At 64.7% G+C, this 56,466-nt stretch carries 48 protein-coding genes and 1 pseudogene (2 of these 49 only partly in view); 19 read left to right on the top strand and 30 right to left on the bottom strand.

Annotation, left to right across the window (positions count from 1 at the left end; translation table 11 throughout):
• Window positions 1-1,355, top strand: partial view of a threonine ammonia-lyase, biosynthetic gene (gene ilvA / locus BLR77_RS17475; protein WP_139203020.1) — the 3' portion only. 160 nt of this gene lie to the left of the window's left edge; the window shows 1,355 of its 1,515 coding nt (coding positions 161-1,515); its start codon lies beyond the left edge, outside the window; it ends in the stop codon at window positions 1,353-1,355.
• Window positions 1,356-1,453: 98 nt separating this feature from the next.
• Window positions 1,454-1,894: a DUF2269 family protein gene (locus tag BLR77_RS17470; RefSeq protein ID WP_074680131.1), complete on the top strand. Its 441-nt coding sequence runs from the start codon at window positions 1,454-1,456 to the stop codon at window positions 1,892-1,894.
• A gap of 247 nt (window positions 1,895-2,141) precedes the next feature.
• On the opposite strand, the gene BLR77_RS17465 is transcribed toward BLR77_RS17470, so the two are convergent.
• Window positions 2,142-2,795: a histidinol-phosphatase gene (locus BLR77_RS17465; protein WP_074680128.1), complete on the bottom strand. Its 654-nt coding sequence runs from the start codon at window positions 2,793-2,795 to the stop codon at window positions 2,142-2,144.
• A gap of 145 nt (window positions 2,796-2,940) precedes the next feature.
• On the opposite strand from BLR77_RS17465, the gene BLR77_RS17460 reads away from it, so the two are divergent.
• On the top strand, window positions 2,941-3,420 hold the full coding sequence (locus BLR77_RS17460) for an RNA pyrophosphohydrolase (protein WP_074680125.1): 480 nt from the start codon (window positions 2,941-2,943) through the stop codon (window positions 3,418-3,420).
• Between the two features lie 18 nt (window positions 3,421-3,438).
• Window positions 3,439-5,718 (top strand): phosphoenolpyruvate--protein phosphotransferase, encoded by a 2,280-nt coding sequence (gene ptsP, locus BLR77_RS17455; protein WP_074680122.1) that lies wholly within the window; start codon window positions 3,439-3,441, stop codon window positions 5,716-5,718.
• A gap of 60 nt (window positions 5,719-5,778) precedes the next feature.
• On the opposite strand, the gene BLR77_RS17450 is transcribed toward ptsP, so the two are convergent.
• Entirely contained in the window at window positions 5,779-6,522 is a 744-nt protein-coding gene (locus tag BLR77_RS17450; protein WP_074680119.1) for an NRDE family protein, read from the bottom strand.
• A 128-nt stretch (window positions 6,523-6,650) separates the two neighbouring features.
• Between BLR77_RS17450 and BLR77_RS17445 the strand changes: the two genes are divergently transcribed.
• From BLR77_RS17445 to BLR77_RS17430, 4 genes and pseudogenes are all read left to right on the top strand, one after another.
• Window positions 6,651-7,433 carry a sulfite exporter TauE/SafE family protein gene (locus BLR77_RS17445; RefSeq protein WP_074680272.1) on the top strand — a complete coding sequence of 261 codons (783 nt, stop codon included), beginning with the start codon at window positions 6,651-6,653 and terminating at the stop codon, window positions 7,431-7,433.
• Window positions 7,434-7,443: 10 nt separating this feature from the next.
• A complete protein-coding gene (gene lgt / locus BLR77_RS17440) occupies window positions 7,444-8,247 on the top strand; it encodes a prolipoprotein diacylglyceryl transferase (protein ID WP_074680116.1) in 804 nt (267 codons plus the stop codon).
• Entirely contained in the window at window positions 8,244-9,038 is a 795-nt protein-coding gene (locus tag BLR77_RS17435) for a thymidylate synthase (protein WP_074680114.1), read from the top strand. Before lgt ends, BLR77_RS17435 begins: the two co-directional genes overlap by 4 nt.
• A gap of 177 nt (window positions 9,039-9,215) precedes the next feature.
• Window positions 9,216-9,743: pseudogene (locus BLR77_RS17430) on the top strand (REP-associated tyrosine transposase).
• Between the two features lie 82 nt (window positions 9,744-9,825).
• Here BLR77_RS17430 and BLR77_RS17425 read toward each other — a convergent pair.
• The 3 genes from BLR77_RS17425 to BLR77_RS17415 form a co-directional block, all read right to left on the bottom strand.
• Window positions 9,826-11,208, bottom strand: coding sequence for a GTPase/DUF3482 domain-containing protein (locus tag BLR77_RS17425; RefSeq protein WP_074680111.1), 1,383 nt, complete (start codon window positions 11,206-11,208; stop codon window positions 9,826-9,828).
• Window positions 11,209-11,349: 141 nt separating this feature from the next.
• On the bottom strand, window positions 11,350-12,741 hold the full coding sequence (locus BLR77_RS17420) for a DUF2868 domain-containing protein (RefSeq protein WP_074680108.1): 1,392 nt from the start codon (window positions 12,739-12,741) through the stop codon (window positions 11,350-11,352).
• Between the two features lie 60 nt (window positions 12,742-12,801).
• A complete protein-coding gene (locus BLR77_RS17415; protein WP_074680105.1) occupies window positions 12,802-13,953 on the bottom strand; it encodes a glycerophosphodiester phosphodiesterase in 1,152 nt (383 codons plus the stop codon).
• Between the two features lie 143 nt (window positions 13,954-14,096).
• On the opposite strand from BLR77_RS17415, the gene BLR77_RS17410 reads away from it, so the two are divergent.
• Window positions 14,097-14,627, top strand: a complete 531-nt coding sequence (locus BLR77_RS17410; RefSeq protein WP_074680102.1) for a dihydrofolate reductase — start codon at window positions 14,097-14,099, stop codon at window positions 14,625-14,627.
• Between the two features lie 111 nt (window positions 14,628-14,738).
• Window positions 14,739-15,386 (top strand): YitT family protein, encoded by a 648-nt coding sequence (locus BLR77_RS17405; RefSeq protein WP_074680099.1) that lies wholly within the window; start codon window positions 14,739-14,741, stop codon window positions 15,384-15,386.
• A 67-nt stretch (window positions 15,387-15,453) separates the two neighbouring features.
• Here BLR77_RS17405 and gloA read toward each other — a convergent pair whose 3' ends face one another.
• The 3 genes from gloA to ilvD form a co-directional block, all read right to left on the bottom strand.
• Window positions 15,454-15,981: a lactoylglutathione lyase gene (gene gloA / locus BLR77_RS17400; protein ID WP_074680096.1), complete on the bottom strand. Its 528-nt coding sequence runs from the start codon at window positions 15,979-15,981 to the stop codon at window positions 15,454-15,456.
• Between the two features lie 299 nt (window positions 15,982-16,280).
• Window positions 16,281-16,739, bottom strand: coding sequence for a metallophosphoesterase family protein (locus tag BLR77_RS17395; RefSeq protein ID WP_074680094.1), 459 nt, complete (start codon window positions 16,737-16,739; stop codon window positions 16,281-16,283).
• 121 nt (window positions 16,740-16,860) lie between these two features.
• Complete coding sequence (gene ilvD, locus BLR77_RS17390; RefSeq protein WP_074680091.1) at window positions 16,861-18,699, bottom strand: dihydroxy-acid dehydratase; 1,839 nt, start codon at window positions 18,697-18,699, stop codon at window positions 16,861-16,863.
• A gap of 441 nt (window positions 18,700-19,140) precedes the next feature.
• Here ilvD and BLR77_RS17385 point away from each other — a divergent pair, with 441 nt between their 5' ends.
• Entirely contained in the window at window positions 19,141-19,983 is an 843-nt protein-coding gene (locus BLR77_RS17385) for a poly(ethylene terephthalate) hydrolase family protein (protein WP_074680088.1), read from the top strand.
• Window positions 19,984-20,086: 103 nt separating this feature from the next.
• Here the strand turns inward: BLR77_RS17385 and BLR77_RS17380 are convergent, their stop codons facing one another.
• The 8 genes from BLR77_RS17380 to BLR77_RS17345 all read right to left on the bottom strand — a co-directional run bounded on the left by BLR77_RS17380 (window position 20,087) and on the right by BLR77_RS17345 (window position 32,966).
• Window positions 20,087-23,968, bottom strand: coding sequence for a two-partner secretion domain-containing protein (locus tag BLR77_RS17380; RefSeq protein WP_074680085.1), 3,882 nt, complete (start codon window positions 23,966-23,968; stop codon window positions 20,087-20,089).
• 76 nt (window positions 23,969-24,044) lie between these two features.
• Complete coding sequence (locus tag BLR77_RS17375; protein WP_074680082.1) at window positions 24,045-25,709, bottom strand: ShlB/FhaC/HecB family hemolysin secretion/activation protein; 1,665 nt, start codon at window positions 25,707-25,709, stop codon at window positions 24,045-24,047.
• Window positions 25,710-25,834: 125 nt separating this feature from the next.
• Window positions 25,835-26,731: an AraC family transcriptional regulator gene (locus BLR77_RS17370; RefSeq protein ID WP_238380588.1), complete on the bottom strand. Its 897-nt coding sequence runs from the start codon at window positions 26,729-26,731 to the stop codon at window positions 25,835-25,837.
• Between the two features lie 196 nt (window positions 26,732-26,927).
• Complete coding sequence (locus BLR77_RS17365) at window positions 26,928-27,782, bottom strand: ABC transporter permease (protein WP_074680075.1); 855 nt, start codon at window positions 27,780-27,782, stop codon at window positions 26,928-26,930.
• 133 nt (window positions 27,783-27,915) lie between these two features.
• Window positions 27,916-29,151, bottom strand: coding sequence for an ABC transporter permease (locus tag BLR77_RS17360; protein ID WP_074680073.1), 1,236 nt, complete (start codon window positions 29,149-29,151; stop codon window positions 27,916-27,918).
• Between the two features lie 120 nt (window positions 29,152-29,271).
• Window positions 29,272-30,345 carry an ABC transporter substrate-binding protein gene (locus BLR77_RS17355; RefSeq protein ID WP_074680070.1) on the bottom strand — a complete coding sequence of 358 codons (1,074 nt, stop codon included), beginning with the start codon at window positions 30,343-30,345 and terminating at the stop codon, window positions 29,272-29,274.
• Between the two features lie 34 nt (window positions 30,346-30,379).
• Complete coding sequence (locus BLR77_RS17350; protein WP_074680067.1) at window positions 30,380-31,498, bottom strand: ABC transporter ATP-binding protein; 1,119 nt, start codon at window positions 31,496-31,498, stop codon at window positions 30,380-30,382.
• Between the two features lie 268 nt (window positions 31,499-31,766).
• Entirely contained in the window at window positions 31,767-32,966 is a 1,200-nt protein-coding gene (locus BLR77_RS17345) for a class I SAM-dependent rRNA methyltransferase (protein ID WP_074680064.1), read from the bottom strand.
• 138 nt (window positions 32,967-33,104) lie between these two features.
• On the opposite strand from BLR77_RS17345, the gene BLR77_RS17340 reads away from it, so the two are divergent.
• The 5 genes from BLR77_RS17340 to BLR77_RS17320 all read left to right on the top strand — a co-directional run bounded on the left by BLR77_RS17340 (window position 33,105) and on the right by BLR77_RS17320 (window position 37,933).
• Entirely contained in the window at window positions 33,105-33,971 is an 867-nt protein-coding gene (locus BLR77_RS17340) for an HDOD domain-containing protein (protein WP_074680062.1), read from the top strand.
• Between the two features lie 111 nt (window positions 33,972-34,082).
• A complete protein-coding gene (gene mutM / locus BLR77_RS17335) occupies window positions 34,083-34,895 on the top strand; it encodes a bifunctional DNA-formamidopyrimidine glycosylase/DNA-(apurinic or apyrimidinic site) lyase (protein ID WP_074680059.1) in 813 nt (270 codons plus the stop codon).
• Window positions 34,896-35,010: 115 nt separating this feature from the next.
• Window positions 35,011-35,589, top strand: coding sequence for a lysophospholipid acyltransferase family protein (locus tag BLR77_RS17330; RefSeq protein ID WP_074680056.1), 579 nt, complete (start codon window positions 35,011-35,013; stop codon window positions 35,587-35,589).
• Window positions 35,590-35,665: 76 nt separating this feature from the next.
• Window positions 35,666-36,004: a multidrug transporter gene (locus BLR77_RS17325; RefSeq protein ID WP_074680053.1), complete on the top strand. Its 339-nt coding sequence runs from the start codon at window positions 35,666-35,668 to the stop codon at window positions 36,002-36,004.
• Between the two features lie 93 nt (window positions 36,005-36,097).
• Window positions 36,098-37,933, top strand: a complete 1,836-nt coding sequence (locus BLR77_RS17320; RefSeq protein WP_074680050.1) for a Na/Pi cotransporter family protein — start codon at window positions 36,098-36,100, stop codon at window positions 37,931-37,933.
• A gap of 90 nt (window positions 37,934-38,023) precedes the next feature.
• On the opposite strand, the gene ggt is transcribed toward BLR77_RS17320, so the two are convergent.
• From ggt to BLR77_RS17290, 6 genes are all read right to left on the bottom strand, one after another.
• A complete protein-coding gene (gene ggt / locus BLR77_RS17315) occupies window positions 38,024-39,682 on the bottom strand; it encodes a gamma-glutamyltransferase (protein WP_074680047.1) in 1,659 nt (552 codons plus the stop codon).
• A gap of 109 nt (window positions 39,683-39,791) precedes the next feature.
• Complete coding sequence (locus BLR77_RS17310; RefSeq protein WP_003464019.1) at window positions 39,792-40,043, bottom strand: YfhL family 4Fe-4S dicluster ferredoxin; 252 nt, start codon at window positions 40,041-40,043, stop codon at window positions 39,792-39,794.
• Between the two features lie 157 nt (window positions 40,044-40,200).
• Complete coding sequence (gene coaD / locus BLR77_RS17305; protein ID WP_074680045.1) at window positions 40,201-40,683, bottom strand: pantetheine-phosphate adenylyltransferase; 483 nt, start codon at window positions 40,681-40,683, stop codon at window positions 40,201-40,203.
• Window positions 40,684-40,787: 104 nt separating this feature from the next.
• A complete protein-coding gene (locus BLR77_RS17300; protein WP_074680042.1) occupies window positions 40,788-42,386 on the bottom strand; it encodes a GMC family oxidoreductase in 1,599 nt (532 codons plus the stop codon).
• A gap of 268 nt (window positions 42,387-42,654) precedes the next feature.
• Window positions 42,655-43,200 (bottom strand): twin-arginine translocation pathway signal protein, encoded by a 546-nt coding sequence (locus BLR77_RS17295; RefSeq protein WP_074680039.1) that lies wholly within the window; start codon window positions 43,198-43,200, stop codon window positions 42,655-42,657.
• Between the two features lie 42 nt (window positions 43,201-43,242).
• On the bottom strand, window positions 43,243-44,673 hold the full coding sequence (locus BLR77_RS17290; protein WP_074680037.1) for a coniferyl aldehyde dehydrogenase: 1,431 nt from the start codon (window positions 44,671-44,673) through the stop codon (window positions 43,243-43,245).
• Window positions 44,674-44,885: 212 nt separating this feature from the next.
• Here BLR77_RS17290 and BLR77_RS17285 point away from each other — a divergent pair, with 212 nt between their 5' ends.
• Window positions 44,886-45,542 carry a TetR/AcrR family transcriptional regulator gene (locus BLR77_RS17285; protein WP_074680034.1) on the top strand — a complete coding sequence of 219 codons (657 nt, stop codon included), beginning with the start codon at window positions 44,886-44,888 and terminating at the stop codon, window positions 45,540-45,542.
• Window position 45,543: 1 nt separating this feature from the next.
• On the opposite strand, the gene BLR77_RS17280 is transcribed toward BLR77_RS17285, so the two are convergent.
• The 4 genes from BLR77_RS17280 to BLR77_RS17265 are packed head-to-tail and all read right to left on the bottom strand — an operon-like array spanning window position 45,544 to window position 50,222.
• A complete protein-coding gene (locus BLR77_RS17280) occupies window positions 45,544-46,038 on the bottom strand; it encodes a response regulator (RefSeq protein ID WP_074680031.1) in 495 nt (164 codons plus the stop codon).
• Window positions 46,025-48,397, bottom strand: coding sequence for an ATP-binding protein (locus BLR77_RS17275; protein ID WP_074680029.1), 2,373 nt, complete (start codon window positions 48,395-48,397; stop codon window positions 46,025-46,027). The genes BLR77_RS17280 and BLR77_RS17275 overlap by 14 nt, the downstream gene beginning before the upstream one ends.
• Complete coding sequence (locus BLR77_RS17270; RefSeq protein WP_074680026.1) at window positions 48,394-49,056, bottom strand: response regulator; 663 nt, start codon at window positions 49,054-49,056, stop codon at window positions 48,394-48,396. The genes BLR77_RS17275 and BLR77_RS17270 overlap by 4 nt, the downstream gene beginning before the upstream one ends.
• Window positions 49,053-50,222 carry a sensor histidine kinase gene (locus BLR77_RS17265; protein WP_074680024.1) on the bottom strand — a complete coding sequence of 390 codons (1,170 nt, stop codon included), beginning with the start codon at window positions 50,220-50,222 and terminating at the stop codon, window positions 49,053-49,055. The genes BLR77_RS17270 and BLR77_RS17265 overlap by 4 nt, the downstream gene beginning before the upstream one ends.
• Window positions 50,223-50,385: 163 nt before the next feature.
• Between BLR77_RS17265 and BLR77_RS17260 the strand changes: the two genes are divergently transcribed.
• Window positions 50,386-50,892 (top strand): SgcJ/EcaC family oxidoreductase, encoded by a 507-nt coding sequence (locus tag BLR77_RS17260; RefSeq protein ID WP_074680021.1) that lies wholly within the window; start codon window positions 50,386-50,388, stop codon window positions 50,890-50,892.
• 6 nt (window positions 50,893-50,898) lie between these two features.
• Here BLR77_RS17260 and BLR77_RS17255 read toward each other — a convergent pair whose 3' ends face one another.
• From BLR77_RS17255 to BLR77_RS17240, 4 genes are all read right to left on the bottom strand, one after another.
• Window positions 50,899-51,879 (bottom strand): hydrolase, encoded by a 981-nt coding sequence (locus tag BLR77_RS17255; protein ID WP_074680018.1) that lies wholly within the window; start codon window positions 51,877-51,879, stop codon window positions 50,899-50,901.
• 67 nt (window positions 51,880-51,946) lie between these two features.
• Window positions 51,947-52,564 carry a 16S rRNA (guanine(966)-N(2))-methyltransferase RsmD gene (gene rsmD, locus BLR77_RS17250; RefSeq protein WP_074680015.1) on the bottom strand — a complete coding sequence of 206 codons (618 nt, stop codon included), beginning with the start codon at window positions 52,562-52,564 and terminating at the stop codon, window positions 51,947-51,949.
• A complete protein-coding gene (locus BLR77_RS17245; RefSeq protein ID WP_074680012.1) occupies window positions 52,564-54,024 on the bottom strand; it encodes a M16 family metallopeptidase in 1,461 nt (486 codons plus the stop codon). Before BLR77_RS17245 ends, rsmD begins: the two co-directional genes overlap by 1 nt.
• Window positions 54,021-55,388, bottom strand: a complete 1,368-nt coding sequence (locus BLR77_RS17240; protein ID WP_074680009.1) for a M16 family metallopeptidase — start codon at window positions 55,386-55,388, stop codon at window positions 54,021-54,023. The genes BLR77_RS17245 and BLR77_RS17240 overlap by 4 nt, the downstream gene beginning before the upstream one ends.
• Window positions 55,389-55,530: 142 nt before the next feature.
• On the opposite strand from BLR77_RS17240, the gene ftsY reads away from it, so the two are divergent.
• On the top strand, window positions 55,531-56,466 hold the 5' portion of the coding sequence (gene ftsY, locus BLR77_RS17235; protein ID WP_074680006.1) for a signal recognition particle-docking protein FtsY. It continues 399 nt past the right edge of the window; 936 of the gene's 1,335 nt are visible here — the first part of the coding sequence; it begins with the start codon at window positions 55,531-55,533; its stop codon lies beyond the right edge, outside the window.

Raw genomic sequence — 56,466 nt, 5'->3', positions numbered from 1 at the left:
GCGCCTACAACAAGCTGGCGCAACTGTCCGCCGAAGAGCTGGCGCGCGGTGTGGTCACCGCCTCGGCCGGCAACCACGCGCAGGGCTTGGCCCTGGCTGCCAAGCATATGGGCGTAAAGGCGACCATCGTCATGCCGCGCACCACGCCGGAGCTGAAGGTGCAGGGCGTGCGCTCGCGGGGCGGCAAGGTGGTGCTGCACGGCGACGCTTTCCCCGAGGCGTTGGCGCATTCGCTGAAGCTGGTGGAGGAGAAGGGCTATACCTACATTCACCCGTACGACGATCCACTGGTGATCGCCGGCCAGGGCACCGTGGCCATGGAGGTGCTGCGCCAGCACCAGGGCCATATCGATGCCATCTTCGTACCGGTCGGTGGCGGTGGCCTGATCGCCGGCATCGCGGCCTACGTGAAATACCTGCGCCCGGAAATCAAGGTGATCGGGGTCGAGCCGGACGATTCCAACTGCCTGCAGGCCGCCATGGCCGCCGGTTCTCGCGTGGTACTGCCGACGGTCGGGCTGTTCGCCGACGGCGTGGCGGTGGCGCAGATCGGCCAGCACACTTTCGATATCTGCAAGGATCACGTCGATGAAGTGATCACCGTCAGTACCGATGAGATCTGCGCGGCGATCAAGGACATCTACGACGATACCCGTTCGATCACCGAGCCGGCCGGTGCGCTGGCTGTGGCCGGGATCAAGAAGTACGTCGAGCGTCAGGGCGCTAACGGTGAAGTGCTGGTGGGCATCGATTCCGGCGCCAACGTCAATTTCGACCGCCTGCGTCACGTTGCCGAGCGCGCCGAGCTGGGCGAGAAGCGCGAGGCGATCATCGCCGTGACCATTCCCGAGCAGCCCGGCAGCTTCAAGGCCTTCTGCGAGGCGGTGGGCAAGCGCCAGATCACCGAATTCAACTACCGCTATCACACCGATCGCGAAGCGCACATCTTCGTCGGCGTGCAGACCCATCCGGAGAACGACCCGCGCCAGGCGCTGGTCGAGGGGCTGCGGGCGCAGGGCTTCCCGGTGCTGGACCTGACCGACAACGAGCTGGCCAAGCTGCACATCCGCCACATGGTCGGCGGTCATGCCGCCGGTGTCGGTGACGAGATGGTGCTGCGTTTCGAGTTTCCCGAGCGTCCGGGCGCGCTGTTCAACTTCCTGCAGAAGCTGGGTGGGCGCTGGAACATCTCGATGTTCCACTACCGCAATCACGGGGCCGCCGATGGCCGCGTACTGGCGGCGCTGCAGGTGCCGGCAGACGAGCGTCATCTGGTGCCGGCGGCGTTGGACGCCATCGGTTACCCCTACTGGGATGAGAGCGAAAATCCCGCTTATCGCCTGTTTCTGGGCTGAAAGCTGCCTTCGAACCGTAGGGCGGGTGCAACCCGCCAACAGCGCGCTGGCGGGTTACACCCGCCCTACGTAATCGCCTGATAACCAAGGAAGCCTCGATGGAACATTATCTGCTGGTTCGTATTCTCCACAGCGCCCCTGGCGTGTTGCTGCTGCTCGGCCTGATCGCCCACGGCGTCATGCTGTTCAAGGCGCAGCGCGGTGGTGATGCCGCCGTGCTGGCGCGCAAGCTGCGCGTGACCCTGTTGTTCAGCTTCCCGACGTTCGCCGTGCTGTCGCTGAGCCTGCCAGTTACCGGCTACTGGCTGGTGGACACCGCCGGCTGGCCGCTGGGGCAGACCTGGCTGCTGCTGGGCAGCATTCTCTATGCGGTGATGATGCTGCTCGGCTTGCTCTTGGCTGGTCGCTTGGCGGTATGGCGTGCGCTGTGTGATACACCAGCGCCGACATCGCTCAAGCGCCTGTGCCTGATCTATGCCGGGCTGATTCTGCTGCTATTGATCGCCATCATGGCGCTCATGGGCGCCAAGCCGGCCTGACTCTGATTTCCCGGATTGCATCCGGGCTACGGGCTAAGATTCCGCGCGGCCTTGTTGCTTGCTGTAGGAGCGGCTTCAGCCGCGATTGCCTGGTTATCAAGCTTCGCGGCTGAAGCGAATGCCGCCCAGCCGCTCCTGCAGAATCGCAGGGCGTACCGGCAGCGATTTGTCTGTAGGGTGCGCCGTGCGCACCGGCTGTTAATGACGGGGTTTGCGGTGCGCACGGCGCCCCCTACTTCATCGCGATTCAGCGCAACGAAATCACCGGCCAGCCGCGCTCGAGCGCGGTGGCGCGCAGTACGTCGTCCGGGTCGACCGCCACCGGGTTGGCCACGGCTTCCAGCAGCGGCAGGTCATTGCGCGAGTCGCTGTAGAAGTAGGCACCATCCAGGTTGTGCCCGGTCTGTGCCAGCCACTCGTTCAGCCGGGTCACCTTGCCGCCCTGGTAGCACGGCGTGCCGGTGATCTGCCCGGTGTAGCGACCCTCCTGCATGCCGCACTCGGTGGCGATCAGCGTTTCCACGCCCAGGCGCTCGGCGATGGGCGCGGTGACGAAACGGTTGGTGGCGGTGATGATCACCAGTTTGTCGCCAGCGGCGCGGTGCTCGGCCAGCAGTGCTTCGCCCTTGGCCAGGATGATCGGCTCGATCACCTCTGCCATGAACTCGCGGTGCCACTGCGCCAGCTGCGCCATTTCGCTGCGACCAAGAATGGCCTGGCTGAAGTTCTGGTAGGCCACCACGTCCAGTTTGCCGGCGCAGTAATCGGCATAGAAAGCGTCGTTGCGCGCCAGGTACTCGGCCGCGTCGACCAGGCCTCGCTGGCAGACGAATTCGCCCCAGCTGTGGTCGCTGTCGCCGGCCAGCAGGGTGTTGTCGAGATCGAAAAGGGCCAAGCGCACGGTACTGTACCTGTTCTGCAAAAGGGGGGAGGGGCGCCAGAATAGCCGCTTTGGTGGGGCTTTCAAACTGTGCCTAAACCCGCGTTGCTGCTGTTGTGGGCTTTGTGGAACAATGCCGGAACTTGCGTGTACGAGGTTGCTTGCCGTGATCGATTCTGATGGTTTCCGCCCGAATGTCGGCATCATCCTGACCAATGATGTCGGCCAGGTGCTCTGGGCCCGGCGTATCAACCAGGATGCGTGGCAGTTTCCCCAGGGCGGCATCAATGATCGTGAATCGCCGGAAGAGGCGCTTTACCGTGAACTGAATGAAGAGGTCGGGCTCGAAGAGCGGGATGTGAAGATCCTCGCCTGCACCCGCGGCTGGTTGCGTTATCGTCTGCCGCAGCGCCTGGTGCGCACGCATAGCCAGCCGCTGTGCATCGGGCAGAAACAGAAGTGGTTTCTGCTACGTCTGACCGGGGCTGAAGACCGGGTGCGCATGGACCTGACCGGCAAGCCCGAATTCGATGGCTGGCGCTGGGTCAGCTACTGGTACCCGCTGGGCCAGGTGGTCACATTCAAGCGCGAGGTTTACCGCCGCGCGCTCAAGGAACTTGCCCCGCGTCTTATAGTGCGCGACTGATACGGACCCCTATCGAGCATGCTCAATACGCTGCGCAAGATCGTCCAGGAAGTAAACGCCGCCAAGGATCTCAAGGCGGCGCTGTCGATCATCGTGCAGCGGGTCAAGGAAGCGATGGGCAGCCAGGTCTGCTCGGTCTACCTGCTCGATGCGGAAACCAACCGTTTCGTGTTGATGGCCACCGACGGCCTCAACAAGCGCTCCATCGGCAAGGTCAGCATGGCCCCCAGCGAAGGCCTGGTGGGTCTGGTCGGTAGCCGCGAAGAGCCGCTGAACCTCGAAGACGCTGCCAGCCACCCCCGTTACCGCTATTTCGCCGAGACCGGCGAGGAGCGTTACGCCTCTTTCCTCGGGGCGCCGATCATCCACCACCGTCGGGTGATGGGCGTTCTGGTCGTGCAGCAGAAGGAGCGCCGCCAGTTTGACGAGGGCGAGGAAGCCTTCCTGGTCACCATGAGCGCGCAGCTCGCCGGCGTTATCGCCCATGCCGAGGCGACCGGCTCGATTCGCGGTCTGGGGCGCCAGGGCAAGGGCGTGCAGGAGGCCAAGTTCGTCGGCGTGCCGGGTGCGCCGGGGGCAGCGGTCGGCACCGCTGTGGTGGTGCTGCCCCCGGCTGATCTGAATGTGGTTCCAGACCGCAGCGTCGATGACATTGCTGCAGAGCTGGAGTTGTTCGACAAGGCGCTCGGCTGGGTGCGCGAGGACATGCAGGAGCTGTCCGAGAAGCTCGCCACTCAGCTGCGCAAGGAAGAGCGCGCGCTGTTCGACGTCTACCTGATGATGCTCGAGGACGCCGCACTGGGTAACGAGGTGCGCAAGGTCATCCGTACCGGCCAGTGGGCGCAAGGTGCTCTGCGCCAGGTGGTGCTCGATCACGTCAATCGTTTCGAGCTGATGGATGACGCCTACCTGCGCGAGCGCGCCTCCGATGTGCGCGACCTCGGTCGACGTCTGCTCGCCTACCTGCAGGAAGAACGCAAGACCACGCTGGTCTACCCGGATAACAGCATCCTGGTCAGCGAGGAGCTGTCGCCGGCGATGCTCGGCGAAGTGCCGGAAGGCAAGCTGGTCGGTCTGATCTCGGTGACCGGCTCGGGCAACTCTCACGTGGCGATTTTCGCCCGTGCCATGGGCATTCCCACGGTCATGGGTGTGGTCGATCTGCCGTATTCGAAGATCGACGGCATCAAGCTGATCGTCGATGGCTACCATGGTGAAGTCTTCACCAACCCCAGCGACCTGCTGAGCAAGCAGTATGCGGAGGTGGTCGAGGAGGAGCGCCAGCTCACCGAAGGGCTCGATGCCCTGCGTGCACTGCCCTGCGAGACGCTTGACGGCCACCGCATGCCGCTGTGGGTCAACACTGGCCTGCTCGCCGATGTGGCCCGCGCTCAGCAGCGCGGCGCCGAAGGCGTCGGCCTGTACCGCACCGAAGTGCCGTTCATGATCAATGAGCGCTTCCCCAGCGAGAAGGAGCAGCTCGCCACCTATCGCGAGCAGTTGCAGGCCTTCCACCCGCTGCCGGTGACCATGCGCACCCTGGATATCGGCGGCGACAAGTCGCTGTCCTACTTCCCGATCAAGGAAGAGAATCCCTTCCTGGGTTGGCGCGGTATCCGCGTGACCCTCGACCACCCGGAAATTTTCCTGGTGCAGACCCGCGCCATGCTCAAGGCCAGTGAAGGGTTGAATAATCTGCGCATCCTGTTGCCGATGATTTCCGGCACGCAGGAGCTGGAAGAGGCGCTGCACCTGATTCACCGTGCCTGGGGCGAGGTGCGTGACGAAGGCACGGACGTGCCGTTGCCGCCGATCGGCGTGATGATCGAGATTCCGGCGGCGGTTTATCAGACCCGCGAACTGGCGCGTCAGGTGGATTTCCTCTCGGTCGGCTCCAACGACCTGACCCAATACCTGCTGGCAGTCGACCGCAACAACCCGCGCGTGGCGGATCTCTACGACTTCCTCCACCCGGCTGTGCTGCAGGCGCTGCAAAAAGTGGTCAACGACGCGCACCTCGAAGGCAAGCCGGTGAGCATCTGCGGTGAGATGGCCGGTGACCCGGCGGCGGCGGTGCTGCTGCTGGCAATGGGCTTCGACTCGCTGTCGATGAACGCCACCAACCTGCCCAAGGTGAAATGGCTGCTGCGCCAGGTCACCCAGAGCAAGGCCAAGGAACTGCTGGGCCAGGTGATGACCATGGACAACCCGCACCTGATCTACAGCACCCTGCACCTGGCGCTGCGCAACCTGGGTCTCGGTCGGGTGATCAACCCGGCGTCCAATATCCAGGCCTGATTCGCTCCCACTTCCGGGGATCTATCCCCATCATTGGCGTTACCTCGGATTGCATCCGGGCTACCCGCGTAACGCGACCTCGCCGAGCACGACGCCTTGCGGGCCGAAGCTGCGCTCGGTGATATTCCAACTGCCATCTCTGCCAAGCTTCAGCACCGTGCTGGCGCGGGTGCCATAGGTAGCAGTGGTAATGAAAATACTCGACAGTACGCGTTCCGTCGCCAGCCCTACGCCGGTGTCCGGCAACAGATGATCGGCCGGCTGGCTACTGTCGCTCAGCAGTTCCAGTAGCGCTTCATCCTCGCTCTCGACCCTATCGCTCAGGGCATTTCTGGCACGCAGCAGCTTCGGCCAGGGCGTGTCGAGGCTGGCGTTGGACATGCCATAAATGCCGCTCTGCAGCTGCCGAGGTCGTCCTTCCTGGGAGTTGAAATGCCAGAGCTGATGGCGGTCGCCCAACAGCAGGTTGAAGCCGGCATGCTCTGTGGCTTCGCGCATGATCCTGTCGAGATAGACCGGCGCCGAGTCCTGGCCCAGCAGGTAGTTGGCCGTCAGCGCACCGCGTGAGCGCGGGCCGGCTTTTTGCTGCGGGTCACGGATGTTGGTGAGTGCGGCGAAGCGGCCTTGCGCGGTGACGCCGAGCCAGGTGCCTCCAGCTTGCAGGTCGCGGCCGGCGAATACGCCAGGCGCATCCGGCCATTCACTCAGTGCTGCGCTGGGGCGCGCATAGAACTCGTCGCGATTGGCCGCCAGGCGCAGCACCGTCGGGCTTTCCGGCTGCCAGGCGAAGACGATCAGGCACATGCGCATTCCTCCAATGACGGAGTCTGGCAGGCTAGCGAGCTGAGCCGCAGGCGGCAACCGTTCCGTCGATCCGTGTGCCGTTGAGGAGGCATTTCCGCTACCATGCCGCTTTGTTTTTGGGGGTGCCGATGGAACTGCTGCTCTACCTGGTGCTGGGCTCGGCTGCCGGTGTGCTGGCTGGTCTGTTCGGCGTGGGTGGCGGCCTGATCATCGTGCCGGTACTGGTGTTGAGCTTCACTTCCCAGGGTATGGCAACGGAGATCCTCACCCATCTGGCAGTGGGCACTTCCCTGGCTACCATCGTCTTCACCTCGATCAATTCGTTGCTCGAGCACCATCGCAAGGGTGCGGTGCGTTGGCCGCTGTTTCGTTGGCTGACTCTCGGTATCCTGCTCGGTGCCGCGCTGGGGGCGATGACGGCGGCGCTGATTCAGGGGCCGTTGCTGCAGAAGATCATCGGCACTTTCGCCATCGTCGTTGCCGCGCAGATGGCGCTGGACCTGAAACCCAAGGCCAGCCGTGGTGTCCCAGGCAAGCCGACGCTGACGGTGGCTGGTGGTGTGATCGGCTGGGCTTCGGCGATCTTCGGGATTGGCGGTGGTTCGCTGACCGTACCCTTTCTGGTCTGGCGCAGCGTGCCGATCCAGCAGGCGGTGGCAACCTCGGCGGCCTGTGGTTTGCCGATCGCCATCGCCGGTGCGCTGAGTTTCATGTTTACCGGCTGGGGGAATCCGAATCTGCCGCAATGGAGCGTCGGCTTCGTGTATCTCCCGGCATTGCTGGGCATCGCGCTGACCAGCATGTTCTTTGCCCGTTTTGGTGCGCGCCTGGCCCATCGGTTGTCGCCACTGTTGCTCAAGCGTCTGTTCGCCCTGCTGCTGTTCAGCGTGGGCCTGAGTTTTTTCATTTAAGGAGTCCTGGATGCTGCCTTATCCGCAGATCGACCCGGTGGCCATCGCCCTCGGTCCCCTGAAAATCCATTGGTACGGCCTGATGTACCTGATCGGTATCGGTGGCGCCTGGTGGCTGGCTTCGCGCCGACTGGCGCGTTTCGATGCGACCTGGAACAAGGAAAAGCTGTCCGACCTGGTGTTCTGGGTGGCCATGGGGGTGATTCTCGGTGGGCGCCTGGGCTACGTATTTTTCTATGACTTTGCCGCCTACATCGCTGAACCGGCGAAGATCCTGCGGGTATGGGAGGGCGGCATGTCGTTCCATGGCGGTTTGATCGGGGTGATGCTGGCGACCTGGTGGTTCGGCAAGCGCAACGGCAAGAGCTTCTTTGAGCTGATGGACTTTATCGCGCCTCTTGTTCCGATTGGGCTGGGGGCGGGCCGCATCGGCAACTTCATCAATGCCGAGCTGTGGGGCAAGGCCACCGATGTGCCTTGGGCGATGGTCTTCCCCACCGACCCTGAGCAACTGGCGCGCCATCCGTCGCAGCTGTATCAGTTCGCCCTGGAGGGCGTGGCGCTGTTCACCATCCTCTGGTTCTATTCGCGCAAACCGCGTCCGACCATGGCGGTTTCCGGCATGTTCGCCGTGTGCTACGGCATCTTCCGCTTCATTGTCGAATTCGTCCGCGTGCCGGACGCCCAGCTCGGCTACCTGGCCTGGGGCTGGCTGACCATGGGGCAGGTCCTCTGCATACCGATGATTCTCGCCGGCCTGGGCCTGATCGCCCATGCCTACAAACGCCAGGCTGCCCAGGGAGTCGCACAATGAAACAGTACCTCGACCTGATGCGCCACGTGCGCGAGCACGGCACCTTCAAGGAAGACCGTACCGGTACCGGCACCTACAGCGTGTTTGGCTACCAGATGCGCTTCGACCTGGCCGACGGTTTCCCTATCGTCACCACCAAGAAGTGTCACCTGCGCTCGATCATCCACGAGCTGCTGTGGTTCCTGCAGGGCGACACCAACATCAAGTACCTCAAGGACAATGGCGTCAGCATCTGGGACGAGTGGGCCGACGAGAACGGCAACCTTGGCCCGGTCTACGGCTACCAGTGGCGCAGCTGGCCGGCGCCCAACGGCGAATCCATCGACCAGATCGCCAAGCTGATCGACATGATCAAGAAGAACCCGGACTCGCGCCGCCTGATCGTCTCGGCCTGGAACCCGGCGCTGGTCGAGCAGATGGCGCTACCGCCCTGCCACGCGCTGTTCCAGTTCTACGTGGCCGACGGCAAGCTCAGCTGCCAGCTCTATCAGCGCTCGGCGGACATCTTCCTTGGCGTGCCTTTCAATATCGCCAGCTACGCGCTGCTGACCCTGATGGTGGCGCAGGTGTGCGACCTGCAGCCGGGCGAGTTCATCTGGACCGGCGGCGACTGTCATCTGTACGCCAACCATCTCGAGCAGACCGACCTGCAGCTGAGCCGCCAGCCGCTGCCGCTGCCGACCATGAAGCTCAACCCCGAGGTGAAGTATCTGCTGGCCTTCAAATTCGAGGACTTCGAACTGGTCGGCTACGAAGCGCACCCGCATATCAAGGCGCCGGTGGCGGTGTGAGACCGGGCGAGTGCGAGCGGTCGTAAGCTGGGCTCTGGTGGGCTGAAGCGGAGCCCCGCCCGGCCCACCCTACAGGCGTGTATCGCCCCCACACGTAGGGTGGGCTTCAGCCCACCAAAAACACCGATCCACTTGCCACCGCCCCTTCACCGACACCCAACAGGCAAAGGATTGCCCATGCCCCACTACCGCCGCGAACGGATTGCCGGTGCAACCTACTTCTTCACGGTCACCCTCGCTGATCGTCGGTCCAGATTGCTGGTGGACGAAATTGCCCTGTTGCGCTAGGTCTACGTCGAGGCCAGCAAGCGTATGCCTTTCAAGACCATCGCCATCTGCGTCTTGTCCGACCATCTTCATGCCATATGGGAACTGCCTGAGGATGACCACGACTATTCCCAGCGCTGGGCATTGATCAAAAGCCAGTTCTCGCGCGCGTTACCCGCCATGGCTACCGTCAGCGCCAGCAAATCCAGAAGGCGTGAGAAAGGAATCTGGCAGCGGCGCTTTTGGGAGCACCGCATACGTGATGAGGATGATCTCGCACGGCATGTCGATTACATCCATTTCAACCCGGTAAAGCACGGTCTGGTGACCCAGGTCGGTGACTGGCCTTATTCGAGCTTCCATCGATATGTCGCGAGTGGGCTCCTGCCGGCAGATTGGGGTGGTCGGGACGATGACGATGGGGAGTTTGGGGAGTAGCCGTTACTTGTGTGTTGGCGGTGGAGAGGTGGGCTGAAGCCCACCCTACAGGCGTATATCGAAGCCCCATGTAGGGTGGGCTTCAGCCCACCGCTTGCATGGCGATTTCACTGCACAAACGCTCTACCTGCTCGGCGCGGTCGGCCTCTTCCAGGCGTGCGCCGGGGTTGAGCGACGACCATTCGGGATGCGCCCGCGCCACGTTCAGCGGGGCGGGCAGCTTGCCCTGGCGCCACAGGGTTTCCTGCGGAGCGTGGAGGGTGATGGCGTCCATCGCGGCGTGGCCGCGCACGTCCAGTGCGGCCAGCAGTTGCTGCTGACGCAGAGCGAGCAGGCGCAGCACGGCGTCATCGACGGTCAGCTCACGCTGGCCCTTCAGTTTTCCTTTCAGCCTTTCCCCGTAATTGCGCAGGGTTTGCGCGCTGCCGCCGATCACTGCGCCTAGCGCTGCTGCGGCGCCAAGGGTGATACCGCCGACCAGCAGGTCGACGCCGACGCCTGTGGCGGCACCAGCGGCCATGCCGCCGCCGACCTTGATGCCGAGTTGTTTCAGCGTTTCGGGGTTGAACAGGTCGTCGCCCCAGCGACCATCCAGCAGCGGCAGGTCGGTCGCTTTGGCGTCGCTGCTGCGGAAGGCATAAAGGCGCAGCAGGGCTTCGACGCAGCGCTGTTCGCGCTGGCGAATCGCATCGCGCAGTTCGCTCACGGCGGCCTGCTCCAGCAGCTGCTGGGCGGCGACGCTGCGGCGGCAGGCGGCGCAGTCGATCAGCAGTTCGGCGATCAGGCGGTTGCCGGCCTGACGACGGGCCTGGCGCTGTGCTTCATGATCCTCGATCAGGCGCTGCAACTGCGGGCGCGAACGCTCCAGCAGCAGGGCCAGGCTTTCATACAGGCGCCGTTCGCCATCTTCGGGTGGCGCCACGCTGTCGAAGGCCACCAGCGCATGCAGGCCGAGGCGGGCCAGGGCCTCGCGCCACTCGTTTTCGCGATGGCTGGCGCTGGCGACGAAGTTGAGCACCGGCAGCAGCGGGCGGCCACACATGGTCAGCACCGCCAGTTCGTCGCGGTACTTGGCCAGCACTGGCTCGCGCACGTCGATCACGTACAGCCCGGCGTCGGAGGCCATGAGCTGGCGCAGGACCTTGGCTTCCTGCTCATAGCGCTGGCGCGCCTCGCTGCCTTCGAGGAAGCGGGCCAGGCGCGCCGGGCCGTCCAGTCGCTCGCCGGGGCGGTCGAGGCGCTCCAGGTAGTCGAGCAGGGCGATGGCGTCTTCCAGGCCGGGGGTGTCGTACAGCTCCAGCAGCGCCTGGCCAGCCACCGACAGGCGTGCACCCTCGACATGGCGCGTGGTGCTGGCGCGCGGCGACACTTCACCGAACTCCACGTCACGGGTCAGGGTGCGCAGCAGCGAGGTCTTGCCGACGTTGGTGTGGCCGACCAGGGCCAGTTTCAGCGGCTGGTTCATGGCGTGGGCTCGGTCGGGCAGCTCGGAGGCAACAGAGCGGGCATCGGGGTAGGAGCGAGCTTTGCTCGCGAAGCTTTTGCCGTTTGCCATGGTTCGCGAGCAGAGCTCGCTCCTACATGAAGGCCGTGTGCCTGCGGCTTTCTAGTCATGCCCGCTCTCCAGCCAGCTCAGCGGCGCCGTGTCGCCATGGATCAGCCCCAGGGTGCCGATTGCCTGGTGCCAGTCCGCCAGGCGCGCGCTGTCCAGGCTTTCGCCGGGGGCGGGTGGCAATAGCCAGATGCGTGTGGCGGAGGCCGAGCGCGCCAGTTCGCCGAGCAGTGCCAGGGTGCCGCGATCCGGTGAGCGGCGCGGGTCGCAGGCGATGGCCAGGCGTTCAGGCGGAAAGCGGGTCAGCTGTTCGAGCAATTGGCGGCGTTGCTCGCGGCTGTCGATCACTCCGACATCGGCCACGCCCTTTGGCAGTGGCGCCGGCGGCCAGGGGCGGCGGTCATCCAGCTCCAGGCCGAGCAAGAGGGCGCCGCTGCCCGTTTGGGTACTGGCGCCGCCTTGCGGCTGATGCAGCGCGGCGGGCGCCAGATCGCAGACGCCGAGGCGCTCACTGTCCGGTTGCAGGCGCTGGCGCAGCAGGCCGTAGCCGGGCAGTTCGAGGTCCAGGCGCAATGCGCCTTTGCCGGATTGCCAACGCCACAGGCATAGCAGTGTCAGCAGCAGGCGTGGCAGCAGGCCGTAGATCAGCACCACGCCGACCAGCCAGCCGGCCCAGCTCTGCCGGGCGGCTTCGCTGGCGATGGCGGCATCGCCGCTGGCGCGGATGACGTCGATATCCGGCAGGCTGAAACCGAGCAGGGCGGGCAGTGCGCCGACGGCCTGGGTCAGGGCGATGAAGGTGTCGCCAGAGAGGATGGTGGTCTCCCAGACGAAACCGTAGCGGCGGGTGGCGAGCAGCAACAGCAGGGTTGTCAGCGCCGCGAGCATGGCCAGTGACCACAGGCCGTTGACCATCAGGCCCAGGCCCCAGCGGGTCAGGCGCTGGCGTTGCAGCATCAGCAGCAGGGCCGGGGCCAGTTGCGCGGCGCTGGCGTCGCGCGCCAGCTTCTCGCTGAGCCACAGCCACAGGCGGCCAAGTGCGCCGGGGTGGTCGCGGGTCAGCAGCAGGCCGAGCAGCCAGCCAAGCAACATCAGTAGATTGAGCCCAAGCAGGCTGCCCAGGGCCCAGAACACATTGACCGGCTGGCGCCCGTCACCGAGGGCCGCCAGTGCCAGGCCAAAGCCGCTGAGCAGGGCCAGCAGCGCGAGTAGCAGGCCGGCCAGGCGCGCGCCTTGCAGCCAGTGCAGCAGCGCTTGCCACTGGCCGTCACTGCGGGCCAGAAACAGGGCGCGATGCTGGATGCGCTCGGCCAGGTCTCCGTGCTCGGCACGGGCCAGGCGATTGGCTTCGGCATCTTCGAGCGGGCCGGCGTGATCCTCGCGCAGGCGAATCGTCTCGCTGAGCCAGAGGCGTTGGAAAGGCGTGGGGGAGGAGGCGTCTGTCACGCGGCGTCTCGTCGTTCGGATCAGGGGTTGAGAATAACCCCTGATCCGTCCCGGTGCGAATCAGCGCTGTTCGCGCAGACGCACGGCGATGTCCGGCTGGTCGATGAACAGACCGTCGATACCGGTGGCGAGGAAGGCGCGCAGTTCGGCTTCGATGTCGCCACGTTCGGCTGGCTCGCTGCCGTTGCGCAGGCTGGTGGGCAGGAAGACGTTCTCGGCGCGGAAGGTGTAGGGGTGCACCTTGAGCTTGGCCGCATGGGCGTCACGCACCAGGCTGGTGGGCGTGGTCAGGTTGCCGGCGGCGTCGCGCGGGATGACCATGCCTTTCTCCGGGCCGATGCCGCTGGCGTAGCGGGCGATGGCCTTCAGGCCCTTGGGCGTGATCATCTGGGTGTAGCTCAGGCCGGTGCCGAGCACCTGCTGGTCATAGGGCTGGCCCTCGGTCCACAGCAGTTGCACCAGGCGCACCTGGGTCATACGGCTGAGAGTCTTGAGGTTCTCCACCTCGAAGGACTGGATGTACACCGGCGCCTTGGCGCTGTTGTAACCGTTGCGCTTGAGCACCTTGACCAGCGGCTGCTCCATGGCCAGGCCGATCTGCTGGAAGTGGGTCGGGTGCTTGGTTTCCGGATACAGACCGATGACCCGCTGCTGGCTGAGCTGCAGGCTTTTCACCAGGTCGATGATCTCCTGCAGGGTGGGAATCTCGAACTGGCCGTCGAAGCGCTGGTTGGCCGGGCGCACCTGCGGGATGCGTTCGATGGCGCGCAGGGTCTTGAGTTCGGCCAGGCTGAAGTCCTCGCTGAACCAGCCTTCCAGGCTGACGCCATCGACCGTCTGGGTGCGCTTGCGGTTGGCGAACTCCGGACGCTGCGCCACGTCGGTGGTCAGCCCCAGCTCGTTGTCATGACGGGCCACCAGCTGGCCGTCGCGGGTCATCACCAGGTCCGGCTCGACGTAATCCGCACCCTGCAGAACCGCCAGGGCATAGGCGGCCAGGGTGTGTTCGGGGGCGTAGCCGCTGGCGCCACGGTGGGCGATGATCAGTGGCCTGGCGTCGGCATGGGGCTTGCCCTTCTGCGCCAGAGGCTGTTGCTGGGCCCAGTCGATGGCGGCCTGCACGCTGTCGGGCTTGGCTGGCGCGGCGAGGCCGAGGGTCGGTAGCAACAGGCCGGCGCAGAGCAGCCAGCTGCGAAGCGGTTTGGTCAACATGGTGGTACCTCCTTGCACAGGGATGGAAAGCCAAGCGTGCACCGACAAGGGTGACGATTCTGCTACAGAGGTCCAAGCCTAGACGGTTCTGTGCGCCACTCGGCAAGTCAAAGGTGGGCTGCGGGTGCGCAGGACGCTCTGCTATGCTCGCGCTCATGAAAAAGACACTGCCCCTTTCCCTGATCGCAGCGCTCGCGCACAACCGCGTGATCGGCCGCGACAACCAACTGCCCTGGCATCTGCCGGCGGATCTCAAGCACTTCAAGGCGCTGACCCTCGGCAAGCCCATCATCATGGGGCGCAAGACCTGGGACTCACTCGGCCGCCCGTTGCCCGGCCGGCTCAACCTGGTGGTCAGCCGTCAGACAGGTCTGACCCTGGAAGGTGCCGAGGTGTTCGCGACGCTTGAAGAGGCCATCGAGCGCGCCGATGCCTGGGCGCGTGAAGAGGGCGCCGAAGAACTGATGCTGATTGGTGGTGCGCAGCTCTATGAGCTGGGCCTGGCCCAGGCCGATCGCCTGTACCTGACGCGTGTCGGTCTCGACCCTGCTGGCGATGCCTTCTTCCCCGAGATCGACGAGTCGGCCTGGCGCATGACTTCCAGCGTCGAGCATCCGGCTTCGGCCGAGACGCCGTTCTACGCCTTCGAAGTGTGGGAACGCCGCAGCGCATAACCATAATGATCTTTCCGGTCGTCTCTGCTGCCAGGTTCTCCCGCGCGGCGTGACGGCCACTGCCTTGCTTCTGCCACAACCGCTTTCGTGCATTCTGATGCAGGTTTCTTCATGTCTGAGCAATCGCCCATCGACGAGCGTCCGAACGCCGTCGCTGCACTCTTCGTGCGCCACCCACTCTGGGAAGATGCGCTGGCCCTGCTGTTCGGCACCGCTCTGGTGGCCCTGGGCATCGCCTTCTACGCACATGCGGGTTTGCTGACGGGGGGGACTGTCGGCATCGCCTTTCTGGCCAACTATCAGGCCGGCTGGCCGTTTGGTTTGGTGTTCTGCCTGGTCAACCTGCCGTTCTACCTGCTCGGTATCTGGCGCATGGGCTGGGCCTTCACCTTGCGTACCGGCTGCGCGGTGCTGCTGGTTTCGCTGTTGGCCGAACTGACGCCGCACTGGATCGCCTTCGCCCACCTCAGTTCGGTCTATGCCGCGCTTTTCGGTGGGGCTGCGATGGGCCTGGGCTTGCTCATGTTGTTCCGCCACCGCGCCAGTCTGGGCGGGGTGAACATTCTCGCGTTGTACATGCAGGAGCGCTTCGGCTTTCGGGCGGGTGCCGTGCAGATGGCCATCGATGCGAGCATCGTGCTGGCGGCCGTCTTCGTGGTGTCGCCAGACAAGGTTCTGCTCTCGGTGCTGGGGGCGGTGATGCTCAATCTGGTGCTGGCGATCAATCACCGGGCAGATCGTTATGTCGGCGTCAGTTGAGCCCCTCAACGAGCAAGGGGCTGTCTCGCTGGAGACAGCCCCTCGTCGGGTTTCGCGGACGCGATAATCAGATCACTTCGGTGAACTGGATGATCTCCACCCAGTAGCCGTCCGGGTCCTTGATGAAGGCGATGTCGCGCATGCGGCCGTCGGTCAGGCGTTTCTGGAAGTCCACACCGAGGTCTTCGAAACGCTGGCAGGCCGCCTTGATGTCCGGCACCGATACGCACAGATGGCCGAAGCCGCGCGGGTCGCTGTTGCCGCTGTGGTAGGAAAATTCCGGGTCTTTCTCGGTGCCGTAGTTGTAGGTCAGCTCCAGCACGCCGGGGATGGACTTGCGCCACTGGTGACGGGCTGCCGGGTCGGTCGGGATCTGCGACTTGTCAGCGATCAGCGCGAGGAAGTACAGGCTGAACTCGGCGTCGGGGAAATCCTTCTTCTCCAGCAGGGTGAAGCCCAGCACGCGGGTGTAGAAATCCAGGGATTTGTGCAGGTCCTTCACGCGGATCATGGTGTGGTTGTAGACGAAGTCGGCGGTGGCGACGTCGGGCTTGGCGGTCACGCCGGGAATGGCGTTGAGCTCGTCGAGGGTCATGAAATTCTCCATCAGGCGGGGAAAAGGCTGTACCAGCCTAGATGGACTCGGTGGGGGCGTTTTTCAAGGGTGAGGGGTAAGCCTTTGCCAGCCCTGACCAAGCAACGAGGCAGGGGGCGTTTGTAGGAGCGGCTTCAGCCGCGATTGGCTTGAGGGCGCGAAGCATCGCGGCTGAGACGGAATGCCGCCCAGCCGCTCCTACGGTTCGTGTCAGTGCGTAGGGTGGACAACGCTGTTTTTGTCCACCATGGGTTGGCAGGCGGTGGACGGATGAAGCGTCGTCCCCCCTACGGTTGGCTTCAGACCTGTAGCGTGATCAGTTCGGCGCGTACCGTTTCGCCCTCGATATGCAGGATGCCCACGCCGATGGGCAGCTTGAAGCGTCGCGGCCCGGCGCTGCCGGGGTTGAGGTAGAGCACGCCGTTGCGCTCCTCGTGCAGCGGCTTGTGCGAGTGCCCGGCGATTACCACGTCGATGCCCTGTGCGGCCGGGTCGATATCCAGTTGCTTGAGGTCGTGCAGCACATGCAGGCTGATGGCGCCGAAGCGCAGCGTCAGGCGCTCGGGGATGGCGTCGGCCCAGTTGTCCTGATCATTGTTGCCGCGTACCACCGACAACGGCGCGATGTGTTCCAGCTCGGCAAGAATATGCGGCCCGCCGATATCGCCGGCATGGATCAGATGATCGACGCCCTGCAACGCAGCCAGCGCCTCGGGGCGCAGCAGGTTGTGGGTGTCGGCGATCAGGCCGATGCGCATGATGGACTCCTGTACACAGATGCAGGAGCCAGCTTGCTGGCGAGCAGCGTCGGATGCAAACCTTCCGCCAACAAAAAGCCCGACTCAAGGTCGGGCTTTTTGCGGTAGCCGCGCTGACGAATCAGCCGTCCAGCATTGCCTTGTTACGCACTGCGCCCTTGTCGGCGCTGGTGGCGAGCAGGGCGTAGGCCTTGAGTGCCGTGGTCACCTTGCGGGTGCGCGGTGCGGCAGGCTTCCAGCCTTTCTTGTCCTGCTCGGCGCGACGTGCGGCCAGTTCGTCATCGCTGACCAGCAGGTTGATGCTGCGGTTGGGGATGTCGATCAGTACTTTGTCACCGTCCTGCACCAGACCGATGGCGCCGCCTGCGGCAGCTTCCGGCGAGGCGTGGCCGATGGACAGGCCGCTGGTGCCGCCGGAGAAACGACCGTCGGTGAGCAGGGCGCAGGCCTTGCCCAGGCCCTTGGACTTCAGGTAGCTGGTCGGATAGAGCATCTCCTGCATGCCCGGGCCGCCTTTCGGGCCTTCGTAGCGGATGATGACGATGTCACCTTCCTTCACTTCGTCGGCGAGGATGCCCTTGACCGCGCTGTCCTGGCTTTCGAAGACCTTGGCGGTGCCTTCGAAGACGTGGATCGACTCGTCGACGCCGGCGGTCTTCACCACGCAGCCATCGAGGGCGATGTTGCCGTACAGCACCGCAAGTCCACCCTCTTGGGAATAAGCGTGCTCGACGCTACGAATACAACCATTCTCGCGGTCGTCATCCAGGCTGTCCCAGCGGGTGCTCTGGCTGAACGCGGTCTGGGTGGGGATGCCAGCAGGGCCAGCCTTGAAGAAGTGATGGACCGCTTCATCCTGGGTCTGGGTGATATCCCACTGGGCGATGGCTTCGGCCATGTTCGGCGTGTGCACGGTGGGCACCCCGGTGTGCAGCAGGCCGCCACGCGCCAGCTCGCCGAGAATGGAGAAGATGCCGCCGGCGCGGTGCACGTCTTCCATATGGTACTTCTGGATGTTCGGCGCGACTTTGCACAGCTGCGGCACCTTGCGCGACAGGCGATCGATGTCGCGCAGGTCGAAGGCGATCTCCGCTTCCTGGGCTGCAGCCAGCAAGTGCAGGATGGTGTTGGTCGAGCCACCCATGGCTATATCCAGGGTCATGGCGTTTTCGAACGCCTTGAAGCTGGCGACGTTACGCGGCAGCACCGACTCGTCGCCTTCGCCGTAGTAACGCTGGCAGAGTTCGACGGCCAGACGACCGGCGCGCAGGAACAGTTGTTCACGATCGCTGTGGGTGGCCAGGGTCGAGCCGTTGCCTGGCAGCGCCAGACCCAGGGCTTCGACCAGGCAGTTCATCGAGTTGGCAGTGAACATGCCGGAGCAGCTGCCGCAGGTCGGGCAGGCGCTGCGCTCGTACTCGGCGACTTTTTCGTCCGAGGCGGTCGAGTCGGCGGCAATCACCATGGCATCGACCAGGTCCAGGCCGTGGCTGGCCAGCTTGGTCTTGCCGGCTTCCATCGGCCCACCGGAGACGAAGATTACCGGCACGTTCAGGCGCAGGGCGGCCATCAGCATGCCGGGGGTGATCTTGTCGCAGTTGGAGATGCAGACGATGGCGTCGGCGCAGTGGGCGTTGACCATGTACTCCACGGAGTCGGCGATGATCTCGCGGCTCGGCAGCGAATAGAGCATGCCGTCATGGCCCATGGCGATGCCGTCGTCGACGGCGATGGTGTTGAATTCCTTGGCCACGCCGCCGTGCTTCTCGATCTCGCGGGCGACCAGTTGACCCAGGTCCTTCAGGTGCACGTGGCCGGGCACGAACTGGGTGAAGGAGTTGGCGATGGCGATGATCGGTTTCTTGAAGTCTTCGTCCTTCATCCCGGTGGCGCGCCACAGGGCGCGGGCGCCGGCCATGTTACGGCCGTGGGTGGAGGTCTTCGAGCGGTAATCGGGCATGACACGGTTCCTGCGTCTGATCAGGTGATGTTCGTATGGTGAGCGTCGACTGAACCGGATGCAAACGGAAGGTGCCCGTGTGTTCGGCGGGGCCGCAGGATGCCGCGGGGTGGGCGCGCGTCTGGCCCGTGCTCAGGGCCCGCCAGGGGATGGTGGCGAGGAATGCTGCGATTCTACTCCCGCCACTGGCGCAGCGCCAAGGCGCGGCTGATTGCCGGTGCAGGTGGCTGTCGTTCCTTGGTGCGATGCCGTTCATCCGGTTGCGCCGTTCGTGCGACTGCTGGCGTGACCTTCAGGTCATCTAGGCTGCGTGATGGTGCGCTCTGCTTCATCGGCGCCCGCACTCGCCAGCGCAAGGATGTGTGCTGCGCCGTCCTGCCGATGTGGTGGTTCGCAGGGCGATGGCGACTCGTACAACAACAATGGAACGAGGAACCTTCGATGCTCGACTTGAAACTCGGTGGCCTGGCGGCCGCCTGCCTGTTGGTCTGCACCACCGCTCTGGCCGCTCCTCTGCCGGACACTCCGGGAGCGCCATTTCCGACCGTAGCCAATGTCGACCGCAGTGGTCCCTACGCCACCAGCAACCAGAGCGAGGGGCCGAGCTGTCGCATCTACCGGCCCAGTAACCTGGGGCAGGGCGGCGTGCGCCATCCGGTGATTCTCTGGGGCAATGGCACCGGTACCGGGCCGTCGACCTATGCCGGCTTGCTATCGCACTGGGCCAGCCACGGTTTCGTGGTGGCGGCGGCGGAAACCTCCAACGCCGGTACGGGCCGGGAAATGCTGGCTTGCCTGGACTATCTGGTGCAGGAGAACAACAACCCCTACGGCACCTACGCCGGCAAGCTCAATACCGGGCGAGTCGGTACTTCGGGGCATTCCCAGGGCGGCGGCGGTTCGATCATGGCCGGGCAGGACACGAGGGTGCGCACCACGGCGCCGATCCAGCCCTACACCATCGGCCTGGGTCACGACAGCAGTTCGCAGCGCCGCCAGCAGGGCCCGATGTTCCTGATGTCCGGCGGCGCTGACACCATCGCATTCCCCTATCTCAATGCCCAGCCGGTCTACCTGCGCGCCAACGTGCCGGTGTTCTGGGGCGAGCGGCGTTACGTCAGTCACTTCGAACCAGTCGGCGACGGCGGCGCCTACCGCGGCCCCAGCACCGCCTGGTTCCGCTTCCAGCTGATGGATGACCAGAGTGCCCGCGGCACCTTCTACGGCACGCTGTGCAGCCTGTGCACCAGCCTGCTGTGGTCGGTGGACCGCCGCGGTTTCTAGCAACACAGCATGCTCCGCCCTACGGGGCGGGGTATTGCCAGGACGCTGATGTCTCGGCCCATGGCAGGCCGCAAACTGTCAGCTGTCGCTTGCTTTGCATCAGTTATTCCAATCCTTCTGGCAAGCGGATGCCACTATCCGCGATACGGTAGAGATCGCCGGAGTCGAAGCTTGGTGGCTGGGCGTTATCGTCACCGATGTTGTGCTGCAAGCTGGCGAGAATGCTGGAGTAGGCCTGAGGTACTTCTGCAGCCGGGTTGCTCGGCTGGGCCTGGGGTTGGCCGCTGATGGTCAGTGTGCCGTCTACGAAGGTGATGGCGTAGTTACCAGAGGTCAGGCCATGGCTGCTGATAGCGTAACTGCCGGTATTGACCGCGCCCTGTGCGCTGCCACCGTAGACCAGCGTGCCGCCGAGCACACCGACATCCTCGCCATTGACGAAGCCGCTGTAGCTGACGCCATTGCCGCCAGTGAAGGCCAGGCCATCGTAGGTCTTGCTGGCGTCGTTGGCGGTGACGGTGAGTGCGGCCTTGTCGATGGTCAGGGTGGTATCGGCGTAGCTGATGTCGTAGCCCTGCTGACCCGAATACAGCCCGCCCAGGCTGAGACCACCATCGGTGGTGCTGTAGCTGCCAGCGTTCTGCGAGGCGCTGGAGTAGGTCAGGCTACCAAGCAGCAGGTCATCATCCAGGGTAGTGCCAAGATCCGTTGTATAGCCGCTGGTGCCGCTGTTCTGGCCATCGTAGGTTTTATTGCCGATGCCCGTTGCTGTGACGGTCACGCTCTGCATGAAGCTGCGCAGCAGCGGTGCAGTTTGCCCCTCATAGATCCTCCACACTGCATTGCTGCCGCCGCTGGTAGCCAGGTTCCAGGTGGCATAGTTGGAGGCGTCGCGTAACGCCGTGCTGTCCAGGCCGCGTAGATTCTCCACGGTCGCAGATCCACCAATGGTGCCTGCGCCGGGGCCGGTGAAGGTGTCGGTATTCCAGAACGAGTCCGCTACGCGTCCGGTTGATATATCGCCTACCAACCCCCCTACGGACGTTACCCCGCTCACGCCGCCGGTGGCGTAGGTGTATTCGATCAAGCCGCCGGAATAACCGGCCAGGCCGCCTACATACTGTGTGCCCTGCACCTGGCCGGTGGCATAGACGTTGCGGATGGTGCCGGTGTTGGTCCCTACGAGGCCGCCGGTAAATACGACTCCGGTGACGTTGCCCGTGGCATAGGAATTTTCCACCAGGCCCCAGTTTTCACCGGTCAGTCCACCGACGACATTCTCTGCGCCGCTGACATCGCCAGTGGCATAACTGTTGCGAATGATGCCGTTGTCCCGGTTGCGTGCCACCAAGCCACCCGCTCCGCGCTCAGTGGAGCTGATGGTGACGTTGGTATGCAGGTCGCTCAGTATGCCGCCGTAGTTGATGCCTACCAGGCTGGCAGCATTGGACCCGCCATGAACGCTGCCACCCACCATTCCCAGGTCGTGAATCTGCGCCCCGGCGGCTGTCTGCCCGATCAATGCGACTTCGCTTTCGGTTGCGCGATTGATCCTGAGGTCGCGAATCAGGTGGCCTTGACCATCCAGCGAGCCGGTAAAGGGGGTGCTGGCGTTGCCCACCGGTTTGAACCCTGCCGCTCCCCAGACATCGCTGTAGTAGCCATTGCCGTCTGCTGCAAGTGCCGCCCCGAGATTCAGGTCGGCGCCCAGGCGGTAGTCGGCCGACAGATCCAGCGCCATCAGTTGCAGGGCGTGGGGCGTGAAGAGGGTGGTCGAGTACTCGCCGCGCAGCATGGGCCGTGTATCGTCCTCGAACATCACCCAGGTATCGGTGAAGTCGAAGCCGGCATAGGTGGCTTGGGTGCGGGCATTGGTGGAGTCGATGCCAGTGCCGGCAGCGCTGGTTGCTTGGCCGGTCGAATCCATGTCCCAGTAGCTGTTGGTGACCGTAGCGCCGTCGCCATCAACATTCCCCACCAGACCGCCAGTGCCGGTCACTCGGCCGCTGGCGTAAACATTGGTCAATGTGGTGCCCTGCACGGTGCTGCCGATCAGCCCACCGATGGCACTGCCCGTACCGGTTACCGCTCCCGTTGCATAGGCGTCCGTGACCGAGGCGGCACGGTTACGGCCGATCAAACCACCCACCTCGCTCGCCCCGCTGACCGTGGCTGTAGAGGAAGACTGGCTGACGACGCCCTGATCGCTCCAGCCCACCAGCCCGCCGACCCTATCGCCCTGCGCAGATACCTGCCCGGTGACATGGGTATTGGTCAGGCTGGCAGCGTTACTGCTCAGCCGTGCCACCAGCCCACCCACCGTGGCTGCACCAGTGATGGAGGCATTGGACAGGGTCAGGTCGCGGAGGGTGGCTGCAGTCAGGCCGAACAGACCGACAGTCGACTCGCTCGGGCGATTGATGACCAGGCTGTCGATGGTGTGCCCGAGGCCGGCAAACGTGCCGTTGAAGCCATCGATAGGAGCGAAGCCGGCTCCGGCGTTCCAGGTGTTGGTCGTACTGGCATCGAGGTCGATGGCGAGTGCGTAGTGGCCGCTTCCCGAGATGCCTTGCAGGGCGCTGAGGTCACGAATCAGGGTGTAGTCGATGCCGCCGAGACTAAGCCCGGCATTGCCTCCCGAGAGGGTGATGCGGGCGCCCTGGTTCAGGTTGTAACCATCGCCATAGGCCAATACCAGCGCTGCATTTTCGCCACTGGCGGTGATGTCCTTGTTGACGTTTATGCGCCCATGGGCATCGAGCGTCAGTGTGGTATTCGCGCTCCAGCTGACGGCAGCATTGACGTTGATGTCGCCGTTTTCGCTGCCACCTGCCACCGTGGCCAGGGTGATGCTGGTGTTCTGCAGGTTGGCGCTGAGGGTGGTGGCGCCGATGCCGCTGGTGGTCTGGCTGGCACCGCCGGCGCTGACGGTGAAGTCGGTGGGGTCGATCAGCCAGGTGCCCGTTTGCCCGGCCGCGGCCTTGGTGGTGACTTTTGAGCCTTCAGCGACTTTGACGTGTGCACCGCTGGTGTCGATAAAGCCGCCATTGCCGCCATCCGGCGCGCTGGCATCCAGGGTGCCGGCAACCTGCACAGTGCCGCCGTCGAAGTCGCCGAGCAGGACGATCCTGCCTTCCTTCTCGCCGAGGGTGCGGGCCTGGATCACGCCCTCGTTGTTGACCACCGTCTGCAGCAGGGCATCGGCAGCGCTGGCGGTAAGGATGACGTGGCCGCCATCGGCCTGGATCAACTGACGGTTTTCCACCAACGCGTCCTTCACCGCCTCGTCGATCTGCACGTTGAGCAGTCCGTCACCGGCGAAGTCCAGGGTCACCGCATTACCGGCGGCGAGGGCCACCGTGCCCTGGTTGGCAACGATCACGCCGTTGTTGCTCACCGTGCCACCGAGCAGGGCCACACTGCCGCCGTCGGCGGCGCTGATGCGGCCATTGTTGATCACCGAAGCGTTGCTGCCGTTGCCTTTGAAGGCATAGTTGCCCGCTTCGAAATCGCTCACTGACAGATCCAGGGTGGAGGCCACCAGGCCGCCGACATTGACCTGCGCCCCGGCGCCGAACAGCACGCCGTTGGGATTGATGATGAATACCCGTCCATTGGCATCGAGCTGGCCCATGATTTTCGAGCCGTCTGCACCGAGTACCCGGTTGAGGGCGATCGAGTCGGTGCCGGGCTGGTTGAAGGTCACCTTGTTGCCGCTGCCGATATCGAAGCTCTGCCAGTCGATGGCCAGCTTGTTGCTGGTCTGATCGATGATCATCTGCTGGCTGTTGGGCTGACTGATGCTGCCGCTGCCGGAGACCACCTGGCCGCCGGTGGGCAGGTCGGCGGCGAAGGCCGAGCCGGCCAGCACGAGGCTCGCTGCCAATACCGCACCGGCGCCCTTGCCACGTTTGCGGGCGTGTTCATGGGCGACGGCCCAGGCGCCCAGGGCGTGGTTCCAGATCAGAGCGTAGGTGCGGTTCATGGATGTCCCCTTATCAATCGTCTGGCTGCGGAGTGTTGCGTTTCGGCCTGCGGTGTAACCATCAAGGGTCTGAGCGTTAGAAGAAGCGCACCACCTGCGCCCATACGCGCGGGCTGCGGTCGACATCGCTCTGCGGGTCGGTGTTGCCCAGTTTCCAGGCGGTCACAGCGCTGACCTGCCAGCCATGGGCCGCCCAGCGTGCGCCCAGACCGGCACCGGAGAGGCTGCGATGATTCTCGCCGGAGGCCCAGGTGTCCTTGTTCAGGCGCACTTCGCCATGGTCGACGAAGGTGCTGAGCTGCCAGGTATCGGTCAGCGCATAGCGCAGTTCGAGATTGGCCAGCCAGCCCTGGTCGCCGGAGGCTTCGCCCTGCGGATAGGCACGCACGCCGTAGGCGCCGCCCAGGTAGAGCTTTTCCGAACTGTCGAGGTTGCCGTCGGCCCATTGGCCTTGCAGCTGGGTGTACAGGCTGAAGCGCTCGGTCAGGCGCTGCAGGCGTACCAGGCTGGGGTTGAGCTTGTGGAAGCGTCCGGCCGTGCCGGCAGTGAGATCGTCGATGCGTTGCGCAGTGGTGTCATCGAGATTCAGGCTGCCCTGGCTCCAGGCCAGGGCGAAGCTGTTGACGCCACCGCCGAGCAGGGTGTCGCGGCTGTTGCCGTTGAGCGTCAGGATGACCACGCGCGAGCGTTTTGCGTTCTTCTGGTCGAACAGGTCGATATCGTCCTGCAGGCGCTTGTCGTCGAACTGGACCTGAGCATAGAGGCTGAAGTCCCGCGAGCGCACCAGCGGTTGCAGGGCGAAGACGCTGGCGATGCGCGCATTGCCATGGGCGTCAAGGTCTTCGAAGTCCTTGGCCAGCTGATAGTCCATATCCGAATAGGCCACGCCGAGCTGAGTTGACCAGGGGCCGACAGGCAGCTGATAGGCGATGCGACCGTAGTTCTGTTCTTCGTCCGAGCCCATGGCGCGGAGGGTCAGGCGGTCACCCAGCCCCAGCGGGCTGTTGAGGTTGAGGGTGCCGCCGAGGCGGTACTGACCGGTGAAGCGATTGCCGTAGTTGTCGGCGTCGATGGAGCCGGACAACAGCGGTGCGCGCTCGATATTCACCAGCAGGTCGGTGCTGCCGGTGCTGGTACCGGGGCGCAGGGTGGACTTCACCTCGACGCCGGGAGTGTCCTGCAGCAGCAACAGGCTGCGTTCGAGCGGCCTGGCCTGCACCGCATCGCCGGCTTGCAGCGCCGCCAGGGGGGCGAGGGCGCTGCCACTCAGTCCGGCCTGATCGTCGATCTGCACCTGGCCGTAGCGGCCTTCGAGCACGGCGATTGTGACCATGCCGCCATCGATCTCCTGGGCAGGCAGATAGGCGCGTGCCAGCGGGTAACCGCGCTCACGGTAGACGCGGGTGATGCGATTGGCGGCGGCCTGCAATTGGCCGATCGTCAGCTCTCGCTCGGGAAGGTCGGCGAGCAGTTCGAGCAACTCGGGGCTGGTCAGGGCGTGGTTGCCATCGAAGACGAAGCCCTTGACCAACAGACGCGGGCCGGATTCGGCGGCGGGGTCGACTGGAGCGTCGGGCAGGTTGAGTTCGAGACGCTGCCTTTCTGGCAGTTGCAGGTGCGCCTGCTCGAGGCTCTGCTGAACCTGGCCTGCGTCCGGGACGATGGCGGCTTGCGCCAGCGCAGGCAGAAAACCGATGGTCGGCACCAGTGCAACGGACAGCAGGCTCGTGGCGAGACGCATGGTGGTCAGCTTCCATCTGTTGCACGCGGTCTCCGAGACGGGTTGTCTGGTGCGTGTCGAAAACAAGGGCGTAGCTTAGGAAGGGCGTGGCCACTTCGGCTTGATAGTTCTTGCGCTCTTGCGTCTCAACTCTCCAGACCCAGGGCGATATCCAGCCATTGTCTGGAGCCGTCGCCTTGCCATGGCGGCTCGCGATAGAGCTCGTAGCCGCCCTGAGGTACGAAGCGCTCGCCAGAGCGTTGTGGCCAGGCCGTGGCCAGCGCTCTGTAAGCGGCGAACACTTCGCTGTAGGGGGCGTCATGTTCCAGGCAGGCATAGCGCCCACCTGGCAGGGTGAGGCGGCTCAGAGGCGACCGCCCGATGGGATGACCGAGATCGGGCACCGCGCAGTCATAACGCACCAGTTCGTTGGGCGTGATTTCAGGGTTGTCGGTAATCACGCCGATGGCCTGGGCCTGCTCCAACGGGTAACCGATCCGCTGCAACTCTTCGGCGAAGCGTTGCCAGTTCTCGGCGACGCACGCGTAGCTGCCATAGAAGCGCATGGCGACGAGGGGGCGATCGTGCAGGCTGACGACTTGTACCGCTTGCGCTCGTCGATGCTCCTGCTCGGTAGTGGGAATACTGGCCTGGCGGGCGAACTGCCGGTACTGGGTCGGTGTCAGGCCGAACTGCCGGTGAAAGGCGCGAATGAAGGCTTCATGGCTGGCGTAGCCTACCGAGAAGGCGATGGAGAGCACCGGTTCCGGGTAGATCAGTAGATGAATGGCGGCGCGGTCGAGGCGTGTACGGCGAATGTATTCGCTCGGGGTCTCTCCCATCACCTCGCGGAAGCGGCGCTGAAAGTGGAAGGTGCTGAGGTGGGCGCGGGAAGCCAGGCGATCGAGGGACAGCGGTCGTTCCAGATGCGCCTCGATGTAGCGGATGGCGAGCAGGATACGCCGATCCTCCAATACCCGTGGCGGCGGGTTGTCACGTTCATGGGGCTTGCGCGACCCGGCATGCGCTTCGGTGAACAGCAAGGCGCGCTCCTGCTCCGCCAGGCGCTGCTCATGTAGGTCTCGGGTATGTATCGGATCTGCATCCATGGTCAGGGCGTATCGCGCTCGAAGCTGGTGGATAGGCGGGGCGGGCCGTTGCCCGATGATACCGGCGATGCACTTTAGACGAACAGCGTGACGCGTTCTGCGTCATGCACCGCCCCTGCGGGGCGGGCTTCTAATGCGGAATTTCGATGCCGCGCAACCGCTCGGCGCGACGCCGCAGCAGTTCGATGGTTACCAAAAGCGCGATGGACACCAGGATCAGCAGGGTGGCGATGGCCAGGATGCTCGGGTTGATCTGCTCGCGCAGGCCCGAGAACATCTGCCGTGGGATGGTGCGTTGCTGCGGGCCGGCCATGAACAGGATGACCACCACCTCATCGAACGAGGTGATGAAGGCGAACAGCGCGCCGGAAATCACCCCTGGGCGGATAAGCGGCATGATCACATCGAAGAACACGCGTATTGGCGTGGCGCCGAGATTCAGTGCCGCGCGTGCCAGGCTGTAGTCGAAGCCGGTGAGCGTGGCGGTGACGGTGATGATGACGAAGGGCGTGCCAAGCGCCGCGTGGGCCAGGATCACACCCAGGTAGCCGCCGGCCAGGCCGAGGTTGGAGTAGAAGAAGAACATGCCGGCCGCGGTGATGATCAGCGGCACGATCATCGGCGACAGCAGCAGGGCGGTGATGAAGCGGCGAAACGGCATCTCGTCGCGTGCCAGGCCCACGGCGGCGCAAGTGCCCAGCACGGTGGCAAGAATGGTGGAAAGGATGCCGATGAAGAAGCTGTTCTTGATCGCCAGTATCCACTTCGGATCGTTGAAGATCTCCCGGTACCAGCGCAGCGAGTAGGCCTCGGGGTCCAGCGTGAGCATGCCCTCGGTGAAGCTGAAGAACGGCTCGGCGTTGAACGACAGCGGCACGATCACCAGGATCGGCAGGATCAGGAACAGCAGCACCAGCCAGGAGCTGACCTTGAGCAGCCAGCTGCCGAGGTGGTGCCAGAAACCGTAGTAGGCGGGGATCTTCATAGCGCCGAGCCCGGATCGAGGGGACGGCGGCTGCCGCCTGTAGCCCGGACGCAGTCCGGGGAAGGAAAGGTGGCGGGTTTCCCGGATTGCATCCGGGCTACGCCGTTATGCTGCGATGCTGATGCGGACATATTCATCCCAACTTGATATTGCTGGCGCCGACGAAGCGGTCGTACACCCAGTACAGCAACAGGATCAGCCCGAGCAGCAGCGAGCCCAGCGCGGCGGCCAGCTCCCAGTTGTTCGAGCGCTGCATGTGGAAAGCGATGATGTTGCTGATCATCTGCCCGTCGGTACCACCGACCAGCGCCGGGGTGATGTAGTAACCCACGGAGATGATGAACACCAGCAGCGCCCCGGCGCTGAGCCCGGGCAACGTCATCGGGAAGTAGATGCGGGCGAACGCCGGGATCGGTTTGTCGCCGAGGCTGAGCGCTGCGCGCATGTAGCTGGGGTCGATGCCGCGCATCACGCTGTACAGCGGCAGGATCATGAATGGCAGCAGGATGTGGGTCATCGCTACGACAGTGGCGAACGAGGTGTAGAGCATCTCGAAGGGCTGACTGATCAGACCGATGCCCATGAGGGTGGAATTGATCACGCCGTTGGTCTGCAGCAACGCGATCCATGAGGTGGTGCGCACCAGCAGCGAGGTCCAGAACGGCAGCAACACCAGCACCAGCAGCAGATTGGCGCGGTTCGACGGCAGGCCGGCGAGGTAGTAGGCCAGCGGGTAGCCGAGCAGGGCGCAGAGCAGGGTGATGACCAGCGCCATGTTCAGGGTCTTGGAGTACAACTGTAGATAGATCTGCGTGTCCTGGCGCACCTGGATGCCATCGTCGGGGTGCATCTCCAGGTCCAGGGCAGTCAGGTAGTAATCGTAGGTGTAGACCTTGCCGGCGCGCTCGATGGCATACCACAGCTCCGGTCTGCTCCAGTTGCGGTGGCTGGCGAGCAGGGCTTCGACCCCCTCGGACGGCAGCGTTTCGGCATCCATCCGGCCGATGCGCCGCGCGGTGGATTTGACCACGCTGGACATGCCGGTGAAGGCGCGGTTGAACTCCTCGGACAGCTTGCCGGACAGGCGCTGTTTGTCGAGGGCGTGCAGTTCGTCGACGAATACGCTCAGCGTGCGTTCGTCGGGCAATTGCTTGTGATCGTCCCAGCGCTCGAGTTCGGCCAGGGTCAGGGGAATCAGCTCGGCCACGGTCGGGTGATGCACGCTGCGCCACAGCATGCTGCCAATCGGGGCGACGAAGGTGACGATGATGAACAGCAGCAGCGGCACCACGAAGAGAAAGGCGGCGAGGCGTTTCTTGCGACGGGCGCTGGCGGCTTGGCCGGCTTCGCTGGTGGTGAGAGAGGTCAAGACATTACTCCGGGATCAGTCCCTCCTCCGTTGGACCTCGGTACCCGTGGGAGGGGCTTCAGCCGCGACCGTCGCCGCTGAAGCGCCTCACACAGGTGGCCCGTGGGGAGGGGGTGGTGCTTACTTCAACAGCCACTCGTTGAATTTCTCACCCAGCGACTCGCCATAGTCAGCCCAGAACTCGGAGCCGGCCTGGATGCCCTTGTCCAGGTGAGCGGTCGGCAGGTGCGGCGTCGCACTCTGGTCGGCCAGTGGCATGGACGACTTGCGGGTCGGGCCGTAGGCCACGTCCGGCATGCCAGCCAGGGGCTTGGAGCCGGTGGCGTACTTGATGAACTCCATGGCCAGGTCCTTCTTCTTGGTGCCCTTGACGATGGCCCAGGCGTCGAGGTCGTAGACGTGGCCGTCCCATACGATCTCGAAGGGTTTCTTCTCCTGCACGATGGCGTCGTAGAAGCGGCCGTTAGCCGATTGCACCAGTACCGCGCCGCCGTCATTGAGCAATTGCGGCGCTTGCGACCAGGAGTCGAACCAGACGATGTCCTTCTTGATGCTGGCCAGCTTGTCGAAGGCGCGTTGCTGGCCTTCCGGGGTGGCCAGCACTTCATAGACTTCCTCAGGCGCGACGCCGTCGGCCATCAGTGCCCATTCCATGTTCACCTGCGGGCGCTTGCGCATGGCGCGCTTGCCCGGAATCTTGCTGGTGTCGAAGAAGTCGCCAATGCTGGCTGCCTTGGTGCCGCCGATGGTGTTCTGGTTGTAGGCGAACACTACGGACCAGACGATGTTGCCCACTGCGCACTCGCTGGCCAGTGCTTCGGGAATGAAGTCCTGAGCGGCCGGGGTGCCATCGATGCCGGCCGGCAGCACGCTGTGGTCGAGGGTTTCCAGCAGGCCTTCGGAGCAGGCGCGCTCGAGGTCGATCACTTCGAAGTCGACCACGTCCCACTGAATGTTGCCGGACTCGACCTGGGCCTTGATTTCGGCGACGCCGCCCGAGTAATCCTCGAATAGCACCTTGACCCCGGACTCTGACTGGTACGGATCGATGACGTGTTTCTTTTGCGCCGCGCCATAGGCACCGCCCCAGGACACCACGGTGAGGCTGTCCTGGGCCGTGGCGTTGCCCGCTGTGAGTCCCAATGCCGCCACCAGGGCGAAGGTGGAAAAGCTGGTAGTCAGTGATCTAGCCATTGCTGTGCTCCATTTGCTTCTACTAGTTGTGGGGTCAGAGCGTCTTCGGCACTTCCGATCGGTCCAGGGCCTGGCTGTCTTCCGGCAGCCAGGCGAGGGCGATCTCTTCCTGAGCGCTGAGTTGCGGGGCTGAACTGTCGTTCAGATTCTTCACCACCAACTCGCTGCCGCTGGCGGTCTCGAAGTGGTAGCGGATGTATTCGCCGACGTAGTGGCGGGTGACGAAGCGGGCCTTGACCTGGTTGCTGCTGGCGCCGAGTCGGGCGGTGAAGTTGAGCTTCTCCGGGCGTACCGACACCGTGGTGGCTTGGCCGACTTCAGTGCAGTTGGCCTTCAGTGTGCTGACCAGGCCGCCATCGTCGAGACGCACCTGGACGCGATCAGCCTCGACCGCCTCGATCACGCCGGGCAGCTTGTTGCTCTCGCCGATGAAGTCGGCGACGAACATGTTGGCCGGGCGTTCGTAGAGCACGTGCGGCGCCGCGCATTGCTGCACCACGCCGTTGTTGAACACGGCGATGCGGTCGCTCATGGTCAGCGCTTCGGTCTGGTCGTGGGTCACGTAGATCACGGTGAAGCCGAGCTGCTCGTGCAGGCGCTTGATCTCGAACTGCATTTGCTCACGCAGCTTCTTGTCCAAGGCGCCGAGCGGCTCGTCCATCAGTACGATGTCCGGAGCGAAGATCAGCGCTCGGGCCAGGGCCACGCGCTGGCGCTGGCCGCCGGAGAGCTGGCCGGGGTAGCGTCCGCCAAAGGCCTGCAGTTCGACCAGGGCGAGGTAGTCCTCGACCTTGGCGCGAATCTCGTCCTTGGGCAATTTGCGAATCTTCAGCGGGTAGGCCAGGTTCTCGCGGATGGTCATATGCGGGAACAGCGCGTACTGCTGGAAGACCATGCCGATGTTGCGGGCGTAGGGGGCGATGCTGGTGACGTTGCGGCCGTTGATCAGGATCTCGCCGCTGGTCACGTCTTCGAAGCCGGCGAGCATCATCAGGCAGGTGGTCTTGCCTGAACCGGAGGGGCCGAGCAGGGTGATGAATTCGCCCTTGGCCACGTTGAGGTTGAAGTCCTTGACCACCAGGGTCTTGTGATCGTAGGTCTTCTTGACGTTGGTGAATCGCAGGAACGCGTCGTTCCCAGCTTGCGCAGTCATAGTCCTCCCCGCTATCCGCAATATGGAGTCAGCTCGTGGCCAAGCCTCCAACTTCTGAGTCGATTCGCCCCCTTCGTGGGAGACGTTCGTTATGTCGATAGCCAAAAGCAATAAGCAAGCCAGATGACGACTGAATCGCTGATAGCGCTCTGCTATGCAGGCTCAAGCCTAGTCGATGCTGGGCGAGATGCGAGGCAGGTGTGGGGGGAGGTAACAGCCAGAGAAGGAAGAGGCACCTGCCGAAACGCACTCGGCAGGTGCAGGTTGCTCAACTGTTGGGCAGCAGGCGCACGGTCAGGCTCTTGATGTAGCGGGTCTCGTTGATCGCCGGGTGCACTGGGTGATCCGGGCCCTGGGCGCCGCGCTCGAGCAGTTGAATGTTGCGATCCAGATGACGGGCGCTGGTCAGCAGGATGTTCTGCAGGTTGTCTTCCTCCAGGTGCATGGAGCAACTGGCGCTGACCAGGATGCCGTCCTTGTTCAGCAGGCGCATGGCGGTTTCATTGAGTCGCCGATAGGCCGCCTCGCCGTTCTTGATGTCCTTCTTGCGCTTGATGAAGGCGGGTGGGTCGGCGATCACCACGTCGAAGCGTTCTTCGGCGGATTTGAGTTCGCGCAGGGCGGCGAACACGTCACCTTCGACGCAAGTGACCTTTTCGGCGAAACCGTTGAGCGTGGCGTTGCGTTCCACGCCGTCGAGGGCGAAACCGGAGGCGTCCACGCAGAACACTTCGCTGGCGCCGAAGGCCGCGGCCTGCACACCCCAGCCGCCGATATAGCTGAACAGGTCGAGCACGCGCTTGCCTTTGACGTAGGGCGCCAGGCGTGCGCGGTTCATGCGGTGGTCATAGAACCAGCCGGTCTTCTGGCCTTCGATCACCGGGGCCTCGAATTTCACGCCGTTCTCTTCCAGCGCTACCCACTCCGGCACCTCGCCGTAGGCGGTCGCCACATAGCGCTGGAGGCCTTCGGCGTCGCGCGCGCTGGAGTCGTTCTTGAACAGGATGCCGCTGGGTTTGCACACCTGGATCAGGGCGGCGAGCACGTCGTCCTTGTGCGCCTCCATGGTGGCCGATGCCAGTTGCACCACCAGAATGTCGAAGAAGCGGTCGACCACCAGCCCCGGCAGCAGGTCGGAGTCGCCGTACACCAGGCGGTAGCAGGGCTTGTCGAACAGACGCTCGCGCAGCGACAGGCAGACGTTGAGGCGGTGCACCAGCAGGGATTTGTCCAGCACGTGCTTGACGTCGCGCGACAGCAGGCGCGCGCAGATCAGGTTGTTCGGACTCATGGCGACGATGCCCAGCGGCTTGCCGCCGGCCGCTTCTAGAACGGCCTGGTCACCGGCGACAAAACCATGCAACGGGGTGGCGGCGACATCGATCTCGTTGCTGTACACCCACAGGTGGCCGGCGCGCAGGCGTCGGTCGGCGTTGGCTTTCAGGCGCAGACTGGGCAGGGAAGACATGAGTTCGGGCTCCGCGGGGAAAAGAGCGGGATTATAGCGGTTTGCACGCCGGGCCGGCGGTTACAAAAGTCGACTGCGGGCTTGCCTGTGCTTTGGCTAGACTGTGCGCTACTTCTCACCCTGCACGATCCCTCCTTCATGACCTACGAACTTACCGCCGAACAGATCCAGCAAGTCCTGCAGGGGATCAGCGTACCGCCGCAACCGCAGATCATGGTCGATCTGCAGATGGAGCAGATCATGCCCAGCCCCGATCTGCGCAGCATCGCCAAGCTGATCAGCCAGGACCCAGGGCTGTCCGGCGCGCTGCTGAAAATCGTCAACTCACCGCACTTCGGTCTGGCCAACCGCATCGCTTCGATCCAGCAGGCGGTCAATCTGATGGGCTGCAACACGGTGATCAACCTGATCAATGCTCAGTCGATCAAAGGCGAGCTGACCGACGAAGCGATCCTGGTGCTCAACCGCTTCTGGGACAGTGCCCAGGATGTGGCGATGACCTGTCTGACCCTGGCCAAGCGCCTCGGTTATCACTCGCCCGACGAAGCCTACAGTCTGGGACTGTTCCACGACTGCGGCATTCCGCTGATGCTCAAGCGCTTCCCTAACTACATGCAGGTGCTGGAGGAGGCCTACGCCAGTGCCAATGAAGAACGCCGGGTGGTCGACACCGAGAACCGTCTGCTGACCACCAATCATGCCGTGGTCGGCTATTTCACCGCGCGTTCCTGGCGTCTGCCGGAGCATCTCTGCGAGGTCATTGCCAACCATCACAACGCCTTGTCGATCTTCAGCGATGACTCGGGGCGTGACGCTCAGTTGAAGACGCTGCTGGGCATTCTCAAGATGGCCGAGCATATCTGCGAGACGCATCGCGTGCAGGGCGGGCAGGCCATCGACATGGAGTGGCAGCACATCGCGCAGCCGATTCTCGAGTATCTGGGGTTGTCGGAGTACGACTTCGAGAACCTGCGCGAAAGCATCCGTGACCTGGCTGTGCTCTGAGTCTTCATGCGGTTGCGCCGCCGTGCAGGTGATCGGGTAAGCGGCTTACCCTACCGCTCGCCGCGCGGCTCCTGCTAAGGTGGCGCACCGCCGTTTTCCTGTCTTATTGCCATGCCTGAATTACCCGAAGTCGAAACTACCCGCCGCGGGATCGCCCCCTATCTCGAGGGGCAGCGCGTCAGCCGCGTGATCGTGCGTGAGCGCCGTCTGCGCTGGCCCATTCCCGAGGACCTGGACGTGCGCCTGTCCGGCCAGCGTATCGAGTGTGTCGAGCGCCGTGCCAAGTACCTGTTGATCAAGGCCGAAGTCGGCAGTCTGATCGGCCATCTGGGCATGTCCGGCAGCCTACGCCTGGTCGAGTGCGGCCTGGCCGCAGCCAAGCATGAGCATGTGGATATCGAACTGGAGTCCGGCCTGGCACTGCGTTACACCGATCCTCGGCGTTTCGGCGCGCTGCTGTGGAGCGAAGACCCGCTGCGCCACGAACTGCTCAGCAAGCTCGGTCCTGAGCCACTGGGTGGACTGTTCGATGGTGAGCGTCTGTTCCAGATGTCGCGCGGGCGCAGCATGGCGGTCAAGCCCTTCATCATGGACAACGCCGTGGTCGTCGGCGTCGGCAACATCTACGCCACCGAAGCGCTGTTCGCCGCCGGTATCGACCCGCGCCGCGAAGCAGGCGCGATTTCGCGGGCGCGTTACCTGCGCCTGGCCGAGGAGATCAAGCGCATCCTGGCTCATGCCATCGAGCGTGGTGGCACCACGCTGCGCGATTTCGTCGGCGGCGATGGTCAGCCCGGCTACTTCCAGCAGGAGCTGTTCGCCTACGGGCGCGGCGGCGAGTTCTGCAAGGTCTGCGGCACTACGCTGCGTGAGGTCAAGCTGGGCCAGCGCGCGAGTGTCTACTGTCCCAAGTGCCAGCGTTGAGCTGATGACGATCCGCCGGATGGGCGAGACCTAGGGCGGGTGAAACCCGCCGGTATGCAAATGGCGGGTTTCACCCGCCCTACGGCATAAAAACAAGAAACACCGAGGTTGACCGATGTCCGGTAATTACTTGCCGCCCAATCCTGCGGTCCAATGGCTGGGGCGCAGCGTGCTGAAACTCATGGGCTGGCGTATCGAGGGCCAGTTGCCCAGGCTCGACAAGTTCGTCGCCATCGGCGCCCACCACACGTCCAATTGGGACTTTGTGATCTTCATTGCGCTGAAGTTCGTGCTACGTCTCAACGCTCGCTGGTTCGGTAAGCACAGCATCTTTCGCTGGCCCTTCGGAGGCCTGATGCGCAGCTGGGGCGGTATCCCGATTCGTCGGGATCGCCAGTTGAACACCGTCGAACAGGCCATTCAGGCCTTTCGCGAGCATGGCGAGTTCATTCTGGTGCTGTCGCCCGAAGGCACGCGCAAGAAGGTCGAACGCTGGAAGATGGGCTTCTACCATATCGCACTGGGCGCGGGCGTACCCATAGTGCTGGGCGCGCTGGATTATCAGAATCGGCGGGTGGTTATCGGTCCGACCTTCCAGCCGACAGGTGACGAGCAAGCCGATCTGGCCGCCATGCTGGCGTTCTTTCGTCCATACGTACCGAAAAAGCCGGAATATGCCTTTCACGGCGATTGACGTCCGTCACGCTGACAATTATCAATGCGCTGTTATAGTTACTGGTACTTTCCCGAATAATCTGAAGGATCGATCCATGAAAGCGTTCCGCACCCCCGCTGTTGTCCTGGCGCTGACCTCTGGCCTGCTGGCGCTATCGGCGCAAGCGGAAGTGGTTCAGCAGAATGCCAGTGGCGACCCGCTCTACACCCTTGAGGCGCCGAAGGGTTATGCCATGGTTGGTGACTTGGTCATCGCCCGCCCTCTGTTGATCGGCGCCACCGTGATCGGTGCCGCGGCATTCGTCGTCAGCCTGCCGTTCACCGCGCTGGGCGGTAACGTCGGCGAGGCAGCGCAATCCCTTGTGGTAGAACCGGGCAAAGAAGCCTTCGTGCGTTGCCTGGGTTGCACCAGCAGCGGTTACAAGAAAGACTGATTCGCTGTATCCATGTATCGCGGCCTCTCGCCTCCCTAAGGAGGCGAGAGGCCGTTTGCGTTTGAACACCGAGAAAAGGAAGAAGCGGTGGTGATGAAGTCCCTGCGCTGGGTGATGTTGCTGCTGGTGGTAATGGGGCTGATCGCCTCGTTCTGGTTCAGCCAGGGCTGGCTGCAACTCTGCGCCGGGTTGGCGATCTTCCTGTTCGGCATGCAGTGCCTGGAAGAGGGCTTGCGCCAGCTGGCGGGCAGCAAGCTGGAACAGATACTCGGGCGCAGCACGTCCACCCCTTTCAAGAGCCTGCTATTCGGGGTTGGTGGCACCCTGTTGCTGCAATCCAGCACGCTGGTCTCCTTGCTGACCATTGCCTTCATCAGCACCGGGCTGATCCAGCTGGCCGGAGGCATCGCCATTCTGTTCGGCGCCAATCTTGGTGCCACCAGTGGCATCTGGCTGCTGGCGCTGGCCGGGCAGAACCTCAGCCTCAGTCCGCTGGCTCTGCCGCTGCTGGTGTTCGGCGTGCTGGCCGGTTTCTTCGGACCCAAAAGCAAGGCAGCCGGGCGTATCGTGCTGGGTATCGCCTTCATCTTTCTCGGCATCGATCAGATCAAGGATGGCTTCGCCAGTTTCGGCGACGGTCTGGATATGAGCGGCTACCAGGAGGGCGGGCTGCGTGGTGCGCTGCTGTTCACTGCCATCGGTTTGGCCATTACCGTGGTGCTGCAGTCCAGCCACGCTACCTTGATGCTTACGCTGGCTGCCCTGGCCGGCGGCCAGCTGGAACTCGGTCAGAGCCTGGCGATCGCCATTGGCTCCAACGTCGGCAGCAGCGTGACCACCGCCTTTGTCGGTTCCCTCGGCGGTAACCGCAACGGCCAGCGTCTGGCCCTGGCGCACGTGCTATTCAACATCACCACCGGCACGCTCGCCTTCTGCCTGCTGGGGCCGCTGACCTGGCTGGTGCATGCGCTGGCCGAACCCCTGGGGCTGGGTGAGAACAGCCTGATCCAGCTGGCGATGTTCCATACCCTGTTCAATGCCATGGGCGTCGCGCTGTTCTGGCCGCTGCAGGGGCGTCTGGCGCAGTTGCTGATCCGCTGGCTGCCGGAGCGCAGTGAGCCACAGGTACTGATCACCGAACTGGCGAGCGAGAAAGTGGCAGAGCCCGAGCGGACTCGCGCGCGCTACCTCAACGAACGTGCGCTGGATTCAGTGGAGGCCGCCTCCGGCGCGGTGGTGCAGGAGCTGGGGCACCTCGGCCGCCTGAGCCTGGAGGTGATCTGCCATGCCCTGTATCTGCCAGTGGACCAGCTGGCGCGCGCCAAGGGCGACGATCAGTTGCTGCAGGCCAGGCCCGCGCGTGGCGGCTTCGAGGCCGAGCATCTCTACCAGTTTCATATCAAGGGGGTGTACGGCGACCTGCTGAGCTTCATGGGGCGCATGGAACTGCCCATGGACGAAGCGCACCAGCAGTTCTGGGTCAGTTGCCAACTGGCGGCCCTGCAACTGGTGGATGCAGTCAAGGACGCCAAGCACCTGCAGAAGAACCTCGGCCATTACCTCGATGCGCCGCCATCGGCCGTGCGTGATGCCTATGTGGAGCTGCGCCGCCATCTGCTCGCCACCTTGCACGAGGTGCGCGAGCTGGCGCGTGCGGATCTGCCTGAGGAGGCCTGGCAGGCGCGTCTGCGCTGGCTTGATGAGCAGGCGGGGAGCTTCGATGCGAGGTTTCGTCAGCGCCTGTTCGCCGAGGTGCGTGACGGCCGCCTGGATGGTCTGCAGACCAGCTCGCTGATGAACGATCTGGGCTACGCCAGCCGTATTTTCCAGAGCCTGCGCAACGTGTTGATGCTGGGCAGCGAGCAGGCGCTGTTCCGCGAATTGCGCAAGTTCGGTGAGGAGCAGGAGAGCCTGATCCGGCTCTCCTGACACGAGACGTAGCCCGGATAAAATCCGGGGCTCTGGGGCGCGGTGCCCTCGGATTTCATCCGGGCTACGGTCACATGCGGTCGGCGTGCATCAGGGCGTCGCTTCGCCGATCCCGCGCGGGTCGCTGGCGGCCTGCACCTTGCCGCTGACCTTGTCCCAGAACAGCACCTGCTGATTGCCGTACTGCCGGTCCAGGCGCTTGAGTTCATGGCCGCGCTGTTGCAGCTCGGCGATCTGCTGGTCGCTGAAGGTACCCGGTTCATGCTCGATCACATCGGGCAGGAACTGGTGGTGGTAGCGCGCTACCGCCGGCCAGCGCTCGATGGGCTGATCATCCAGGTATTCGAGCATCGACAGCAGCACCATGCTCGGAATACGGCTGCCGCCCGGTGTGCCGAACGCGGCGAACTCATCGTTGCTTTCGATGAAACTCGGGCTCATCGATGACAGCGGACGTTTGCCACCTGCGATGGTGTTGGCCTGGCTGCCGGCCAGGCCATAGGCATTGGCGCCCTGTACGTCGGCTGCGAAGTCGTCCATCTCGTCGTTGAGCAGCACGCCGGTGCCGGGCACGGTGAAGGCGGCGCCGAACGGCAGGTTGATCGATAGGGTGGCGGCCACCGCGTTGCCTTCGGCATCGAGCACGGCGAAGTGAGTGGTGTGGTCGCCCTCATGCCAGGTACCGGCAGGCGGCAGGCTGGCACTGGGCGTGGCCTGCGCGGGGTTGATGCTGCCGGCCAGCACCGCCAGATGCCCAGGCGAGAGTAGTTGCTCTACTGGATTCTTGATGAAGTCCGGATCGCCCAGTAGGCCACGGTCACGGTAGGCGCGGCGCAGGGCCTCGACCACGTAATGCGTGCGCTGCACGGGGTCGGCGTCGCGCCAGGGCAACTGTTCGAGGATGGCCAGGCTCTGCGCCAGCGCGATACCACCAGCCGAGGGAGGAGGTGCACTGATCAGCTCACGGCCGTCTTCCAGGGAAAAGCGCAGTGGTGTGCGGCGGGCGATGCGGTATTCGCGCAGGTCATCCAGGGTCCAGATGCCGCCGGCATGGCGCACACCGGTCACCAGGCGCTCGGCCACCGGGCCGGTATAGAAACCTGCACGGCCATGTTCGGCCAGGGACTGCAGGGTGTTGGCCAGATCCGCCTGGCGCAGCAGATGGCCCTCGGCGGGAATGTCGCCCTGGTCGAGGAACAGCTTGGCGCTTTCGGCATCGTCACGCAGTGCCGCGAGGCGCCAGGTCGCGCGCTCGCGATAGACGCGATCGACCGCGAAGCCTTCGTTGGCCAGGTGAATCGCCGGGGCCAGGCTGGTTTTCAGGGGTAGGCGGCCGTGCTTCTCGGCCAGTTCGACCAGCGCCGCCGGTAGCCCCGGTATGGCGGCGGCCAGTGCACCATTGAGCGACAGCTCACGCTGCACCTTGCCATCGCGGACATAGAGATTCGGCTTGGCTTCCAGCGGTGCGCGTTCGCGGGCATCGAGGAAATCGTAGCCCGGCGTGTCGCCAGCGGTACGCAGCAGGAAGAATCCGCCGCCGCCAATGCCTGAACCGTAGGGCTCGACCACGGCCAGGGCAGCGCTGGCGGCGACGGCGGCATCGAAGGCATTGCCGCCGGCATCGAGCATCTGCTGCGCTGCGGCGGTGGCGGCAGGATGAGCGGTGGCAATGGCGGGTTGCTGCGGCGCGGCCTGGGCCAGCAGGCTGGCGCCGAGCAGCAGGGTCGATAGCAGGAGTTTGCGCAACATGCGATCTACCAGAGGCGGCTGAAGGAGACGGGAAGCTTAACAGCCTTGCTCAGACGAGGGGCAGAACGGGCGCGGAGGAAGCAGGAGACCAACGGCCTCCCGGGGAGGATCAGGCCTTGCCGGTGATGATGCGGTATTTGTGCATCAGTTCATCCTTGCTCTCGACGTTGTTCTCGTCGAGCGGGATGCAGTCTACCGGGCATACCTGCTGGCATTGCGGCTCATCGTAGTGGCCAACGCATTCGGTACACAGGTTGGGATCGATCACGTAGATCTCCTCACCCTGGGAAATAGCGCCGTTGGGGCACTCGGGTTCGCAGACGTCGCAGTTGATGCAATCGTCGGTGATGATAAGGGACATGGGGCAACTCCTGTCGAGGCGTGCGCTTCGACACTTTACGGGCAACGATGCTGCGAATTGTGCCGGATTACCGGCAGGGGCGCCATGCGGCCCTGCCGTGACCGTGAGAGCGCTGCTGTCATCAGGTGCGCATGGCGCACCCTACGGCGTTCCGGCTTCAGTTCTTGCGGAAACGCTCGTTCAGCGCGTCGGCAACGGCGGGGTGAACGAACTGGGAAATATCACCACCGAGGGCGGCGATCTCGCGCACCAAGGTCGAGGAGATGAAGGAATACTTCTCCGACGGGGTGAGGAACAGGCTCTCCACGTCCGGCGCCAACTGACGGTTCATGTTGGCCAGCTGGAATTCGTACTCGAAGTCGGAAACCGCGCGCAGGCCGCGCAGGAAGACGTTGGCGCCCTGTTCCTTGGCGAAGTGCGCAAGCAGGCTGGAGAACCCGACCACTTCGACGTTGGGCAGGTGCTTGGTGACTTCGCGAGCCAGTTCGACGCGTTGCTCCAGGGAAAACAGAGGGTTCTTCTTGGGGCTGGCGGCGACGGCGATGATAACGTGATCGAACAGGCGCGCAGCGCGTTCGACCAGATCACCGTGGCCCTTGGTGATGGGGTCGAAGGTGCCGGGGTATAACACTCGATTCATCGGGACGTCCTGGCGGGTCGAAAAGGAGTCGGATGGTAGCGCAGCGCATGTCTGCGGCCAAGCCACGGCCTGCGTTGCGTTTCCCCATGCCAGGGCTGTGGCGTCTAGCTCGGGCTTTTCAGCCGCTCGGCCAGCAGCGTCGCAAGCTTGGCGGTCAGGCCGTAGATCGACAGTTGCGGGTTGGCGCCGATGCTGGTCGGAAACAGCGAGCCGTCATGGATCGACAGGTTGGCCAACTGATGGTGCCGGCCGAGGCTGTCGACCACGGCCTGCTGCGCATCCTCGCCCATGGCGCAGCCGCCCATCACGTGGGCGCTGCCCAGGCGGGTGCGATACAGCGCCAGGTCGAGGTTCTCGATCATTTCCCTGGCCTGCCTCCAACTGCCGACGTAACGCGCATCGGTGTGGGTCGGCATCACTGCCTTGGCGCCGGCGGCGAACTGGATTTCTGCCATGGTCAGGTAGGCTCGGCGCACGCCATCCCAAGTGTAGTCGGTCATCTGATAGTCGAGCACCGGGCTGCCATCGCCACGCAGTTCCACCCGGCCTTCGGCGCTGTCTTCGTGGAAACCGTCGCGTAGCAGTGCGAGCATCACGTTGGTGTGTGGCAGTTGCGCCATGCGCAGGGCGTTCTCGTGGCCGAAATCACCGAGCAGGGTGGCGGTCAGCGCCGGTTGCAGTGGTGGCACTTCGAGTTTGTAGGAGAGCCGCCCGCGGGTGCCGTCGTCCCACTGGAAATGATCGGAGTAGACCGACTGCGGCGCACCGTAGAAGGGGTTGATGACCTGCTCGAACTTCGCCGCGGAGAAGTTCACCAGGTGCAGGTAGGTACGCCGGCCGATGCGCTTGTGCGGATCGGGCGCGTTGGAGCGCAGCAGGATCCCGGGGGTGTTGATGCCGCCGCCGGCCAGCACGTAATGCCGCGCCTTGACGCGGATGCGCCGGCCATTGGGCGCCACGCAGCGCTCGTCCATGCCCAGGCAGTCGATACCGACCACCTGGTCGCCCTCGAGCAGCAGCTTGTCGGCGCGCGCCAGGTAGAGCAGCTCGCCGCCAGCGTCGAGGGTGGCGGGGATGGTGGTGACCAGCATCGACTGTTTGGCGTTGGTCGGACAGCCCATGCCGCAGTAGCCGAGGTTCCAGCAACCGCGCACATTGCGCGGGATCGGCGCCCAGTGATAGCCGAGCTTGTCGCAGCCGCTGCGCAGCACCTCGTTGTTGGCATTCGGCGGCACCGCCCAGGGCGCCACGCCCAGGCGCTGTTCCATTTTCTCGAACCAGGGTGCCATGGCCGCTTCATCGTGGCCTGCCACGGCGTGGGTCTCGGCCCAGTGCGCCAGGGTCTGCGGCGGGGTGCGGAAGCTGCTGGTCCAGTTGATCAGCGTGGTACCGCCGACCGCGCGGCCCTGCAGGATGGTGATGGCGCCGTCCTTGCTCATGCGCCCGATGCCTTCCTGATAGAGGGTCGGATAGGCATCGGCCTCGCGCATCTTGAAGTCGTCGCTGGTCTTGAGCGGCCCTTCCTCGATCAGCAGCACCTTGTAACCGGCGGCGCTGAGGATTTCCGCCGTGGTGCCGCCGCCAGCGCCGCTGCCGACGATGGCGACATCGGCTTCCAGCGTCAGGTCGCTTTCCAGGCGCGAACCGTCGTGGGTCTTCCAACCCCTGGCCAGGCCTTGCTTGAACAGATCGGGTACAGGCATTGTTTTTCCTCGGAGTCACTGAAACCTACTGCGCGATCCGATTGCGGCGTCAGGTTCTCGCCCGTGGCTCGGCGTACTTCAGTACAGCCTCGCCACGTGCTGCGAGCCTTCCTTGCACTCGAACCGCTCGCTACGGTTTCAGAGGCCTCATTCTGATAATCGCGGTTGGCTAAATTCCAGTTGGTAGGGTGGGCTTCAGCCCACCAAGACTGACCGCTGTTGATGGACTGAAGCGGATCGCCGCCCGGCCCCCCTTACGAATCAGCCGTTATACGGTGGGCGGCCCCGGATAGCCGCAATGCACCCAGGCCTCCTGGCGGCTGTACCAGGCCATCATCACCAGCTGCAGCAGCGAGGCGTGGCCCATACGCAGCAGGCTCAGGCTGCTGTTCTGCCAGCGCGCGAGGAAGCTGCGCACGTCATCGGCGCTGGCGTTGTCCCAGCTGCCCCAGACTCCGGTCAGCGGGCCGCGGGTGATGGGCAGGGCGAGCACGTCGAACAGTTGCACGGTGAGTTTCAGCATCTCCGGCGACAGGTGCGCCAGGCTGGTGTCGAGGCTCTGCAGCGTGCCGTCGATGGCCTGCGGCATCTGCTCGGCACTGACGGCGCCATCGAGCATCACCGGAATCAGTGCGCGCAGAAACGGCATATCGCTGCTGCGCAGGATCAGATAGCCGTTGGCCGGCGTGCTGGCCGAGCAGCCGCTGAGCGTGGCGGTGAGCCCGGCGGTGCCGAGCAGCGCCGTACCCATCAGGCCGACCTTGAGCAGGCTGCGTCGCGACAGTTGCGGCGCGTTTAGGGTGGTGTCATTCATTGTTGTTATCACCAGGCTTGGAACGGGCGCTGCCCGCGTTGATCAGCGTACGAACAACCTGTAGACCAGCTTCTGGATAGCCTTGCCATACGGCGGGTAGATCAGCCGCGCGGCATTGAAGCGCTGCTTGATGAACACGCCCTTGGCCTTGCTGAAGGTCAGGAAGCCTTCGTGACCGTGGTAGTGGCCCATGCCAGAGGGGCCGATACCGCCGAACGGCATGTCGTCCTGCGCTACATGCAGCAGGGTGTCGTTCAGGCACACGCCGCCGGAGTGGGTTTCGTGCAGTACGCGCTGCTGTTCGCGCTTGTCGTAGCCGAAGTAGTAGAGCGCCAGCGGGCGTGGCCGGGCGTTGACGTAGGCGAAGGCGTCTTCCAGTCGGTCATACGGCACCACCGGCAGCAGCGGGCCGAAAATCTCGTCCTGCATCAGCTTCATCTCGTCATTGACGTCGAGCACCAGGCTCTGCGGCAGGCGTCTGCCCTGGGCCTCGGGATACAGCGAGACGACGCGCGCGCCTTTGGCCTCGGCATCCTGCAGGTAGCCGTTGAGGCGGGCCAGCTGGCGCTCGTTGATGATTGCGGTGTAGTCGGGGTTGTCCTTGAGCACCGGGTAGAAACGCTGCACCACCTCGCGGTAGGCGCTGACGAAGCCCTCGACACGATCCCTGGGCACCAGCACGTAGTCCGGCGCCACGCAGGTCTGCCCGGCGTTGAGGGTCTTGCCGAAGGCGATGCGTTCGGCGGCGTGCTCCAGCGGCACATCGGCCGAGACGATGGCCGGCGACTTGCCGCCCAGCTCCAGGGTCACCGGGGTCAGGTTCTCGGCAGCGGCGCGCATCACATGCTTGCCAATGCTGGTGGCGCCGGTGAACAGCAGGTGGTCGAACGGCAGTTTGGAGAAGGCCATGCCGACTTCCGCCTCGCCCAGTGCAACGCTCACCAGATCCTCGGGGAAGACGCGTGCCAGCAGATCCTTGACCAATTGTGAGGTGGCCGGGGTGGACTCGCTCATCTTGATCATCACCCGGTTACCGGCGGCCAGCGCGCCGGTCAGCGGGCCGATGGCGAGAAACAACGGGTAGTTCCACGGCACGATGATGCCGACCACGCCCAGCGGCTGGTAGATGACCTTGGCCGAAGCAGGCATGAATTGCATGCCGACGCTGCGCCGCGACGGCTTCATCCACTTCCTGATGCGTTTGCTCGCGTAATGGATGCCATGCAGGCTGGGCATCAGTTCGGCGAGCAGGGTTTCGTCGGCCGAACGGTTGCTGAAGTCTTCGGAGATCGCCGCCACCAGTGCATCCTGCTGCTGGGTCAGTAGCTCGCTCAGGGATTTCAACCACTGGATGCGTTGTTCGGCCGACGGCATCGGGTTGGCAGTAAAGGCAGAACGCTGCAGGGCGAAGGTGCTGTCCAGCTGGTTGATCTGCTGTTGGCTGTGCTGCAGGTAGGCGATGTCGGCGACCATGGGTTTCTCCTCGACGTTCCAGCGGGCTGCTTGGGAAGCCTGAGCTGGATTTTTAGAGCAATTACTCTAATGTGTCAAATAGGATGCCGCGTCGCCGTTCTCGCTGCACCCTAACCAAAGGCCTGTGAGGGCTTGCGCGGTGCATCAGGGGTAACACTTCGGCTGTTTCGCCTGTACCTTTGCCACTTTTGAAGTCGAGATCGAGCTGCCTTATGGCGCCACCCAAGACCCGTGACCGCATCGTTGTCGAGAGCCTGGCCCTGTTCAACAGCCAGGGCGAGCGCAACGTCACCACCAACCACATTGCCGCGCACCTGGGCATGTCGCCGGGCAATCTGTACTACCACTTCCGCAACAAGCAGATGATCATCGCTGAGCTGTTCGCCCAGTACGAGGTGCAGGTCGACAGCTTCCTGCGCCGGCCCGAAGGCCGCGCACTGACGGTGGAGGACAAGACCTTCTATCTGGAGGCGTTGCTGGCGGCGATGTGGCACTACCGCTTCCTGCACCGCGATCTGGAGCACCTGCTGGAATCCGACGCCGAGCTGGCCGAGCGTTACCGCGCGTTCGCCCAGCGTTGCCTGGTGGGGGCGCAGTCGATCTACCAGGGTTTCGTCGAGGCCGGCATCCTGTTGATGACGCCGGCGCAGATCGAGGCGCTGACGCTCAACGCCTGGATCATCATGACCTCCTGGGTGCGCTTTCTCTGCACCGCTGGCGCCAGCCCGGACAACCTCAGCCAGGACATGCTGCGCCGCGGCATCTACCAGGTGCTGGCGCTGGAGGGCGGCTACATCGCGCCTTCGGCGCGTGCGGCGGTCGAGGCGTTGTACGGTCGTCTGCACGTACCGCTCGAGCAGGTGCTCTGAGTCAGGTGGACGCTCGCCGAGTGCCGCTGCCCAGCGTCACGGGCCTGGCGCGCAAGGGCTGCTGATCGGGTTGCAGGCGACGTAACTGGCGGTAGAGCGCGCGGGTTTCCAGCAGGTTCCAGACACGCAACAGGGTTTCGATGGCATCCAGCGGCTTGCTGATGAAGTCGCGGGCACCCAGGGCCAGCGCGCGCAGCCGGGCCTCGCGGGTGGCGTCGGCAGTGAGCACCAGAATGGGTAGATAGTCGTCGGCGGGCACGCGCCGCTGCAGCTGTTCGAGCACGGCAAAGCCATCCAGGCCGGGCATGTGCAGATCGAGAATCAGCAGATCCGGCTCGAAGCTGCTGAACAGCGCCAGAGCCTGGGCCGGGTCGGTGCAGCAGAGCACGTTGTGCAGGCCTTCGCGGGCCAGCAGTTGTTCGACCAGCTCGAGGTTGGCGGGCTGATCGTCGATCACCAGGATGCGAAAGTCGTCGGCGGGCTCAGGGCTGGTCATGGTCGGGCTCCGGTGGCGGGGTGTGCGTTGGTCTGGCGATATCCAGATGCTGGCGCAGGGTGGCGAGGAAGGTCGGTACATGCAGCGGTTTGCTCAGCACGGCCGTGGCCCCGGCAGCCTGCAGGGCGCGCTGGGTGCCGGCGCTGGCGTCAGCGGTGATCAGCAGGACAGGTGTGTCGCGGCTACTGGGCTTCTGGCGCAGACGTTCGAGCACCTCCTGGCCGCTGAGGTCAGGCAAATCGAGATCCAGCAGGATCACCTCGGGGCGATGCTGCCAGGCCAGGTCGAGGCCCAGTTGGCCCTGCATGGCCGAGATGACCTGCACCTGCGGCCAGCGCGACAGCAGAGTCTCGATCAGCGCCAGGCTGGATAGGTTGTCCTCGATGCACAGTACGTGCAGTGGCCGCTCGGGCGGTTCGATGGCGCAAGGCGCGACATTTGGCGTCGCCGAGGGCGCGGCTAGCAGGGTGTTGCCTGCCTGCGCCCGTGGCAAGGTCAGGCAGAAGGTGCAGCCCTGGCCGGGCGTGCTGTGCACGCCAAGGCTGCCATCCATTTGCTCCAGCAGGCTCTTGCTCAGGGCCAGGCCCAGGCCGGTACCCTCCACTTCGCTGGCGGCGGCACCGAGGCGTTCGAAGGGAATGAACAGGCGCTCCAGATCCTCGGTGGCGATACCGGGACCGTTATCGATCACGCTCAGCGTGACCGTCTCGCTATCGGCTTCGACCTGGACTTCCACATAGCCGCCCGGATGGTTGTACTTGATCGCGTTGGACTGCAGATTGAGTAGCACCTGGACCAGGCGCTGGCGGTCGGCCTGCACGCAGAGCGCCGGCGCCAGATCGTCTGGCAGGCGCAAGCGGATGTCGGCACTGGCGGCCTGCGGTGACAGCAACAGGCTGACTTCCTGCAGCATCGGGCGCAGCGCCAATGGCTCTGGGCTCAGCGCCAGTCGCCCGGATTCGATGCGGGCGATATCCAGCACTTCGTTGATCAAACCCAGCAGGTGCCGCCCGGCGCGCAGGATATGGCGCACCTGGGCCTGTTGCGCCGGCGTGCCCTGGTCCATTTCCAGTAACTGGGCGAAGCCGAGAATGGAGTTGAGCGGGGTACGCAACTCGTGGCTCATGCGCGAAAGAAATTCGCTTTTCGCCCGGCTCGCGTTCTCCGCCTCTTCGCGGGCCGTGCGCAGGGCGGCCTCGGCATTGCGCCGGTCGGTGATGTCACGGGTGATCTTGGAGAAACCGCGCAAGGTGCCGCTGGCGTCACGCTGGGCGGTGATCACTACGTTGGCCCAGAACAGCGAGCCATCGCGGCGCTGGCGCCAGGCTTCTTCCTCGTAGCGGCCTTCGCGCGTGGCCACTTGCAGGGCGTGCTGCGGTGCCGTGTCACGGGCCTGCGGCGGGTAGAACAGGGAGAAGTGACGGCCGAGGATGTCCGCTTCGCTGTAGCCTTTGATGCGCTCGGCGCCGGTGTTCCAGGAGGTGACGTGGCCACTGGGGTCGAGGCCGAAGATGCCGTATTCCTTGACCCCGTCGATGATCAGGCGCAGGCGCTCCTCGTTGTCGCGCAAGGCCCGCTCGCGTTCGGCCAGCAGTTGCCCGGCCTCCTCCAGGCTGGCGGCGAGCTGGCCGATCTCATCGGCAGCGGGGCCATGGGGAATCAGCGGCTGGCCCAGTGCCAGGCGCCGGGCGTTGCGTTCGACCCGCTGGACCCGCTGGACGATGCCGGTGGACAGCAGCACCACCGCGAACAGCGCGCCGAGCACGCCGAACATGGCGGCCAGACCGGTGGCCAGGAGCATGCGCGAGCGTACGGCGCTGGCCTCGGCGTTGCGTTCGTCGAGCAGGGTCTGCTCGCGCTCGAGCATCTGCTGGATCTCCTGGCGCAGCGCATCGAGCACATGCTTGTTGTCCACCAGAATGCGCGTCATCGCCGCGCGGTCTTCACTGCTGGCGAGTGCCTTGAGCTGTTCCAGGCCTTCCAGCTTGATCACGATCAGCGGGCGCAGGCGTTCCAGGCTGCTGCGCATCTGCGGGTCGCGAATGTCGCTATCGAGGCGCCGCAGCGTGCTGTCGATTCGTTCAACGGCGCTGCGGTATGAAGGCAGGAAGTCGCTGCGCTGGATCAGCAGATAGCCGCGTACGCTGGCCGCCGCCTCGGCCAGCAGGCTGTGCACCGCCTGTACGTCGCCCTGCACGCGCAGCGCCCGGCGCACGTCGTCCTCGACCCGCGAGGTCTGGCGCTCGGTGAAGTACACCAGCACCAGCGAGATCAGCAGCACCGCCAGCGGCAGGGCGATGATCACCAGGCTCTTGCTGCGCAGGGGGCGGTCGGTCCAGCGGCTGAACAGGCTCTTCACGGCTGGCGCTCCGTCGGTGCCACCAGGCCCAGGGCGATGCCTTGTACGGCGGCCTGGGTACGGTCGGCAACCCCCAGTTTGCCGATTACCCGTTCGACATGAGCCTTGGCCGTGCCGGTGGCGATGCCCAGCTTTTCGCCGATCTCGCGGTTGGTGAAGCCGCCAGCGATCAGCCCGAGCACCTGGCGCTCGCGCGGCGTCAGCGCGCTGTTGGCCGCGCCGCTCTGGTTGCGTTCGACCACGCGGCGCAGCAACTGCGCGCTGACCATGCCGTTGAGCGCGCTCTGGCCCGCCGCCACCTGGCGCAGGCCGTCGATCACTTCCTGGCGGCTGGCGTCCTTGAGCAGGTAGCCGACGGCCCCGGCGCTGATCGCCGCTTCCAGGTGGTCGGGGCTGTCGTACATGGTGAACAGCAGCACCTTGATCGCCGGCAAGCGTTCGCGCAGCAGGCGCGCCGTGGCCAGCCCGTTGAGATGGGGCATGCGGATGTCGAGGATGGCGATGTCCGGATTCAGGCGCTCGCAGAGTTCCAGCGCCTGGCGCCCGTCCACCGCCTGGCCGACGATGCTGAATTCGGGGCAGTCGGCGAGCATGGCGGCGAAGCCGGCGCGGGTCACTTCATGATCATCGGCGAGCAGCAGGCGAATCGGTTCGTTCATGCGCTTTCCTCATCCGCCAGGGCGCGTGGAATGCTGGCCAGCAGGCGGGTGCCCTGGCCGGGCTGGCTATGACAACTGAACTGGCCACCGAGCAGCAGGCAGCGCTCGCGCATGGCCACCAGACCCATGCCACCTTCACCCGCCAGCTGCTTCTGCCCGGCGGCGAAGCCGGGACCGCGATCTTCCACCTGCAACCGGGCTGTATCGCCGTCGAGGTGCAGATCCAGGCTGACCGCGCCATCGGCGGTGTGTTTGCAGATATTGTTGATGGCCTCCTGGCCGACGCGAAACAGGGCGATTTCCACCGCCGGGCGCAGGCGCTGCATATCGCGGCGCAGCCACTGCACCTGGCGACCCTGGCTGCGCAGGCGGTCGAGTTCGCGGTCGAGCGCCGGCGCCAGGCCGAAGTCATCCAGCAGGGTGGGGCGCAGGCCGCTGATGGCCTGACGCGTCTCGCCCATGCTGCGTTGCGCCAGTTGCAGGATGGGCGCCAGAGCGGCACGCAACTCGTCATTCAGCTGGCGATGCTGGGCGAAACCCTGCAGACGCTGGTGCAGCCCGGCCAGGGTCTGCGCCAGGCCGTCGTGCAGGTCATAGGCCACCCGTGCGCGCTCGTCCTCCTGGGCGCTCATTTGCCGATGTACCAGCTCCGACATGGTGCGTTCGCGCAGGCTGAGCGCCTCCAGCAACTGGCTGTTGTGCAGGTGGCCGGCGAGCAGGGTGGCGAGCAGTTGCAAGGCTTCGAGGTCTTCCGCGTCAGGGCCACGCATGGCGCTGGCGTTGCCCAGCAGCAGGGCACCGAATGCTTCGCCCGTGGCCGCATGCAAGGGCAGGTAGAGCGCCAGGGCAACCTGCGACAGCGGCGCTTCGAGCACCTGGGCAGCGCCTTGCCAGGGCAGGGTAGCCAGTTGCTGCTGCAAGGCGGCAGGGCCGAAGCCGGCACTGAGGCTCAGGCTGTCATCGGCTTGCCTGAGCAGCAGTACGCCGCCATCCATTGCGCAGAAGCTGCAGGCCCGTTGCAGGGCCAGCGCGCCGCTCTCGGCGGCGGGTAGTGCATTGAGGGCGCGACCGCTCTCGACCAGCAGGCGCAGGCGCGCGGCGCGGCTTTCCGCCTGGCGATAGTCGGCACGCAGGGCCAGCACGCTGTCGGGTGGGGTGTTCAGCATCTACGCCTCCACGGATTGCGCGTCATCGGACGGCGCAGGCTAATAGGTCGAACCGCTTCTGGCATCTGCCACCTGGCATAGGCCGCTGGCCCCGCCTGGCCGATGTGCAGGCTGGGGGAGCCGCGCATGCTGATGGCGTCCTTCAATAGCCGGAGATTCAACCATGTTGAAACCCTTGTTCAGCAGCTGTGCCCTGGTATTCGCCCTGTCCGTGCCGCTGGTTCAGGCGGCCGATGCGCCTCATGTCTACACGGAAACGGCAACCGCCCCGAGCAATGCGCAGGAGCAACAGATCGCCAGCCTGTTCGAGCGCTGGAACGCCGCCTTGCAGACTGGCGACTCGGCCAAGGTTGCTGCCTTGTACGCCGACAACGGCGTGCTGCAGCCCACGGTATCGAATCGGGTGCGCGTAGGCCATGAGGCGATTCAGGACTATTTCGACCATTTCTTACAGGCCAAGCCGGTCGGCACGATCAACATGCGTGAAATTCGCCAGATCGGCCCGGATGCAGCGGTGGATTCGGGGGTTTACACCTTCGCCCTGACCCAGGGTGATGCGGTGCGCCAGGTTCAGGCGCGCTACACCTTCGTTTACCAGAAGGTCGATGGTGAGTGGAAAATCCTCAAGCACCACTCCTCGGCGATGCCGGAGCAGCCTGCCGCCGGCTGATTCAGCTCAGCTCAGCGCACCGAGCCACTCGGGAATGCGCCGCTCCAGGTAGTAAACGGGGCGGCGTGGGCTGCCCTCGACGAAGCCGACGTGCCCGCCCTTGGCATGCAGCTCGAACTCGGTGCCGGGGGCGAGCTCGCTGGCCTCGGGCAGGCTGTGGCGGAAGATGAAAGGATCGTCCTCGGCCTGGATGATCAGCGTGCGTGTGCGAATGGCACCCAGGTAGAAGCGGCTGGAGGCGCGCCGGTAATAGTCGTGGGCATCGGCGAAACCGTGCAGCGGCGCGGTGATGCGCCCGTCGAAGTCCCAGAAGGTGCGCATGCCATCCAGTGGGCCCAGGCGTTCCAGCACCGACAGGCGCTCGCCCTCGCCACTCTCTGCGAACAGGCGCTGCTTGTTGCTCACATAGGCGACCATCTCGCGCATGAAATGCGCCTGATACACCCGCGAGAAACCCAGGCCGATGCGGTCAGCGCACTGATCCAGACGAAACGGCACCGAGACCGCCACTGCGCCTTGTAGCTGGCTCTGCTCGGCGCTTTCACCCAGGTACTTGAGCAGCACGTTGCCGCCCAGCGAGTAGCCGACGGCGTACAACGGCGCCATCGGCCGTTGCGCGCGCAGGTGGGCCACGGCCGATGCCAGATCCTCGCTGGCGCCGGAGTGATAGCCGCGCGGCAGCAGGTTCGGTTCACCGGAGCAGCCACGCCAGTTCAGCGCCGCACTGGCCCAGCCGCGTGCGGCCAGCACCTGCTGCAGGCCGAGCACGTAGAGCGAGTTGGAGCTGCCGGTCAGGCCGTGCAGCACCAACACCAGCGGCGCATGGGCGTTATGCGGGCCGTGCCAGTCAATATCGAGAAAGTCGCCATCGTCCAGCCACAGCCGCTCGCGCTGCCGTTCGAGCTGCGGCGGCTTGCGGCAGAAGGGGTTCCACAGCGTCTGCAGATGCGGGCCGGGGAGCCACCAGGCGGGTTGGAATGGTGTCATGGGTATGGTCTATCCAAAACGTAGCCTGGATGAAATCCAGGGACAGCGCTCCCGGATTGCATCCGGGCTACGTTGGCTCCTGCGACGAACTTCTTTGCCACAGCGCGTAATGCACCTGGCCGGTGTGCTTTTCACGGTGCAGGCGCCAGTTGCCGGGCAGGCCGAGGGTCGAGGGCGCGGTTTCGCTTTCCGTATAGACCCAGGCGTCGTCGGCCAGCCAGCCCTGCGCTTCCAGCAGGTTGCAGGCGTCTTGCAGCAGATCCTTGTGGAACGGCGGGTCGAGCAGAACGATATCGAAGCGACGCGGCGCCGGACGCGTCAGTAGTTGCAGGGCGTCGCCCAGCTGAATCTCGCCAGTGCTGCACTGCAGCGTCGCCAGGTGGCCGCGCAAGGCGTTCACCGAGGCCGGGTTGAGGTCGCAGGCCAGACCGCTGGCGGCACCGCGCGACAGGGCTTCGAGCAGCAGCGCACCGCTGCCGGCGAAGGGGTCGAGCACATGGGCGCCCTCGACGTGAGGGGCCAGCCAGTTGAACAGCGTTTCACGCACCCGGTCCGGGGTCGGGCGCAGGCCCGGCCCGTCGGGGAAGGTGAAGCGCCGCGAACGCCACTGCCCGCCGATGATGCGCAACTGACCCTGGCCGCCGTGAGCCTTGGCGGCCGGTTTTGGTGGTGTGCGACCACGCATCAGTGCGGCACCGCGCTGGGCAGCTCGGCCGGTCGGTCGGTGGGCGGCGGCAGTTCCTTCTGCGCTACCGTCGGGCCGGCGGTTACCACCACCAGCGCCTCGGGGTCGAGGTGTTTGGCCATCGCCGCTTTCACTTGTTCGGTGCTCAGGCTTTGCACGTCACGCATGAAGTCGTCCAGATAACTCAGCGGCAGATCGTAGAAGCCCATCGACGCCAACTGGCCGACGATGGCGGCATTGCTCGCGGTGGACAGTGGGAAGCTGCCGGCCAGCTCGCGCTTGGCGTTGTCCAGCTCTTGCTGGGTGGGACCTTCACGCAGGTAGTCGGCGAGCAGTTGCTTGACCAGCGTCAGGGTGCCTGCGCTCAGCTCGGCGCGGGTCTGCAGGTTGATCATGAACGGGCCGCGCGCCTGCATGGCGCTGAAACCGGAGTAGACGCCGTAGGTCAGGCCACGCTTCTCGCGCACTTCGCTCATCAGACGGGTGCCGAAGCCGCCGCCACCGAAGATCTGGTTTCCCAGATACAGCGCGGCATAGTCCGGGTCGCGGCGGTCGATGCCGAGCTGGGCGATCATCAGGTGGGTCTGGTTGGACGGATACTCGATATGGCTGACGCCCGGCTTGGGCGCTTGCGGCTGGGCGATCTTCGCCAGCGCAGGGCCTTGCGGCAGGGCTGCGGATACCTGGTTGGCGATGGCCTCTGCCTCGGCACGTGAGAGGTCGCCGACCAGCGCGATCACCGCATTGCCGGCCGCATAGGCGCGCGCATGGAAGGCCTGCAGTTGCTGACGGCTGATGGCCGGGATCGACTGCGCGGTGCCGTCGCTCGGGTGAGCGTAGGGGTGCTGGCCGTACAGGCGCTCGAACAATTCGAGGCTGGCCAGCTTGCCGGGGTTCTGCTTCTGGAACTCGAAGCCGGCCAGCAGCTGGTTCTTGATCCGCGCCAGCGAGTCGGCAGGGAAGGTGGGCTTGCCCAGCACATCGGCGAACAGGGCCAGTGCCGGCTCGCGCTGCTCCTGTGCGCTGAGGCTGCGCAGGCTGGCCACGGCCATGTCGCGGTAGGCGCCATTGCCGAACTCGGCGCCGAGGCCCTCGAAGCCTGCGGCGATGGCGCCAACATCCTTGCCTGGCACGCCTTCGTTGAGCATGGCGTTGGTCAGGGTGGCCAGGCCCGGCACGTCGCCATCCTGGCTGCTGCCGGCGGCGAAGGTCAGGCGCAGGTCGAACATCGGCAGCTCGTGCGCTTCGACGAACAGCACCTTGGCGCCTTGCGCGGTCTGCCAGGTCTGGATATCCAGGGTGCGGCGCAATGGCGCCTTGCCGTCGAGCGCAGCCAGCGACTGCAGTTTGGCGGCATCGCCCGTCACGGCGCTGTCGGACAGGTTGGCGCAGGCCCCCAGTACCAGGGCGCTGGACAGGATCAGGCCGAGCAGGCCCAGGCGGCGTTGCTCAGTCTTCATGGGCGGGACTCCTCATTGCGGGACTCTTCGGGCAGTACGTGGGCGACGCTCAGGCGGTCGCGGGCGAAGAAGGTGCGTGCGGCCTGCTGGATGTCGGCCGGGGTCACGGCCTCCAGCTCGGCCAGTTCCTGGTCGATCAGTTGCCAGGACAGGCCGACGGTTTCCAGTTGACCGATGCTGGTGGCCTGGCTGGTGATCGAGTCGCGCTCGAACACCAGGCCGGCGATGACCTGGGCGCGTACGCGCGCCAGTTCGGCGGCGGACGGCGGGGCTTTCTTCAGTTCTTCCAGTTCGCGCCACAGGCCGGCTTCTGCCTGCTCCAGGGTCTTGCCCTTCTGCACGTTGGGCGTGGCCGAGAGGATGAACAGGCTGTCACCGCGGGTGAAGGCGTTGTACCAGGCGCTGGCGCCGGAAACGAGCTCTTCGCCACGCTCAAGGCGAGTCGACAAACGCGCGCTGTAGCCGCCGTCGAGCAGGGCGGCTGCCAGGCGCAGGGCATAGACCTGACGCGGCGTTTCGCTGGTAGCCAGGCCCGGCACGTTGAAGCCCATGATCAGGCTCGGCAGCTGCGTCTTGAGGTACAGCGTGGTGCGGCGTTCGCCCGGCGCGGCCAGTTCCAGTGGCAGCTTGGCGGTGGGTAGCTGACGCTGCGGGATATCGCCGAAGTAGCGCTGCACCTGGTTCTTGACCTCATCCACGGTCACGTCACCGACCACCACCAGGGTGGCGTTGTTCGGTGCGTACCACTTCTGGTACCAGGCGCGCAGTTCGTCGATGTGCATGCGGTCGAGGTCGGCCATCCAGCCGATGGTGGGGATGCTGTAGCCGCTGGCCGGGTAGGCCATGGCCTTGAAGCGCTCATAGGCCAGCGAGGACGGGCGGTCGTCGGTGCGCAGGCGTCGCTCCTCCTTGATCACCTCGATTTCCTTGTCGAACTCGGCAGCCGGCAGTTGCAGACTGGCGAGGCGGTCGGCCTCCAGTTCCAGGGCCACGCCGAGGCGGTCGCTGGCCAGTACCTGGTAGTAGGCGGTGTAGTCGTCGCTGGTGAAGGCGTTCTCCTCGGCGCCCAGTTCACGCAGGATGCGCGAGGCTTCGCCGGGGCCGAACTTGCGACTGCCCTTGAACATCATGTGTTCCAGTGCGTGGGACAGGCCGGTGGAGCCGGGCGTCTCGTAGCTGGAGCCGACCTTGTACCAGATCTGCGAGACCACCACAGGGGCGCGGTGATCCTCACGGACGATGACCTTGAGGCCGTTGTCCAGTTTGAATTCGTGGGTGGGTTGAGCGGGAGAAGCGAAGGCTGCGAGTGGCACGCAGAGTGCGCCGAACAGCAGGCCGAGGGAACGGCGGGCAATGGCATTCATCAAAAGTCTGACCTGTCGGATAGCCTGGGCGGTCGTACCGCCGACGGGCGAAGAGGTGCTAGGATACCCCATCCTTTTCCGGGGCGGCGCGGCAAGGCTTTGCAGCCCGTAAGCGAACGCTCCCTTGAGATGCAAGCGACCCATGTTTGGTTCCAATGACGACAAGAAGTCGCCGGCCGAGGCTGGCGCGCAGAACCCGCCTGTGACCGAAGAAAAGAAATCCCTGTTCAGTTGGTGGCGCAAGAAGCCCGCAGAGACCGCTGTCGAGCCGGCACAGCCCGCGCCCGTCGAACAGCCGGAGTCTGCTCAGATACCTGCCGAGCCGTCGACGCCTGAGCCCGCACCCGAAGCCTTGCCGGCAGCCGAGCCTGAAGTGGCTGAGATCACGCCTGCTCCGGCGCCACAGCCTGAGCCGCTGGTTGCCGAACCCCCGGGCGCCGCTGCTGTTGTCGTTGAACAGCCGCCGGTGGTGCCAGAGCCTGTCGCCGAAGCCCTGCCCGTAGTTGCGCCAACGGCTGCCGCCGCTGCGCCGGTCACTCAGGAAAAACCAAGCTTCTTCGCCCGCCTCAAGCAAGGTCTGTCCAAGACCAGCGCCAGTCTGGGCGAAGGCATGGCCAGCCTGTTTCTCGGCAAGAAGGCCATCGACGATGACCTGCTCGACGACCTGGAAACCCGCCTGCTTACCGCCGACGTTGGTGTCGAAGCGACCACTGCCATCATCGGCAACCTGACCAAGCGCGTGGCGCGCAAGGAGCTGGCCGACAGCGGCGCGCTGTACAAGGCACTGCAGGAAGAGCTGGTGACTCTGCTCAAGCCGGTCGAGCAACCGCTGGTCATCGACAGCGGCAAACAGCCCTATGTGATTCTGGTCGTGGGCGTGAATGGCGTGGGCAAGACCACCACCATCGGCAAGCTGGCCAAGAAGCTGCAACTCGAAGGCAAGAAGGTCATGCTTGCCGCCGGCGACACCTTCCGCGCCGCTGCGGTGGAGCAACTGCAGGTGTGGGGCGAGCGCAACAACATCGCAGTGATCGCTCAGCACACCGGCGCCGATTCGGCATCGGTGATCTTCGATGCG

Source organism: Ectopseudomonas alcaliphila, from assembly GCF_900101755.1.
Lineage (GTDB): Bacteria > Pseudomonadota > Gammaproteobacteria > Pseudomonadales > Pseudomonadaceae > Aquipseudomonas > Aquipseudomonas alcaliphila.
Note: the sequence above shows the minus strand (reverse complement) of the source record. Positions and strands in the feature narration are given on the sequence as shown.

Excerpts from the sequence above, each read along its gene's own strand:
- lgt (WP_074680116.1), top strand. The coding sequence starts at position 7,444 with ATGCTGCCTTATCCGCAGATCGACCCGGTGGCCATCGCCCTCGGTCCC.
- BLR77_RS17245 (WP_074680012.1), bottom strand. The coding sequence starts at position 54,024 with ATGAAGACTGAGCAACGCCGCCTGGGCCTGCTCGGCCTGATCCTGTCC.
- BLR77_RS17310 (WP_003464019.1), bottom strand. The coding sequence starts at position 40,043 with ATGTCCCTTATCATCACCGACGATTGCATCAACTGCGACGTCTGCGAA.
- BLR77_RS17365 (WP_074680075.1), bottom strand. The coding sequence starts at position 27,782 with ATGAAGATCCCCGCCTACTACGGTTTCTGGCACCACCTCGGCAGCTGG.
- BLR77_RS17320 (WP_074680050.1), top strand. The coding sequence starts at position 36,098 with ATGAAGTCCCTGCGCTGGGTGATGTTGCTGCTGGTGGTAATGGGGCTG.
- ilvD (WP_074680091.1), bottom strand. The coding sequence starts at position 18,699 with ATGCCCGATTACCGCTCGAAGACCTCCACCCACGGCCGTAACATGGCC.
- BLR77_RS17405 (WP_074680099.1), top strand. The coding sequence starts at position 14,739 with ATGTCTGAGCAATCGCCCATCGACGAGCGTCCGAACGCCGTCGCTGCA.
- BLR77_RS17385 (WP_074680088.1), top strand. The coding sequence starts at position 19,141 with ATGCTCGACTTGAAACTCGGTGGCCTGGCGGCCGCCTGCCTGTTGGTC.
- BLR77_RS17240 (WP_074680009.1), bottom strand. The coding sequence starts at position 55,388 with ATGAATGCCATTGCCCGCCGTTCCCTCGGCCTGCTGTTCGGCGCACTC.
- mutM (WP_074680059.1), top strand. The coding sequence starts at position 34,083 with ATGCCTGAATTACCCGAAGTCGAAACTACCCGCCGCGGGATCGCCCCC.
- BLR77_RS17290 (WP_074680037.1), bottom strand. The coding sequence starts at position 44,673 with ATGGTCGCCGACATCGCCTACCTGCAGCACAGCCAACAGCAGATCAAC.
- BLR77_RS17415 (WP_074680105.1), bottom strand. The coding sequence starts at position 13,953 with ATGTTGACCAAACCGCTTCGCAGCTGGCTGCTCTGCGCCGGCCTGTTG.
- BLR77_RS17395 (WP_074680094.1), bottom strand. The coding sequence starts at position 16,739 with ATGCGCATCGGCCTGATCGCCGACACCCACAACCTGCTGCGCCCCGAG.
- BLR77_RS17325 (WP_074680053.1), top strand. The coding sequence starts at position 35,666 with ATGAAAGCGTTCCGCACCCCCGCTGTTGTCCTGGCGCTGACCTCTGGC.
- ptsP (WP_074680122.1), top strand. The coding sequence starts at position 3,439 with ATGCTCAATACGCTGCGCAAGATCGTCCAGGAAGTAAACGCCGCCAAG.
- BLR77_RS17265 (WP_074680024.1), bottom strand. The coding sequence starts at position 50,222 with ATGCTGAACACCCCACCCGACAGCGTGCTGGCCCTGCGTGCCGACTAT.
- BLR77_RS17470 (WP_074680131.1), top strand. The coding sequence starts at position 1,454 with ATGGAACATTATCTGCTGGTTCGTATTCTCCACAGCGCCCCTGGCGTG.
- BLR77_RS17350 (WP_074680067.1), bottom strand. The coding sequence starts at position 31,498 with ATGACTGCGCAAGCTGGGAACGACGCGTTCCTGCGATTCACCAACGTC.
- BLR77_RS17375 (WP_074680082.1), bottom strand. The coding sequence starts at position 25,709 with ATGCGTCTCGCCACGAGCCTGCTGTCCGTTGCACTGGTGCCGACCATC.
- BLR77_RS17300 (WP_074680042.1), bottom strand. The coding sequence starts at position 42,386 with ATGCCTGTACCCGATCTGTTCAAGCAAGGCCTGGCCAGGGGTTGGAAG.
- gloA (WP_074680096.1), bottom strand. The coding sequence starts at position 15,981 with ATGACCCTCGACGAGCTCAACGCCATTCCCGGCGTGACCGCCAAGCCC.
- BLR77_RS17380 (WP_074680085.1), bottom strand. The coding sequence starts at position 23,968 with ATGAACCGCACCTACGCTCTGATCTGGAACCACGCCCTGGGCGCCTGG.
- BLR77_RS17255 (WP_074680018.1), bottom strand. The coding sequence starts at position 51,879 with ATGACACCATTCCAACCCGCCTGGTGGCTCCCCGGCCCGCATCTGCAG.
- coaD (WP_074680045.1), bottom strand. The coding sequence starts at position 40,683 with ATGAATCGAGTGTTATACCCCGGCACCTTCGACCCCATCACCAAGGGC.
- BLR77_RS17450 (WP_074680119.1), bottom strand. The coding sequence starts at position 6,522 with ATGTGCCTGATCGTCTTCGCCTGGCAGCCGGAAAGCCCGACGGTGCTG.
- BLR77_RS17345 (WP_074680064.1), bottom strand. The coding sequence starts at position 32,966 with ATGTCTTCCCTGCCCAGTCTGCGCCTGAAAGCCAACGCCGACCGACGC.
- BLR77_RS17280 (WP_074680031.1), bottom strand. The coding sequence starts at position 46,038 with ATGACCAGCCCTGAGCCCGCCGACGACTTTCGCATCCTGGTGATCGAC.
- BLR77_RS17410 (WP_074680102.1), top strand. The coding sequence starts at position 14,097 with ATGCTCGCGCTCATGAAAAAGACACTGCCCCTTTCCCTGATCGCAGCG.
- BLR77_RS17355 (WP_074680070.1), bottom strand. The coding sequence starts at position 30,345 with ATGGCTAGATCACTGACTACCAGCTTTTCCACCTTCGCCCTGGTGGCG.
- BLR77_RS17260 (WP_074680021.1), top strand. The coding sequence starts at position 50,386 with ATGTTGAAACCCTTGTTCAGCAGCTGTGCCCTGGTATTCGCCCTGTCC.
- BLR77_RS17425 (WP_074680111.1), bottom strand. The coding sequence starts at position 11,208 with ATGAACCAGCCGCTGAAACTGGCCCTGGTCGGCCACACCAACGTCGGC.
- BLR77_RS17340 (WP_074680062.1), top strand. The coding sequence starts at position 33,105 with ATGACCTACGAACTTACCGCCGAACAGATCCAGCAAGTCCTGCAGGGG.
- BLR77_RS17330 (WP_074680056.1), top strand. The coding sequence starts at position 35,011 with ATGTCCGGTAATTACTTGCCGCCCAATCCTGCGGTCCAATGGCTGGGG.
- ggt (WP_074680047.1), bottom strand. The coding sequence starts at position 39,682 with ATGTTGCGCAAACTCCTGCTATCGACCCTGCTGCTCGGCGCCAGCCTG.
- rsmD (WP_074680015.1), bottom strand. The coding sequence starts at position 52,564 with ATGCGTGGTCGCACACCACCAAAACCGGCCGCCAAGGCTCACGGCGGC.
- BLR77_RS17435 (WP_074680114.1), top strand. The coding sequence starts at position 8,244 with ATGAAACAGTACCTCGACCTGATGCGCCACGTGCGCGAGCACGGCACC.
- BLR77_RS17295 (WP_074680039.1), bottom strand. The coding sequence starts at position 43,200 with ATGAATGACACCACCCTAAACGCGCCGCAACTGTCGCGACGCAGCCTG.
- BLR77_RS17285 (WP_074680034.1), top strand. The coding sequence starts at position 44,886 with ATGGCGCCACCCAAGACCCGTGACCGCATCGTTGTCGAGAGCCTGGCC.
- BLR77_RS17270 (WP_074680026.1), bottom strand. The coding sequence starts at position 49,056 with ATGAACGAACCGATTCGCCTGCTGCTCGCCGATGATCATGAAGTGACC.
- BLR77_RS17445 (WP_074680272.1), top strand. The coding sequence starts at position 6,651 with ATGGAACTGCTGCTCTACCTGGTGCTGGGCTCGGCTGCCGGTGTGCTG.